This window comes from Ectopseudomonas chengduensis, assembly GCF_900102635.1.
Classification (GTDB): Bacteria; Pseudomonadota; Gammaproteobacteria; order Pseudomonadales; family Pseudomonadaceae; genus Aquipseudomonas; species Aquipseudomonas chengduensis.
Window position 1 is genome coordinate 1 of sequence record NZ_FMZQ01000005.1, and the last position, 55099, is coordinate 55099.

55 protein-coding genes, 3 tRNA genes and 1 pseudogene (1 of these 59 cut by a window edge) are annotated in these 55099 nt (G+C 63.5%); 23 read left to right on the forward strand and 36 right to left on the reverse strand.

The window, feature by feature from the left end; translation table 11 throughout:
* The 4 genes and pseudogenes from BLS08_RS09760 to purM form a co-directional block, all read right to left on the reverse strand.
* Positions 1-294: pseudogene (locus BLS08_RS09760) on the reverse strand (transposase); the annotation flags it as partial.
* 140 nt (positions 295-434) lie between these two features.
* Entirely contained in the window at positions 435-1151 is a 717-nt protein-coding gene (locus BLS08_RS09765; RefSeq protein WP_017678990.1) for a DUF3108 domain-containing protein, read from the reverse strand.
* Positions 1152-1159: 8 nt separating this feature from the next.
* Complete coding sequence (gene purN / locus BLS08_RS09770) at positions 1160-1804, reverse strand: phosphoribosylglycinamide formyltransferase (protein ID WP_017678991.1); 645 nt, start codon at positions 1802-1804, stop codon at positions 1160-1162.
* Entirely contained in the window at positions 1804-2862 is a 1059-nt protein-coding gene (gene purM / locus BLS08_RS09775) for a phosphoribosylformylglycinamidine cyclo-ligase (protein ID WP_017678992.1), read from the reverse strand. Before purM ends, purN begins: the two co-directional genes overlap by 1 nt.
* 247 nt (positions 2863-3109) lie before the next feature.
* On the opposite strand from purM, the gene BLS08_RS09780 reads away from it, so the two are divergent.
* The 3 genes from BLS08_RS09780 to hda all read left to right on the forward strand — a co-directional run bounded on the left by BLS08_RS09780 (position 3110) and on the right by hda (position 6282).
* Positions 3110-4150 (forward strand): DUF2066 domain-containing protein, encoded by a 1041-nt coding sequence (locus BLS08_RS09780; protein ID WP_017678993.1) that lies wholly within the window; start codon positions 3110-3112, stop codon positions 4148-4150.
* Positions 4151-4223: 73 nt separating this feature from the next.
* The gene (locus BLS08_RS09785) at positions 4224-5309 is read left to right on the forward strand and encodes an AI-2E family transporter (protein WP_017678994.1); all 1086 of its coding nucleotides are present in this window, start codon (positions 4224-4226) and stop codon (positions 5307-5309) included.
* Positions 5310-5577: 268 nt separating this feature from the next.
* Positions 5578-6282 (forward strand): DnaA regulatory inactivator Hda, encoded by a 705-nt coding sequence (gene hda, locus BLS08_RS09790; RefSeq protein WP_017678995.1) that lies wholly within the window; start codon positions 5578-5580, stop codon positions 6280-6282.
* A gap of 91 nt (positions 6283-6373) precedes the next feature.
* On the opposite strand, the gene BLS08_RS09795 is transcribed toward hda, so the two are convergent.
* From BLS08_RS09795 to arsC, 4 genes are read right to left on the reverse strand one after another with little or no spacing between them, the layout of a single operon-like run.
* Positions 6374-7051: an alpha/beta fold hydrolase gene (locus BLS08_RS09795; RefSeq protein WP_017678996.1), complete on the reverse strand. Its 678-nt coding sequence runs from the start codon at positions 7049-7051 to the stop codon at positions 6374-6376.
* A complete protein-coding gene (locus tag BLS08_RS09800; protein ID WP_017678997.1) occupies positions 7051-7461 on the reverse strand; it encodes a DUF2069 domain-containing protein in 411 nt (136 codons plus the stop codon). The genes BLS08_RS09795 and BLS08_RS09800 overlap by 1 nt, the downstream gene beginning before the upstream one ends.
* A 2-nt stretch (positions 7462-7463) precedes the next feature.
* Complete coding sequence (wrbA, locus tag BLS08_RS09805) at positions 7464-8060, reverse strand: NAD(P)H:quinone oxidoreductase (protein WP_017678998.1); 597 nt, start codon at positions 8058-8060, stop codon at positions 7464-7466.
* Positions 8057-8410, reverse strand: coding sequence for an arsenate reductase (glutaredoxin) (gene arsC / locus BLS08_RS09810; RefSeq protein ID WP_017678999.1), 354 nt, complete (start codon positions 8408-8410; stop codon positions 8057-8059). Before arsC ends, wrbA begins: the two co-directional genes overlap by 4 nt.
* A 141-nt stretch (positions 8411-8551) precedes the next feature.
* On the opposite strand from arsC, the gene BLS08_RS09815 reads away from it, so the two are divergent.
* Both BLS08_RS09815 and BLS08_RS09820 read left to right on the forward strand, forming a co-directional pair.
* Complete coding sequence (locus BLS08_RS09815) at positions 8552-9769, forward strand: YihY family inner membrane protein (RefSeq protein WP_017679000.1); 1218 nt, start codon at positions 8552-8554, stop codon at positions 9767-9769.
* 223 nt (positions 9770-9992) lie between these two features.
* A complete protein-coding gene (locus BLS08_RS09820) occupies positions 9993-10193 on the forward strand; it encodes a hypothetical protein (protein WP_074918085.1) in 201 nt (66 codons plus the stop codon).
* A gap of 48 nt (positions 10194-10241) precedes the next feature.
* Here BLS08_RS09820 and BLS08_RS09825 read toward each other — a convergent pair whose 3' ends face one another.
* Together BLS08_RS09825 and BLS08_RS09830 are read right to left on the reverse strand one after the other, a co-directional pair.
* Positions 10242-10634, reverse strand: a complete 393-nt coding sequence (locus tag BLS08_RS09825) for a hypothetical protein (protein WP_017679001.1) — start codon at positions 10632-10634, stop codon at positions 10242-10244.
* Positions 10635-10748: 114 nt separating this feature from the next.
* A complete protein-coding gene (locus BLS08_RS09830) occupies positions 10749-12155 on the reverse strand; it encodes a PilZ domain-containing protein (RefSeq protein WP_017679002.1) in 1407 nt (468 codons plus the stop codon).
* A gap of 30 nt (positions 12156-12185) precedes the next feature.
* Between BLS08_RS09830 and BLS08_RS09835 the strand changes: the two genes are divergently transcribed.
* Positions 12186-12662, forward strand: coding sequence for a TlpA disulfide reductase family protein (locus BLS08_RS09835; RefSeq protein WP_033377739.1), 477 nt, complete (start codon positions 12186-12188; stop codon positions 12660-12662).
* A gap of 48 nt (positions 12663-12710) precedes the next feature.
* On the opposite strand, the gene BLS08_RS09840 is transcribed toward BLS08_RS09835, so the two are convergent.
* From BLS08_RS09840 to napE, 5 genes are read right to left on the reverse strand one after another with little or no spacing between them, the layout of a single operon-like run.
* Positions 12711-13307 (reverse strand): cytochrome c3 family protein, encoded by a 597-nt coding sequence (locus BLS08_RS09840; RefSeq protein WP_026088775.1) that lies wholly within the window; start codon positions 13305-13307, stop codon positions 12711-12713.
* A gap of 11 nt (positions 13308-13318) precedes the next feature.
* A complete protein-coding gene (locus tag BLS08_RS09845; protein WP_017679005.1) occupies positions 13319-13804 on the reverse strand; it encodes a nitrate reductase cytochrome c-type subunit in 486 nt (161 codons plus the stop codon).
* An 11-nt stretch (positions 13805-13815) separates the two neighbouring features.
* Entirely contained in the window at positions 13816-16320 is a 2505-nt protein-coding gene (gene napA, locus BLS08_RS09850) for a nitrate reductase catalytic subunit NapA (RefSeq protein WP_090336455.1), read from the reverse strand.
* Positions 16317-16577: a chaperone NapD gene (locus tag BLS08_RS09855; protein WP_017679007.1), complete on the reverse strand. Its 261-nt coding sequence runs from the start codon at positions 16575-16577 to the stop codon at positions 16317-16319. Before BLS08_RS09855 ends, napA begins: the two co-directional genes overlap by 4 nt.
* A gap of 29 nt (positions 16578-16606) precedes the next feature.
* Positions 16607-16774, reverse strand: coding sequence for a periplasmic nitrate reductase, NapE protein (gene napE / locus BLS08_RS09860; protein WP_017679008.1), 168 nt, complete (start codon positions 16772-16774; stop codon positions 16607-16609).
* A 235-nt stretch (positions 16775-17009) separates the two neighbouring features.
* On the opposite strand from napE, the gene BLS08_RS09865 reads away from it, so the two are divergent.
* The 4 genes from BLS08_RS09865 to BLS08_RS09880 all read left to right on the forward strand — a co-directional run bounded on the left by BLS08_RS09865 (position 17010) and on the right by BLS08_RS09880 (position 21023).
* Positions 17010-18182, forward strand: coding sequence for an MFS transporter (locus BLS08_RS09865; protein WP_017679009.1), 1173 nt, complete (start codon positions 17010-17012; stop codon positions 18180-18182).
* A 112-nt stretch (positions 18183-18294) separates the two neighbouring features.
* Complete coding sequence (locus BLS08_RS09870; protein ID WP_017679010.1) at positions 18295-18900, forward strand: outer membrane beta-barrel protein; 606 nt, start codon at positions 18295-18297, stop codon at positions 18898-18900.
* Between the two features lie 66 nt (positions 18901-18966).
* Complete coding sequence (locus BLS08_RS09875) at positions 18967-19644, forward strand: response regulator transcription factor (protein ID WP_017679011.1); 678 nt, start codon at positions 18967-18969, stop codon at positions 19642-19644.
* Positions 19645-19676: 32 nt separating this feature from the next.
* Positions 19677-21023: an ATP-binding protein gene (locus BLS08_RS09880; protein WP_164092093.1), complete on the forward strand. Its 1347-nt coding sequence runs from the start codon at positions 19677-19679 to the stop codon at positions 21021-21023.
* 62 nt (positions 21024-21085) lie between these two features.
* Here BLS08_RS09880 and BLS08_RS09885 read toward each other — a convergent pair whose 3' ends face one another.
* On the reverse strand, positions 21086-22396 hold the full coding sequence (locus BLS08_RS09885) for a methyl-accepting chemotaxis protein (protein WP_017679013.1): 1311 nt from the start codon (positions 22394-22396) through the stop codon (positions 21086-21088).
* A 134-nt stretch (positions 22397-22530) separates the two neighbouring features.
* A complete protein-coding gene (locus BLS08_RS09890; protein WP_017679014.1) occupies positions 22531-23529 on the reverse strand; it encodes an AraC family transcriptional regulator in 999 nt (332 codons plus the stop codon).
* A gap of 342 nt (positions 23530-23871) precedes the next feature.
* On the opposite strand from BLS08_RS09890, the gene BLS08_RS09895 reads away from it, so the two are divergent.
* The 5 genes from BLS08_RS09895 to BLS08_RS09915 all read left to right on the forward strand — a co-directional run bounded on the left by BLS08_RS09895 (position 23872) and on the right by BLS08_RS09915 (position 30288).
* Entirely contained in the window at positions 23872-25185 is a 1314-nt protein-coding gene (locus BLS08_RS09895; protein WP_017679015.1) for a dicarboxylate/amino acid:cation symporter, read from the forward strand.
* A 173-nt stretch (positions 25186-25358) separates the two neighbouring features.
* Positions 25359-26498 carry an acyl-CoA dehydrogenase family protein gene (locus BLS08_RS09900; protein ID WP_017679016.1) on the forward strand — a complete coding sequence of 380 codons (1140 nt, stop codon included), beginning with the start codon at positions 25359-25361 and terminating at the stop codon, positions 26496-26498.
* A gap of 23 nt (positions 26499-26521) precedes the next feature.
* Positions 26522-27343 carry an amidohydrolase family protein gene (locus BLS08_RS09905; RefSeq protein ID WP_017679017.1) on the forward strand — a complete coding sequence of 274 codons (822 nt, stop codon included), beginning with the start codon at positions 26522-26524 and terminating at the stop codon, positions 27341-27343.
* A gap of 81 nt (positions 27344-27424) precedes the next feature.
* Positions 27425-29071: an AMP-binding protein gene (locus tag BLS08_RS09910; protein WP_017679018.1), complete on the forward strand. Its 1647-nt coding sequence runs from the start codon at positions 27425-27427 to the stop codon at positions 29069-29071.
* A gap of 35 nt (positions 29072-29106) precedes the next feature.
* Entirely contained in the window at positions 29107-30288 is a 1182-nt protein-coding gene (locus BLS08_RS09915; RefSeq protein ID WP_055986588.1) for a CaiB/BaiF CoA transferase family protein, read from the forward strand.
* Between the two features lie 110 nt (positions 30289-30398).
* Here the strand turns inward: BLS08_RS09915 and BLS08_RS09920 are convergent, their stop codons facing one another.
* The 4 genes from BLS08_RS09920 to BLS08_RS09935 form a co-directional block, all read right to left on the reverse strand.
* Positions 30399-30893, reverse strand: coding sequence for a SprT family zinc-dependent metalloprotease (locus BLS08_RS09920; RefSeq protein ID WP_045735187.1), 495 nt, complete (start codon positions 30891-30893; stop codon positions 30399-30401).
* A 61-nt stretch (positions 30894-30954) separates the two neighbouring features.
* Positions 30955-31617 carry a Yip1 family protein gene (locus BLS08_RS09925; protein WP_055986585.1) on the reverse strand — a complete coding sequence of 221 codons (663 nt, stop codon included), beginning with the start codon at positions 31615-31617 and terminating at the stop codon, positions 30955-30957.
* Between the two features lie 132 nt (positions 31618-31749).
* Positions 31750-32349: a Yip1 family protein gene (locus BLS08_RS09930; protein ID WP_021489753.1), complete on the reverse strand. Its 600-nt coding sequence runs from the start codon at positions 32347-32349 to the stop codon at positions 31750-31752.
* Between the two features lie 168 nt (positions 32350-32517).
* Complete coding sequence (locus tag BLS08_RS09935; RefSeq protein ID WP_055986582.1) at positions 32518-33111, reverse strand: DNA-J related domain-containing protein; 594 nt, start codon at positions 33109-33111, stop codon at positions 32518-32520.
* Between the two features lie 101 nt (positions 33112-33212).
* On the opposite strand from BLS08_RS09935, the gene ttcA reads away from it, so the two are divergent.
* The 3 genes from ttcA (at position 33213) to BLS08_RS09950 (ending at position 36417) form a co-directional block, all read left to right on the forward strand.
* On the forward strand, positions 33213-34037 hold the full coding sequence (ttcA, locus tag BLS08_RS09940) for a tRNA 2-thiocytidine(32) synthetase TtcA (protein ID WP_003244364.1): 825 nt from the start codon (positions 33213-33215) through the stop codon (positions 34035-34037).
* Positions 34038-34550: 513 nt separating this feature from the next.
* The gene (locus BLS08_RS09945) at positions 34551-35615 is read left to right on the forward strand and encodes a 3-deoxy-7-phosphoheptulonate synthase (RefSeq protein WP_017679026.1); all 1065 of its coding nucleotides are present in this window, start codon (positions 34551-34553) and stop codon (positions 35613-35615) included.
* Between the two features lie 130 nt (positions 35616-35745).
* A complete protein-coding gene (locus tag BLS08_RS09950) occupies positions 35746-36417 on the forward strand; it encodes a DNA-3-methyladenine glycosylase I (RefSeq protein ID WP_017679027.1) in 672 nt (223 codons plus the stop codon).
* Here BLS08_RS09950 and BLS08_RS09955 read toward each other — a convergent pair.
* The 5 genes from BLS08_RS09955 to BLS08_RS09975 all read right to left on the reverse strand — a co-directional run bounded on the left by BLS08_RS09955 (position 36407) and on the right by BLS08_RS09975 (position 44535).
* Positions 36407-36658 (reverse strand): YheU family protein, encoded by a 252-nt coding sequence (locus BLS08_RS09955; RefSeq protein WP_017679028.1) that lies wholly within the window; start codon positions 36656-36658, stop codon positions 36407-36409. The genes BLS08_RS09950 and BLS08_RS09955 overlap by 11 nt on opposite strands.
* Positions 36659-36721: 63 nt before the next feature.
* Positions 36722-39472, reverse strand: coding sequence for a hybrid sensor histidine kinase/response regulator (locus BLS08_RS09960; RefSeq protein ID WP_055986579.1), 2751 nt, complete (start codon positions 39470-39472; stop codon positions 36722-36724).
* A gap of 158 nt (positions 39473-39630) precedes the next feature.
* Positions 39631-40830: an osmoprotectant NAGGN system M42 family peptidase gene (locus BLS08_RS09965; RefSeq protein ID WP_045735192.1), complete on the reverse strand. Its 1200-nt coding sequence runs from the start codon at positions 40828-40830 to the stop codon at positions 39631-39633.
* Positions 40831-40893: 63 nt separating this feature from the next.
* Positions 40894-42633 carry an N-acetylglutaminylglutamine synthetase gene (gene ngg, locus BLS08_RS09970; RefSeq protein ID WP_021489746.1) on the reverse strand — a complete coding sequence of 580 codons (1740 nt, stop codon included), beginning with the start codon at positions 42631-42633 and terminating at the stop codon, positions 40894-40896.
* Positions 42634-42765: 132 nt separating this feature from the next.
* Complete coding sequence (locus BLS08_RS09975) at positions 42766-44535, reverse strand: N-acetylglutaminylglutamine amidotransferase (RefSeq protein WP_055986576.1); 1770 nt, start codon at positions 44533-44535, stop codon at positions 42766-42768.
* Between the two features lie 108 nt (positions 44536-44643).
* On the opposite strand from BLS08_RS09975, the gene BLS08_RS09980 reads away from it, so the two are divergent.
* The 4 genes from BLS08_RS09980 to BLS08_RS09995 all read left to right on the forward strand — a co-directional run bounded on the left by BLS08_RS09980 (position 44644) and on the right by BLS08_RS09995 (position 45742).
* Positions 44644-45117, forward strand: a complete 474-nt coding sequence (locus BLS08_RS09980) for a MarR family winged helix-turn-helix transcriptional regulator (RefSeq protein ID WP_045735195.1) — start codon at positions 44644-44646, stop codon at positions 45115-45117.
* A gap of 252 nt (positions 45118-45369) precedes the next feature.
* A tRNA-Val gene (locus BLS08_RS09985) sits at positions 45370-45445 on the forward strand.
* 35 nt (positions 45446-45480) lie between these two features.
* Positions 45481-45557 (forward strand) — tRNA-Asp (locus BLS08_RS09990).
* A gap of 108 nt (positions 45558-45665) precedes the next feature.
* Positions 45666-45742 (forward strand) — tRNA-Asp (locus BLS08_RS09995).
* A gap of 467 nt (positions 45743-46209) precedes the next feature.
* Here the strand turns inward: BLS08_RS09995 and BLS08_RS10000 are convergent.
* The 10 genes from BLS08_RS10000 to BLS08_RS10045 all read right to left on the reverse strand — a co-directional run bounded on the left by BLS08_RS10000 (position 46210) and on the right by BLS08_RS10045 (position 54478).
* The gene (locus BLS08_RS10000) at positions 46210-47097 is read right to left on the reverse strand and encodes a metal ABC transporter solute-binding protein, Zn/Mn family (protein WP_055986573.1); all 888 of its coding nucleotides are present in this window, start codon (positions 47095-47097) and stop codon (positions 46210-46212) included.
* Entirely contained in the window at positions 47094-47993 is a 900-nt protein-coding gene (locus BLS08_RS10005; RefSeq protein WP_055986569.1) for a metal ABC transporter permease, read from the reverse strand. Before BLS08_RS10005 ends, BLS08_RS10000 begins: the two co-directional genes overlap by 4 nt.
* Positions 47990-48742, reverse strand: coding sequence for a metal ABC transporter ATP-binding protein (locus tag BLS08_RS10010; protein ID WP_055986566.1), 753 nt, complete (start codon positions 48740-48742; stop codon positions 47990-47992). Before BLS08_RS10010 ends, BLS08_RS10005 begins: the two co-directional genes overlap by 4 nt.
* Positions 48739-49665, reverse strand: a complete 927-nt coding sequence (locus BLS08_RS10015; RefSeq protein ID WP_055986563.1) for a metal ABC transporter substrate-binding protein — start codon at positions 49663-49665, stop codon at positions 48739-48741. Before BLS08_RS10015 ends, BLS08_RS10010 begins: the two co-directional genes overlap by 4 nt.
* A 17-nt stretch (positions 49666-49682) precedes the next feature.
* Positions 49683-50249 (reverse strand): DUF6162 family protein, encoded by a 567-nt coding sequence (locus BLS08_RS10020; RefSeq protein WP_055986560.1) that lies wholly within the window; start codon positions 50247-50249, stop codon positions 49683-49685.
* Entirely contained in the window at positions 50246-50566 is a 321-nt protein-coding gene (locus tag BLS08_RS10025; RefSeq protein ID WP_017679040.1) for a hypothetical protein, read from the reverse strand. The genes BLS08_RS10020 and BLS08_RS10025 overlap by 4 nt, the downstream gene beginning before the upstream one ends.
* Entirely contained in the window at positions 50563-51105 is a 543-nt protein-coding gene (locus BLS08_RS10030) for a hypothetical protein (protein WP_017679041.1), read from the reverse strand. Before BLS08_RS10030 ends, BLS08_RS10025 begins: the two co-directional genes overlap by 4 nt.
* Positions 51102-52298, reverse strand: coding sequence for a PepSY-associated TM helix domain-containing protein (locus BLS08_RS10035; protein ID WP_017679042.1), 1197 nt, complete (start codon positions 52296-52298; stop codon positions 51102-51104). Before BLS08_RS10035 ends, BLS08_RS10030 begins: the two co-directional genes overlap by 4 nt.
* Positions 52299-52421: 123 nt before the next feature.
* A complete protein-coding gene (locus BLS08_RS10040) occupies positions 52422-53465 on the reverse strand; it encodes an AraC family transcriptional regulator (protein ID WP_017679043.1) in 1044 nt (347 codons plus the stop codon).
* On the reverse strand, positions 53456-54478 hold the full coding sequence (locus BLS08_RS10045; RefSeq protein ID WP_017679044.1) for a carbon-nitrogen hydrolase family protein: 1023 nt from the start codon (positions 54476-54478) through the stop codon (positions 53456-53458). The genes BLS08_RS10040 and BLS08_RS10045 overlap by 10 nt, the downstream gene beginning before the upstream one ends.
* A 200-nt stretch (positions 54479-54678) precedes the next feature.
* On the opposite strand from BLS08_RS10045, the gene BLS08_RS10050 reads away from it, so the two are divergent.
* A protein-coding gene (locus BLS08_RS10050; RefSeq protein ID WP_026088778.1) for an NADPH-dependent 2,4-dienoyl-CoA reductase crosses the window boundary here: on the forward strand, positions 54679-55099 show its 5' end (the start). It continues 1613 nt past the right edge of the window; the window shows 421 of its 2034 coding nt (coding positions 1-421); the start codon lies at positions 54679-54681; the stop codon falls past the right edge of the window.

Here is a 55099-nt window from a genome sequence, read left to right on the forward strand (position 1 = left end):
GAACTCGTCCGACATCAAGAGAGCGGTAGCCTTTTTTAGGATCGCTTTCTCCCGTTCCAGTCGGTCGATCCTGGCTTCCAGCTCTTGGATTTTCTGCTGTTCGGGAGTCAATGCTTTGCTTTTCGGGGTGACGCCGAGGCGCTCTTCTTGGAGCTGTTTCACCCAGCGGCGCAATGCCGAGTCCACGACGCCCAGCGAACGGCAGGCCTCGATATGGCTGTAGCCTTGATCCAGCACCAAGACCGCAGCCTCTCGCTTGAACTCGGCAGAAAACGTACGTCGTTGCTTACTCATCGAACACCTCTTAGTGGCGAGGATTTTCGCCTAAATTGGTGTCCGGAATCAGCAGACCACTACAAGCGTATCCTCCCCGCGAGAATGCGAAGAACCATAAAAAAACCGGGCATTAGCCCGGTTTTTTGTGCGCTTGCCAATCAGTCGCGACGACCTTCGACCGGCTTGCCGGCGACGGTGCCGTCCTTGAGCATGATCTGGTATTCCTTGCCGTCGGTCTCCACCTGATGCAGGCGCACCAGCAGGTGACCCCAGTCCTTGGCGAACCACAGCACTGTCTTGCGGGTGCTTTGCGTGGGGTCACGCACGCGCTCGACCTTGATCGCGTCGATCAGGCCAGCCTTGGTGCGCACCACTTCTTCGCCCAGCACACGGAAGTCGTAGGTTTCGATTTCGTCACCGTCGACCACCTGATAGCTCACGCTTTTCTTGCCGGCGGCGACATCCTGTTGCAGGGCGACCTGGTAGGTCGACTTGTCCAGCAGGCCGCGATTGAGCGGGAAGCGTACGGCGTCGCCACGGTCAGTGCCGATAACCTGCTTCTGTTCCCAGTCGAAGTCCTGCTCGACCTTCTTGCCTTTGCCCAGGCCGCTGCGGTTGAGGCGGTAGGTCAGCGGCAGCAGTGCACCGTTGTCGACGCGGAAGGTACTCTCTTCGGTCAGGCCGGCGACCAGCATCGAGGCTTCGAAGTTGAGGGTCCAGCGGCCGTCGTCTTCGCGCTTGAGGCTGCGCTCGGCGCTACCACTAACCGGCAGCTGCTTCCAGTCCGCGGTGTAGCTGGCGGAGAAGGGCTGCAGATCCTCGGCAAGGGCGGGCAGGCTGAACAGTGTCAGGGCGAACAGCAGGGCACGACGCATAGAGTCTCCTAGGTTCGAATCAGGTGGCCGCTGGCGGGCAGCGGCTGGCCATCCAGCATTGCGCCTTGAGCGCCAAGACGCAAGCGGCCTTCGGCAAACCAGCGTACAGCCAGAGGATAGATCTGGTGTTCCTGCTGATGCACGCGCTGGGCCAGGCTTTCGGCCGTGTCATCTGCCATGACTGGCAGCACTGCTTGTACGACCAGAGGGCCACCATCGAGTTCCTCGGTGACGAAGTGCACGCTGCAGCCGTGTTCGCTGTCGCCGGCTTCGATAGCCCGTTGATGGGTGTGCAGGCCTTTGTGCTTGGGCAGCAGTGACGGGTGGATATTGAGCAGGCGGCCTGCATAGTGCTGAACGAAGCCAGGCGTGAGGATGCGCATGAAACCGGCCAGTACCACCAGGTCCGGCTGGTGGGCATCGATGGCCTGGATCAGGGCGGCATCGAAGGCTTCGCGGCCGTCGAACTGCTTGTGATCAAGCAGTTCGGTGGCGATCCCAGCCTGTTTCGCCCGCTCCAGGCCGTAGGCACCGGCGCGGTTGCAGATGACCGCGGCTATGCGGGCCGGATTGCCGTCGTGGGCGACGCTGTCGATCAGCGCTTGCAGATTGCTGCCTGACCCGGAGATCAGGACGACGACATTACAGGGCATCAGTGGGCTTTCAGGTTGTTCAGCTGAACCTGGGCTGCACCTTCTGCCGCTTCGGTGATCTGGCCGATGACCCAAGGTTGCTCGCCGCTGGCGCGCAGGCTGGCCAGGGCGGTTTCGACCTGATCCTGGGCGACGCAGATGACCATGCCGACGCCGCAGTTCAGCACGCGGTGCATTTCATGTTCGTCGACGTTGCCTTGTTCCTGCAGCCAGTCGAACACCGCCGGACGATTCCAGCTGGCCACGTCGATCACCGCCTGGGCGCCTTGCGGCAGCACACGCGGGATGTTGTCCAGCAGGCCGCCGCCGGTGATGTGGGCCATGGCCTTGACCGCACCGGTGTCCTTGATCAGCTTGAGCAGTGGCTTGACGTAGATACGGGTCGGCGCCATCAGCAGGTCGGCCAGGGCCTTGCCATCCAGTTGCACCTGCTCGATGTCGGCGCCGGAGACTTCGATGATCTTGCGGATCAGCGAGTAGCCGTTGGAGTGCGGGCCGGAGGAGGGCAGGGCGATCAGCGCGTCGCCAGTGATGACCTTGGAGCCGTCGATGATTTCGCTCTTTTCCACCACGCCAACGCAGAAGCCGGCCAAGTCGTAGTCTTCGCCTTCGTACATGCCCGGCATTTCCGCGGTTTCACCACCGACCAGGGAGCAGCCGGCCAGTTCGCAGCCAGCGCCGATGCCGGTGACCACGGTTGCGGCGACATCTACGTTGAGCTTGCCGGTGGCGTAGTAGTCGAGGAAGAACAGCGGCTCGGCGCCACAGACCACCAGGTCGTTGACGCACATGGCGACCAGGTCCTGGCCGATGCTGTCGTGCTTGTTCAGGTTCAGTGCCAGGCGCAGCTTGGTGCCGACGCCGTCGGTGCCGGACACCAGCACCGGTTGCTTGTAGCCGGCCGGGATCTCGCACAGGGCGCCGAAGCCGCCCAGGCCGCCCATGACTTCCGGACGCGCAGTGCGCTTGGCGACGCCTTTGATGCGTTCGACCAGGGCTTCACCGGCATCGATGTCGACGCCTGCGTCCTTGTAGCTGATGGAGGGTTGCTTGCTCATAGATCCGGGCCTTTGGATGGGGAGTTCGTGTAGGCGCCGACGTGGCGCGGGCTCATCCAAGGAGCCCGGCGCGCGTACCGGCTGGCGAAGGCGCGCGATTTTATCAGGCTTGCCCGGCAGCGGCCACTCGCGTGCATGCGCTTCGTCGCAGGCGCTGGCTCTGGTTGCCGGGGCTTGAGCGGCTGTTTAAGGTATAGGCCTTTGTGCCTGCCCGCCGTGCGGCCATCCCTTGCGAGAGTCCACCCCAATGCGTTTGCCCATCCGCCTGCTGTTCTTCTGTCTGTCGCTCCTGAGCCTGCCAGCACTGGCCGCGCCGGTTACCGGTCTTTATCAGGTGCGTGAACCCGTGGCGGATCAACAGCCGGAAAGCCGCGACGCGGCCATGCAGAAGGCCCTGCAGACCCTGGTGCTGCGCTTGACCGGTGATGCCAAGGCGCTGCAGAGCGCCGGTTTGGAAGGACTGCGCAAGGACCCGCAACAGATCGTCAGCCAGTACGGTTATGAAGGCGACGCGCTGTTGGTCGAATTCGATCCGGCCAGTACCGATCAGCAACTGCGTCAGGCTGGCCTGGCCCTGTGGGGCGCCAACCGCCCGGCAATCCTCACCTGGTGGCTCAACGAATCGCCGGAAGGCAGCCAGCTGGTTGGCGAAAGCCAGAGTGCATCGGCACTGCTGCGCGATGCTGCTCAGCATCGTGGTCTGCCGCTGCGTCTGCCCCTGGCGGACCTCAGTGAGCAGGCGCTGGGCAGTGCCGATACGCTGCTGGCCAACGATCCGCGGGCACTGGGTGAGGCCTCCGAGCGTTATGGCGCCGATGCCTTGCTGGCCGTGCAGGCGACCGAAAGCGGCGGTAACTGGCAGGCTACCTGGCGCCTGTGGCTGGGCGACGAGCGTGAACAGGGCAAGGCTGAGGGCGCCGATCAGGCTGCGCTGGCCGATGCAGTGCTGCTGGCCGTGGCCGAGCGTCTGGCGCCGCGGTTCGTCGTCAAGCCTGGCGCGGCGCAGAGCCTGACGCTGGTGATCGAAGGTGCTGACCTGGGACGTTTCGCGGCGCTGGAGCGCTTGCTCGAACCCTTCGCCGCGCGTTTGCAGGAGATCGACGGCCAGCGCCTGGTCTATCAGGTCAGTGCCAGCCCGGAGCAACTGCGCGCGCAGCTGGCATTGGCTCAGCTCCAGGAGGTCAGCGAACCGCTCGACGCCGCAGCGCCGGTAGAGGCTCCTGAAACGGGTGCAACCGAGGCTCCGCAGGTGAAACCGCGCACCGATCAGTTGCGCTTTCGCTGGTAGAATTGGCGCCGGGTAGACCACAGCCCAGTTACACGGCGCCTTTCGGGCGCCGTTTCGCATCGAGGACGCGAGCATGACCGATTCCACCCGTTGGCTATGGATAGCTGGGCTGTTTCTGCTCGGCTGGCTGCTGTACCTGCTACACCCGATTCTTTCTCCGTTCCTAATCGGCATCCTGCTGGCCTATCTGGGGGATCCGCTGGTCGACCGTCTCGAGCGGCATCGCCTGTCGCGCACTGGCGGCGTGGTGGTGGTGTTCACGCTGTTCTCGCTGCTGTTGCTGATCCTGCTGCTGGTATTGGTGCCCATGCTGGGGAGGCAGCTGGTGCGTCTGTATCAACTGGCGCCGGAGATGCTCGACTGGCTGCAGGGCACTGCCTTGCCCTGGTCGCAGTCGCACCTGGGCCTGCAGAATGATCTGCTGCAGGTCGATCAGCTCAAGCAGGTCTTTACCGACAACATCGGCAAGACCACCGACGTGCTCAAGGCGGTGCTGGCTCAGGCGACTTCTTCAGGCCTGGCGCTGCTGGCCTGGCTGGGCAACCTGCTGCTGATTCCGGTGGTGAGCTTCTACCTGATGCGTGACTGGGATGTGCTGGTCGAGCGGTTGCGCCGCCTGCTGCCGCGCCAGCGCGAGGGGCTGGTGGTCAAGCTGGCGGGCGAATGTCATGAAGTACTGGGCGCCTTCCTGCGCGGCCAATTGCTGGTGATGCTGGCACTGAGCGTCATCTATTCCGCTGGCCTGATGCTGGTGGGCTTGGAGCTGGGATTGCTGATCGGTGTGCTGGCGGGACTGGCGAGCATCGTGCCCTACATGGGCTTTATCGTCGGTATCGGTGCAGCGCTGACTGCTGCGCTGTTCCAGTTCGGTCTCGAACCCTATCCGCTGATCGGTATCGGCGTGGTGTTCATGATTGGTCAATTGCTCGAAGGCATGGTCCTCACGCCCATGCTGGTGGGCGATCGCATCGGCCTGCATCCGGTGGCGGTGATCTTCGCCATCCTCGCTGGCGGCCAGCTGTTTGGCTTCACCGGCGTGCTGCTGGCCTTGCCGGTCGCCGCAGTGATCATGGTTCTGCTGCGCCATGCCCATGATTTGTATAAACTTTCCGGCCTTTACGGAGAGTCCAACAGCGGTTCCGACGAACCGACGAGGTAGGGTCTGTTCCCGTTTCGCCGCGGCCGCGCCGGAGCCAGTTTTTGCGCGGGGCAAGGCATGAGGAGAGAGATTTGGTTATTCCAAATGAACGACGAATAACGCAGCAGCGCGCAAAAACTGGCCCGGCCCTTCGGGTTGCGCGGCAAATGGCGCCATGCTGCGTTGTGGAGCTTGGCAAGGGAGCGACCATTACCTGCGCTCCACACCTGGCCTGGCGCCATTTGGCGCAGCAACGCGGCTCGCGCCGAAACGGGAACAGACCCTGAGCATGAAACCTATCCAGCTGCCTCTGGGGGTGCGTCTGCGTGACGACGCCACCTTCGCCAACTACTACCCCGGCGCCAATGCTGCGGCCCTGGGCTATGTCGAGCGTCTGTGCGAGGCCGATGCCGGCTGGACGGAAAGCCTGATCTATCTGTGGGGCGCTGAGGGCGTAGGGCGTAGCCACCTGCTGCAGGCTGCCTGCCTGCGTTTCGAGCAGCGTGGCGAAGCGGTGGTCTATCTGCCGCTCAGCGAAGTGGTGCAGCACGGCCCGGAGCTGCTCGACAACCTTGAGTTGTGCGAGCTGGTCTGCCTCGATGATCTCGATGCAGTGGCTGGCCGCAGCGACTGGGAAGAGGGTTTGTTCCACCTGTTCAACCGTTTGCGTGACAGCGGCCGGCGTCTTTTGCTGGCTGGCACCATGTCGCCGCGTGAGCTGCCCATTCAACTGCCCGATCTGAAGTCGCGATTGACCCTGGCACTGGTCTTCCAGCTGCATGAACTGTCCGATGAGGACAAGCTGCGCGCCCTGCAGCTGCGTGCCTCGCGTCGTGGTCTGCAGATGAGCGACGAGGTTGGTCGCTTCATCCTCACTCGTGGTGAGCGCAGCATGAGCGCGTTGTTCGAGCTGCTGGAACGCCTCGATCAGGCCTCGCTGCAGGCCCAGCGCAAGCTGACCATTCCCTTTCTCAAGGAAACCCTGGGCTGGTAGGGGCAGGGGTCTCAAGCTGCCAGCAAGAGCGTAGCCCGGATGCAATCCGGGAATCCTGACACACAATCCCGGATTTCATCCGGGCTACGGGCTAGCTCGCGACTATTCCCTGCATGAAATCAGCGATTGCTCTGGCGCAGGCCTTTGGCTGTGTCTGCAGGATGAAGTGCGGACCATCCAGGCGAATCTGGCGGATGTCGCCGCAAGTCTGGGCCAGTCGTTCTGCAGCGCTGTCTGCGACCAGCCGATCCTGCTGCGGCCAGAGGTGCAGGCAGGGTAGATCCACGGCTTGCGTCGGTGCTTGCAGGCTGGCCAGCGTCGCCATTCGCGCGTGCAGCAGCCTCTGATCCAGCCGGCGAATTTCCCTCCGCACCTGTTGCAGGATGTGCTCGTCTGCCGTTATACCCAGGCACAGGGCGCGCAGCAGCCAGGGCTGTGTGGCCAGTGCCTGGGGCATGGGCAGATGCGCGAGCAGGGCCAGGGCAGGATTGGGCCTGCTCAGAAACGAGGCGGCGAAGATGAGGCCTTGTAGGCCGGTGGGCTGGCGCAGGGCAAATTGGTAGGCGAGAGGGCCGGAAAACGATTCGCCCAGTAACACGAAAGGTGTCGTACCAAGCTGCTCGAATAGTGCGTCGGCCAGGCTTGGATAATCCTGCGGCCCTTGTTCCGGCAGGCTCAGTGGCCAGCAGTCGGTGCCTGCGAGGGTCTCGAGCAAGGGCGTGAAGAGGGCACTGCTGCCATTGAGGCCAGGCAGGAGCACCAGGCGCATCAGACTTCTCCGGCCAGCTTGCGGTCGTACTGAAAGCGCCAGCGCGTATACAGCAGCGCCGTGCAGAACAGGCCGAAGCTGATCACCGCCTCCAACGCGCCGAACAGTGCGCGCGCCGGGTCGATGGCGGCCAGTACGCCCTGGATGAAGTAGATGTTGACCACGAAGCAGGCCCAGGCATGGGCACGGGCGTTGCCCATCAACATCCCGGGGGCGAGTAGCGCCAGTGGCAGCAGCTGAATCGCCAATACAACCCCGATCCGCGCGCCATGCAGATCGGCGAAGGCCAGGTTCCACACCAGCAGCAGGGTCAGCAGGGTGATGAAACTGAACAGGCTCAGTGCTCGACTGAGTTTGACCCGTGGCTCCAGCCATTCAAGGCTGGGCAGGGGTTTCTTCGCTCGGGCCACGTTCAGCGCTCCAGTTTGCTGGCGGTTTGCGCCAGGCGTTGACCCAGTGCACGGCACAGGGCGATTTCATGTTCGTCCAGCGCGCGTTTGCCGTCGCCGCCCGCATGGTGGCTGGGGCCGTAAGGCGTACCACCGCCGCGGGTTTCGAGCAGGGCCGATTCGCTATAGGGCAGGCCGCAGACCAGCATGCCGTGGTGCAACAGAGGCAGCATCATCGACAGCAGGGTGGTCTCCTGGCCGCCATGCAGGCTGGCGGTGGAGGTGAACACGCCTGCCGGCTTGCCGACCAGTTCGCCGGTCAGCCACAGGTTGCTGGTGCCATCGATGAAGTACTTGAGTGGTGCGGCCATGTTGCCGAAACGGGTCGGGCTGCCCAGGGCCAGACCCGAGCAGTTCTTCAGGTCGTCCAGGGTGGCGTACATGGCGCCGTCCTCCGGCACGCTCGGCGCCACGGCCTCGCATTCGCTGGATACCGCCGGCACCGTGCGCAGGCGTGCTTCCAAACCAGCCAGCTCGACGCCACGGGCAATCTGTTTGGCCATCTGCGCAGTGGCGCCATGGCGACTGTAGTAGAGGACGAGGATGTAGGGCGTGTTCATGCCAGCAGCTCCAGCACTTTTTCCGGTGGGCGACCGATCACGGCCTTGTCGCCAGCGATCAGGATCGGGCGCTCGATCAGCTTGGGATGCTTGACCATCGCCTCGATCAACTGAGCTTCGCTCAAGCTGGCGTCAGCCAGGCCCAGTGCCTTGTATTCGTCTTCACCTGTACGCAACAGGTCGCGGGCGGCGATACCCAGTTTGCCGAGCAGGCTCTTGAGTTCGCTGGTGCTGGGTGGCGCTTCCAGATAGCGCACTACTTGCGGTTGCAGGCCGCGGGCTTCGAGCAGCTCCAGAGCACCGCGGGATTTCGAGCAGCGCGGGTTGTGGTAGAGGGTCAGGTCGGTCATGGTGGCTCGCATCCGGCTTGAAGTGGCGGCTATTCTAACCGCCTGATGCGCGGATGCACGCAAACCGCTGGGCCGCTTTGCTGCGACCTTTTCACGCGGCGTATTGTCTGTCTGTTTGGGTTTGAGGGCTAAGGAGAGGTCATGCAGGTTCGTTTTAAGGACTGGCTGGGGTTCTGGCTGAGTCTCTATAAGCGTTTCGTGGAGAACCGTGGCGCCGGCAACGCGGCGGCGTTGACCTACACCACCCTGTTCGCCGTGGTGCCGATGATGACCGTGACCTTCGCCATGCTTTCGGCCATTCCGGCATTCAAGGGCGTGGGCGAGGACATCCAGGGGTTCATCTTCAACAACTTCGTACCTTCCACTGGCGAGACGGTGCAGGAATATCTGCGTGAGTTCACCACCCAGGCGCGGCAGTTGACCTGGTTTGGTGTGGGGCTGCTGGCCGTCACCGCCTTCCTCATGCTGGTAACCATCGAGAAGACCTTCAACGTGATCTGGCGGGTGCGCCAGCCGCGCCGCGGCATGTCCAGTTTCCTGCTGTACTGGGCGATTCTCAGCCTCGGACCGCTGCTGCTGGGTGCAGGTTTTGCGGTCAGTACCTATATCGCCTCGCTGTCGCTGATTTCCGGGCCGGACGCAGTAGTCGGCGCCAGGACTCTGCTTGCCTTCACGCCGTTGCTATCGAGCATTGCGGCCTTCACCTTGCTCTATGCGGCGGTCCCCAATACTCGGGTGCCCTTGCGCCATGCGGTGCTGGGCGGCTTGTTCAGCGCTGTGCTGTTCGAAGTGGCCAAGGCGCTGTTCGGCCTCTACGTGCGCCTGTTTCCCGGTTATCACCTGATCTACGGTGCCTTCGCCACGGTGCCGCTATTTCTGGTGTGGATCTATCTGTCCTGGTTGATCGTGCTGCTGGGTGCCGAGCTGGTGTACGGCCTCTCGCAACCACGGCACTGGCGTCGCGACCCCATCCCCAAGGGATTGATTCTGCTGGTGGTGTTGCGCCTGTTGCTCAAACGCCAGCAGAAGGGCGAAGCCCTGCATTACGGCGATATGCAGCGTGCTGGCTGGCGTTTACCGGAAGACGAGTGGAACCAGGTGATGGACTTTCTCGAGCGTGAGCACCTGGCTTGCAAGGCCAGCGGTGGAGGTTGGGTGCTGTGCCGTGATCTGCACAATTTTGCCCTGCATCAGTTGCTCGAGTGCAGCCCTTGGCCGTTGCCGACTCTGTCGCAACTACCGGCTCAGCTCGACGAACCCTGGTATCCGGCATTGCGCGAGGGACTGGAGCGCCTGCAAGCGGAGCGCGAGGAGCAGTTCGGAGTCAGTCTGGCGGATTGGTTACCGGGGAAGGGCTGAGCACACTTGCGTGACATTGTGGGCGACGGTGAATGAGAGAGGGCGCCGAAAAGGGGTGACAAAAAGCGTCAGTTTAAGGCGTTGCCCAGGCCTGCTGTGATCTGGGTGCAGGGGCAGGCGTCAATGAATGCGTTACAGAAGGTCTGGCACGCTTCTAGCTACAGCAAGGTCAGTTGCTATCGAACTGCCAGCAGGGCAGGGATCGCTGAGGACGCAGGCAGTAATGACGGTAAAAAACAGGGTAATCCACCTTCATCGACGCGATCCGCAGGAAGCGCTGACGCGGCTCAATCGAATCACCGGGTTGCATTTCGCACGCTGGCCGGAGTCGCTGCTCGAGCATGTGGCTGCCGAAAACCTGCAGCCAGACGCCGACGATTCAAGTCCGCAGGCCGCGCCCAGCCCCGGAGTTTCCTCCGGCTGAAAGCAAAACCCCGCGTCGATGCGCGGGGTTCGATGTTGCAGTTGTGGATCAGGCCATGGCCTGGCGGCTTTCGCTGTTGGCCAATTCGACGGCCTGAACGAAGAACTCCTCGACTACCAGGCTCTGCGCCGGCACCGCCGAGCGCAGGCGCACCTGCATGTCCTCGATCTTCAGCCGCACCGGCATGCGAGCGACCCCGGAGAGCAGGATCTTGCCATGGGCATTGACCTTGCCGTGGTCGACATTCACCTCGCGACGCTTGTCCCCGTCGCGGTAACTCACCAGCAGCGATACCGGCAGATTGGCCAGCCCCGGCAATTGCAGCCAGGTGGCGACGTTGTATTCGGCTACGCGGCCCTCGTAGGGCGTGACCAGCAGGTGAGCGACGTCGACGATGCGCGAGGGCACGGAGCCAATCAGCTTGTCTTGCGCTTGGGACATGGTGAAATTCCAGGCTGGGTGAGACTTGAGTGCCAGGAATTATAAGCACCCACCTGCTGGCGAAACTGTGCACTCGGCGGACAGGCCGCGTGACTGGAGTCGCAGTTTCGCATATCAGGCCAGGCGCAGCGGGTGACGGGTAACCGATGAGGTCTGCAGGTTGCTTTCGGGCAGCGGCAGGATCGCTTGGTTGTGCACGCTGGCCAGCTGCAGCCAGAGGTGCTCGCCGGAGCTGAACTGGCCGTTGGGCAGCCACAGGCCGTGGTGCCAACCGTTGCCGGGGGCCGGGGTGCTCTGCAGCACACCAGGGTGAGTTTGCGCATTGGGGGCGCGGCGCAGCCAGACCGGACGTGGCAGACCTTTGAGATAGCGCAGCCCGAGGTGCAAGCCTTCGCTATTGAGATGACGCCAGCGCACCAATGCCAGAGTCGGTGTGCCATTGGTAAGCAGCAGAACCAGTTGCCCAACCTGCAGTTGTCCGCCCTCGTTGGCGTTGCACAGCAGGCGCGCGCCACCTGGGCTGGCATCGAGAATCTGCGCCTCGGTGCGTTGCGGCAGCTTGTCCAGCAATTGCGCATGGATGGCCGGCAGGCCCACCACCAGACTGCACTGTCCGTCCAGTTCGGCGCGTTCATGGCGACGTTGCTGGCGGCCCAGCCAGTGCTGGCGTACCCGTTCGAGCAACTGGCGCTCCTGCATGCTTTGCAGCGGCGCGGGTTCGTGCAGGGCGATCAGCAGCGCGCCCAGTTCGAAGCGGCGCAGGTTGGCGGCTTTGCCTTCGATACGTTGTTCGAAACTCAGGCAGGCCTGTGATTCGCTGAGGTCGACTACCGGGCCTTCGGCGTCGTCTTCCTCGTCCCAGGCTTGCAACCTGGCCAGCGCCGCCAGAGGTGCCAGCGCGCTGAACAGGGTCAGGCATTCGCCTTCATCGAGATGGAAGGGATTGCTCAGGGCCAAGAGCAGCATCTGCTGGTAAAGGCCGCGCAGGGTACTGGCCGGTTTCGGCTCGAAGGCCGCCGCCACTGGTTCGTCCAGACACTGCTGGTGCTCGCCGATCCAGTACAGCAGGTGGCTGTCGCGCCAGAGCGCTGCAGGTGGCTCCTGGTACAGCTGGTAGTGGCGCAGCAACTGCTGGGCAAGGAAATGCTGGGCCATGTACAGGCACCAGGCCAGGTGTGGCATCGACGGCTGGCGACCCTGCAGGATTTGCAGCAGCAGGCGTTTGAAGCCGATCGCCAACTCGCCGCAGAAACGCACGAACAGCGTGCTTGGCGGATGCTGGCGATTGGCAAGGCTGGCGTAATGGCGGTACTCGTCACTGAAGTTTTGCAGCGCACGCTGCCTTTCCAGTAAGGTCAGAGCGCTGCGATTGAGCGAAAACAACAGGCCCAGCACTTGTTGCAGGCCATTTTCCGGCTCCAGATGGCGAGCTGCCGCGAGTCGTTGAGCGATTTCCGCTGGCGATACGCTGTTGTCCTCGCGGATGTCCGGTACTTCCAGGCGCAGGGCATCCAGCGTCATATCAACCCCGGGTGGACGAGGATCGAGTACATGGGCTTAGGGCTCCGGAGTTTCGGCAAGGCTGTTATGGGTATCTGCGCCGGTCTGCTGCTGACGGCTTGTGCCGAAGATTACGGCCTTGATCAGCATGGACGAAAGGTAACGGCTGAGAGCCTGGATGGCCAGTGGCTAGTCATTAATTATTGGGCTGAGTGGTGTGCGCCGTGCCGCACGGAAATCCCCGAGCTCAACGCTCTGGAAGAACAGCTGAAAACCCAGTCGGCGCGGGTGATCGGCGTCAATTTCGATGCCCTGCAGGGCGATGACCTCAAGCGTGCCGCGGACAGTTTCGACATTCGCTTCACCGTGCTGGCGCAGGACCCGGCGGCGCGCTTCGAGCTGCCGCGCAATGACGTGCTGCCGGTGACCTACATTGTCGACGCCGATGGCAGGCTGCGTGAGCGCCTGGTAGGCGAGCAGACGGCCGCCGGCCTGCTCGAACAATTGCAGCAACTTCGTCAGAACTAGAATCGCGCAGGGTGCGCCCTGTCACCCCGTGCGGGGAAGTCATGGCGCTTACCAACCCGGCACCCCGCTCATGTCCGGCAACTGGTGGGCGATGCCCTTGTGGCAGTCGATGCAGGTGGCTTCGCCGCTGGCCAGCGCGCTGGAATGCATCTGCCTGGCGCGCGGGCTCTGCTTGGTGAAGTCCATGTAGTCGAAGTTATGACAGTTGCGGCACTCCAGCGAGTCGTTGGCCTTGAGCCGCGCCCATTCATGCTCGGCCAGCTCGCGGCGGTGGGCGAGGAACTTGTCGCGGGTGTTGATGGTGCCGAAGATCTTGCCCCAGACCTCCTTTGATGCCTGCATCTTGCGCGCGATCTTGTCCGTCCACTGGTGTGGCACGTGACAGTCCGGGCAGGTGGCGCGCACTCCGGAGCGGTTGCTGTAGTGAATGGTGTCCTGCAGCTCCACATATACGTTGTCGCGCATCTCGTGGCAGGAGATGCAGAACTGCTCGGTGTTGGTGGCCTCCAGTGCGGTGTTGAAGCCGCCCCAGAAAATGATCCCGGCGATGAAACCGCCCAGGGTGAGAAAGCCCAGGCTGTAATGCACGCTCGGGCGACGCAGGATGCCCCAGTACTCCTTGAGCAGGGCCATTAACGACTTCATGGGAGGCCTCCTCAGGGTTTCGCCGTGCCGGCTGCTTCGTCTTCGAGCAGGTGGTCGATATTGCGGAAGCTATTGTCGACCAGGGGTTTGACTTCCTGCTGAGTCACATGGCACTGGGTGCAGAAGTAGCGTCGCGGCGACACGGCTGCCAGCGGCTGGCCGTCACGATCCATGTAGTGGGTGATGCTGATCATCGGCGCCTGGCTGCGGGCGCTACCTGCGCGGCTGTGGCAGGTTAGGCACTTGTTGCCGTTGGCGTCCACCTGGTAGCCGCGAATGCTGTGCGGGATGGTCGGTGGCTGTTCCGGGTAGTTGCGCTCGCGGCGCAGGTCCTTGTTCTCCTCGTTGCCCAGCACCGGTGCCGGTAGTGTCTGACTGAGGGTGCCGCCGGGGCGGCGGCCGTCCGGCGCGGGGGCGTCGAGTGGGTAATTGAGCTCACCGGCGATGGCCAGGCCGAAGGCGGCGAGCAGTAGCAGAGGTAGGAAACGCAGGCTCATGACGGCTCTCCTCAGGCCAGGCTGACCAGTTCGATCTTCACCGCACACTTCTTGTAATCGGCCTGCTTGGAGATCGGGTCGGTGGCGTCCAGGGTGACCTTGTTGATCAGTTTGTTGGCGTCGAAGAAGGGCACGAATACCAGGCCGCGCGGTGGCTTGTTGCGCCCGCGGGTTTCGATGCGCGCGCGGATCTCGCCGCGCCGGCTGATCACCTTGACCTCGCTGCCGCGCCGCGCCTTGAGCGCCCTGGCGTCGTCCGGGTGCATGTACACCAGCGCGTCAGGCACCGCGCCGTGCAGCTCCTCGACACGCTGGGTCATGCTGCCGGTGTGCCAGTGCTCCAGCACGCGGCCGGTGCTGAGCCAGAACGGGAAGTCGTCATCCGGCGCCTCGGCTGGCGGCTCGTAGGGCAGGGCGAAGATCAGCGCGCGCTTGTCCGGGTAACCGTAGAACTGCACGCCGCTGCCTTTTTCCACGTAGGGGTCGTGGCCCTCGCGATAGCGCCAGCGCGTCTCCTTGCCATCGACCACCGGCCAGCGCAGGCCGCGCTCGGCGTGATAGCTGTCGAACGGCGCCAGGTCATGGGCATGACCGCGGCCGAACTGGGCGTATTCCTCGAACAGACCCTTCTGCAGGTAGAAGCCGAAGGCTTCGGCTTCGTCGTTGGCGTAGCCGGCCTCGATCTGTTCGCTGGGGAACTGGTCGACCTGGCCATTGGCGAACAGCACCTGATACAGCGTCTTGCTCTTGTATTCCGGGGCCTTGGCCAGCAGCTCTGCGGGCCATACCTCGTCGGTGGTGAAGCGCTTGGAAAATTCCACCAGTTGCCAGAGGTCGGACTTGGCCTCGCCCGGCGCCTTCACCAGTTGATGCCAGAACTGCGTGCGGCGCTCGGCATTGCCGTAGGCGCCTTCCTTCTCCACCCACATGGCGCTGGGCAGAATCAGGTCGGCGGCCTGGGCCGAGACGGTGGGGTAGACATCGGAGACGATGACGAAGGCCTGCGGGTTGCGCCAGCCCGGCAGGACCTCCTGCATGATGTTGGGGCCGGCCTGCATGTTATTGCTGACCTGCGTCCAGTAGACCTTGAGCACGCCGTCCTTGAGCTTGCGGCTCTGCTCCACGGCATGGAAGCCGGGCTTTTCCTGGATGGTGCCGGCCGGCAGCTTCCAGATCTTCTCGGCGGTTTCGCGGTGCTTGGGGTTGGCCACCAGCATGTCGGCCGGCAGGCGATGGGAGAAGGTACCCACTTCTCGCGCGGTGCCGCAGGCCGACGGTTGGCCGGTGAGGGAGAAGGGGCTGTTGCCCGGTTCGCTGATCTTGCCGGTTAGCAGGTGCAGGTTGTAGATCAGGTTATTGGCCCAGACGCCGCGGGTGTGTTGGTTGAACCCCATGGTCCAGAACGACATGACCCTGCGCTTGGGGTCGGCGTACAGTTCGGCCAGGGCCTTGAGGCGCTCGGCCGCCACGCCGCTCTCCTTCGCGGTGCGCTCCAGTGTGTAGGGTTTGACGAAAGCGGCGAACTGCTCGAAGGACATGTCCTCCCAGGTGTTGGCCTTGGCCGCGTTCTTGGCCTGCATCTCCAGCGGGTTGTCGGCGCGCAGGCCGTAGCCGATGTCGTCGGCGCCGCGGGCGAACTTGGTGTGTTTGCCGACGAAGTCCTTGTTCACCGCGCCGCTTTCGATGATGTGATTGGCGATGTAGTTGAGGATCAGCAGATCGGTCTGCGGTTTGAACACCAGCGGGATGTCGGCCAGATCGAAGCTGCGGTGCTCGAAGGTGGAAAGCACGGCGACCCTGGTGTTCGGCTGGCTGAGGCGACGATCAGTGACCCGGCTCCAGAGGATCGGGTGCATCTCGGCCATGTTCGAGCCCCACAGCACGAAGGCGTCGGCAGCCTCGATATCGTCGTAGCAGCCCATCGGCTCGTCCATGCCGAAGGTGCGCATGAAGCCCATCACCGCCGAGGCCATGCAATGACGCGCGTTGGGGTCGATGTTGTTGCTGCGAAAGCCGGCTTTCATCAGCTTGTTGGCGGCGTAGCCTTCCCACACCGTCCACTGGCCGGAGCCGAACATGCCGACGGCCTCCGGGCCATGCTCGGCCATGGCCTGCTTGATCTTCTGCGCCATGATGTCGAAGGCCAGGTCCCAGCTCACCGGCTGGAATTCGCCCTGCTTGTCGTACACACCGTTCTTCATGCGCAGCAGCGGCTGATTCAGGCGGTCGACGCCATACATGATCTTCGACAGGAAGTAGCCCTTGACGCAGTTCAGGCCGCGGTTGACCTCGGCCTTGACGTCGCCATGGGTGGCCACCACGCGGTTGTCGCGGGTGGCCACCATCACGCTGCAGCCGGTACCGCAGAAGCGGCAGGGCGCCTTGTTCCAGTCCAGGCGGGTCATGTCCGCCTCGGTGATCAGGTTGCTGGCGGTGCTGACGATGGGCAGGCCGGCCGCCGCTGCGGCGATGGCAGCGGCGTTAGCTTTGGCGAATTCACGGCGGGTTAGCTTCATTCTGAGTCTCCTTCTGCTTCGAGGAGTTCGTGGTAGACCAGGGCGGCATTGAGCACGCCCGGCAACGCGTTGATCTGTTCGATACGCGCGAGGATGTGCCGCTCGTGTTCGGTCTCCAGCACCACCACCAGCTTGCCCTGAGGGCTCTCCTGGTGCAGTTCGAGACCGTCGAGCTGGCGCAGGTTGGCCTTCACCGCGCCAAGCAGTTCGGGGCGTACATGTACCAGCAGGCTGGCGATATGCAGGGGGGCGGCCATGTTCCGTGGCTCCGTCTGGTGAGTAACGATCAGGTGGGTGGGCCAGGCGGCCCCAGCAGCATCTGCATGAACCAGATGATGAATCCGTAGCCGCCGACCAGGGCGACGGAGAGGAGGGGGAAGAGGCAGACGACGAGAAAGACGAACAGGCGGGTTTCCTTGCCTTTCGTGGCTTTGCCCTCGGGCGTGGTATCCATTCGCTCGGCTCCATTGTGTTCCGTATCTGAGGCTAGACCTTAGCTTTAGTAAGGGCAAAGTCCGTTGAGCTGAATCAAGGCTTGGTCGATTGTCCAAGGCGGTGCAGGCGCGCTCGGATTATCGATAGCGTGCTAATATTTGCTCTTGATTTCATTCGCGGGGATGCGCGCCGGATCTGCTTTCGGGTCGTGATCCATTGCTTGCCTGCCCCATGTTTCGTGAGTCGTTCTGCCCATGTCCGCTTCCCATCTCAGTCGTGGTAGCGCCGGTTATCGGCGCGCCACCCTGGCGCTGTTCTGCGCCGGTTTCGCCACCTTCGCCATGCTCTACTGCGTGCAGCCGCTGCTACCTTTGCTGGCGGCGCACTTTCGCGTTTCTGCGGCCAGCAGCAGCCTGGCGCTGTCGCTGACCACTCTTAGTCTGGCGCTGTGCCTGCTGGTATCCGGTGCGCTGGCCGAGAGCTGGGGGCGCAAGCCGGTCATGGCTGCGGCGCTGGGTTTGGCAGCGATGCTGGGGATTGCCTGCGCACTGGTCGAAGAGTGGGGCAGTTTGCTGGTTCTGCGCGCGCTGCTGGGGCTGGCGCTGAGTGGTTTGCCCGCGTTGGCGATGGCCTACGTTGGGGAAGAGTTTGACCCCGAAGCGCTACCGGCGGCGATGGGGCTGTATATCGGCGGTACGGCGCTGGGCGGTTTGCTCGGGCGCCTGCTCGCCGGCCTGCTCAGTGACCTGGGCGGTTGGCCCTGGGCCCTTGGCGGCATTGCCGGGCTCGGCCTGTTGGCGTTGGGGCTGTTTCTCTGGCTGCTGCCGCCGTCGCGGCATTTCACCGCCCAGCCGTTGTCCTTGCGCGGCCTGTTGCGCAACTTCGCCCTGCACCTGAGCAACCCGCGCTTGCGCGTGCTGTTCGCTCTGGCCTTCCTGCTCATGGGCGGTTTCGTTGCGCTGTTCAACTATGTCGGCTTTCGTCTGGCCGGAGAACCTTTCAATCTGTCGGCGACGGTGATCGGCCTGCTGTTCACCGTCTACCTGCTGGGCATCTTCAGTGCCGGTTGGGCAGGGCGCCTGGTACCACGCTTCGGCGCACGCCAGGTGCTGCACGGCGGGATCGGCTTGATGTTGTTGGGTGTGGCCTTGTGTGCGACGCCCTGGTTAAGCGCTGCGGTGATCGGGCTGGCGCTGTTCACTCTGGGTTTCTTCGCGGCTCATGCGGTTGCCAGCGGGCAGGTCGGTATCCATGCGCAGGAGGCCAAGGCGCAGGCCTCGGCGTTGTACCTGTGTGCCTATTACCTCGGTTCCAGCCTGGTGGGCTACGTTGGTGGTTATGTCTGGGAGCACGCCGGCTGGCTGGCGTTACTCGGCGTTCTGGCCTCGTTGTTTATCCTCGCCAGCGCTCTGGTACGGCGTATCTAGGCTGTTTGCCGCTCGTTCAGTGCAGGTTCAAGGAGGGTTCAGGAGGGATTCAGTAGTCTTCCCGCAGACTTGTTGCCGAGTTGATCAAAACTGCAACGAGAGGAACGATTCAATGAAAATCACCCTGAACCGTATCGCATTCGCTACCTGCCTGGCCCTGGGCGCAACCGTGGCCCAGGCCAACGACAATTTCGTCGGCCTGACCTGGGGTCAGACTGACAACAACATCCAGAAATCCAACGCGCTGAATGCCAACCTCGGCAACCCCAAGTTGGACAAAGTGATCGATGGCGAGGGTACCTGGGGTATCCGTGCCGGCCAGAAGACCGCCGATGGTCGCTATTACGCGACTTACGAGAATGTTTCCGACAGTCACAATGGCTACAAACTGCGTCAGCAGAATCTGCTCGGCAGCTACGACATGTTCGTCCCGCTGGGTAGCAACAACACCAAGCTATTCGGTGGTGTAACCGCCGGTCTGGTCAAGCTCGAGCAGGAGAGCCGTGGCTTCTCCCGTGACAGCGACATTGGATTTGCTGCAGGTTTGCAGGCCGGTATCCTGCAGGAATTGAACAGCAATACATCGATCGAAGCCGGCTATCGTTACCTGCGTACCAACGCCAGCACAGAAATGGCACCGCGTGGTGAGGGCAAGGCCGGGTCGCTGGATCTGCATAGCAGTTCGCAGCTCTACCTCGGCGCCAACTTCGCCTTCTAATGGCGGCTTAGCGTTAGCAGGCCGGGCTTCTGCCCGGCCTTCGTACAACTAAAAAGGGGAAGTCTCATGAAATTGCTGGTGGTGGAGGATGAGGCGTTGCTGCGTCACCATCTGTTCACTCGCCTCAGTGAAAACGGGCATGTGGTGGATGCCGTGCGCACCGCCGAAGAAGCACTGTACCGAGCTGAGTCCTTCAATCATGACCTGGCCCTGGTCGACCTCGGTCTGCCCGGTATGAGCGGTATCGACCTGATCCGTGAGCTGCGCAGCCAGGACAAGAACTTTCCAATTCTGATCCTCACCGCGCGCGGCAACTGGCAGGACAAGGTCGAAGGCCTGTCCTGCGGCGCCGACGACTATGTGGTCAAGCCGTTCCAGTTCGAAGAGCTGGAAGCACGCTTGAACGCGCTGCTGCGACGCTCCTCCGGGTTCACCAAGTCGACCATCGAGGCAGGTTCGCTGGTGCTGGACCTCAACCGCAAGCAGGCCACAGTGGATGAACAGTCGCTGCAACTGACTGCCTACGAGTACCGCATCCTCGAGTACCTCATGCTGCATCACCAGCAGGTGGTGGCCAAGGAACGCCTGATGGAGCAGCTCTATCCGGGCGATGACGAGCGTGACCCCAACGTCATAGAGGTGCTGGTTGGCCGCTTGCGGCGCAAGCTGGAGGCGGTGCTGGGCGGCAAACCGATAGAAACCGTGCGCGGCCAGGGCTACATGTTCAACGAGCGCTGCAAGTGAGCCGAACGCGCGCCGTTCTGCGCAAGCTGCGCATGCGTTTCGGCTCGTTGCGCCTGCGCCTGATGCTGGCCAGTGCCGCACTGGCAATGCTGTTCATGCTATTGCTGATGCCCGTGCTGCAGGGCGTGTTTCTCATGGCCCTGGAGCAGACCGTGGAGAAACGTCTGGCCTCCGACGCGGCTGCACTGATATCTGCTGCGCGTATCCATGACGGCCAGTTGCACATGCCTGACAAGATGCCCGATGAGGAATTCGACAACCTCGATTCGCACCTGCTGGGTTTCATCTTCGACCGTGAAGGTCAGATGATCTGGCGCTCACGCTCCTCCATCGACGAGTTGGTGCGCTACCTGCCGCGCTACGATGGTCGTGGTCACGAGTTCATCCGCATTCGCGACGACAGCGGCCAGGAATACTTCGTATACGACGTAGAAGTGGATTTGCTGCGCGGCGACCAGACCGCGCTGAGCATCGTGACCATGCAGCCGACGCGCGAATACCAGGGGCTGTTCAACGGCTTTGCCTGGCAGTTGCGTTTGTGGCTGGGCATCGCCCTGCTGGTATTGCTGGGCCTGCTCTGGTTTGGCCTGACCTGGGGCTTTCGCAGCCTGCGCGGTCTCAGCGACGAGCTCGATGGCGTAGAGGCCGGTACCCGCCAGCGCCTGAGTGACGAACACCCACGCGAACTGCTGCGCCTGACCAATTCCCTCAACCGCCTGCTCGACAGCGAGCGGCGTCAGCGCGAGCGTTATCGCGACTCACTGGAAGACCTTGCCCACAGCTTGAAAACACCACTCAGTGTGTTGCAAGGCATAGGTGAAACCCTTGCCGCTCAGCACGAGAATCGCGAGCAGGCGCAACTGATGCAGGCGCAAATCGAACGCATGAGTCAGCAGGTTGGCTACCAGTTGCAGCGCGCTAGCCTGCGCCGCAGCGGCCTGGTACGCCATCGCGAGCAGGTCTGGCCGGTGCTCGACGGTTTGTGCCGCTCGCTGGACAAGGTCTACCGCGACAAACGCGTGGAGGCGACGCTGGAAGTTCCCGAGCACAGTCAGATCACCATGGAACGTGGCGCGCTGATGGAGCTGCTCGGCAACCTGCTGGAGAACGCTTACCGCCTCTGCCTGCATCGCGTACGTGTCAGGTTGCAACCCCTGGCTGGCGGCTGCCTGATCACCATTGAGGACGATGGCCCCGGTGTACCGCAGCAGCAGCGTGAGCGGGTGCTACAGCGAGGCGAGCGACTGGATGCACAGAATCCGGGGCAGGGCATCGGCCTGGCGGTGGTGGAAGATATCGTCGAAAGCTACGACGGTGAATTGAGTCTGGAAGATTCCGAATTGGGTGGCGCCTGCTTCAGGGTGCGCCTGTACGACTGAATGCAGCCGCTGCTGCCTGAGGATTGGCAGAGCACGCGGGCGACCATGAAGAGCAAGCCTCTCTATAGTTGTGTTGCGAAGCGCTCCACCGCGTTTACCACGAGTTTTGCACCCTCCTGAATCTCGGTGATCACCTGGCCGGCCTGGGCGGAAAGCTCCAGGCCCAATTCGGCCTGGGTCTTGCCGCGGTCGATCAGCTCTACCGCGCGCTCCGCCAGTTGCTGGTTCTGCCCGACCACCTGGGTGATTTCTTCCGTCGCTGAGCTGGTACGTGAAGCCAATTGGCGAACCTCATCGGCAACCACGGCGAAACCTCGGCCCTGCTCGCCGGCGCGGGCGGCTTCGATGGCTGCGTTGAGGGCCAGCAGGTTGGTCTGGTCGGCGATACTGCTGATGTTCTTGACGATGGCTCCGATCAGTTGGGATTGCTTGTCCAGTGCCTCGATACCCTGCGCGGCCTCCTGCATGCGGCTGGACAGTTCGCGCATGGTGTCGAGCATCTGCTGTACCACCGATGCACCGTTCTTGGCACTGTCATCCGTGCCTTTCGACGTCTCGAAGGCGATGTTGGCGGCCTCGGCGATGGCAGCTTCGCGATTGACCTGGTCGGTGATCACCGTGGCGAACTTGACCACCTTATACAGGTTGTCGTGGGCGTCGGTGATGGGGTTGTAGGAGGCTTCCAGCCAGACTTCGCGTCCATGACTGTCCAGGCGTCTGAAGCGACCTGTGGCGAATTCGCCACGGCGCAGTTGCTCCCAGAACCGCTGGTATTGTGGAGAATTGGCTTCGGAGGCATCGCAAAAAATCCGGTGATGTTTACCCTGAATCTGCGTCAGGCTGTAGCCCATCGAATCGAGGAAACGCTGGTTGGCAGTGAGCACTTCGCCGTTCAGGTTGAATTCGATGACGGCGGTGGAGCGCTGCAGCGCGCTGATCAAGTTCTCGTGTTCGCGCGAGGTCTCGATGGTACGCGTCAGGTCGCTGGCATAGATGGAGAAGCGCTGCACCTTGCCCTGGCTGTCGCGTAGCGGCTGCAGGATCGAGCGTAGCCAGGCTTCTTCGCCGTTGCCGCGTTTCAGGCGGATGACCCCAGCCAGATGTTCGCCGCGTTCCAGGGCATGGCGTACCCGGTGGTGGAAGTCCAGGTTGCGCACATGTTCCGGGATCAGCGCCAGCAAGGGGCGGCCGCGCAGTTGATCGGCGCGGTAGAGCATTTCTTTCTCGAAGTTGGCGTTGACCGAGTCGATGCGTCCCTGGGCGTCGAGGTAGAGCGCGAGCATCTCTTCGTCGAGGCTGGTGCGTACCTGCTCGATCGAGGACAGTTCTTCGCGCAGGGCTTGTAGTTCTTGTTTCAGGCGGGTCGCGAACATCGGCGGGATCTCTGAGTAAGTGCTGACGGCTGTGTCGGCGCCGTGGGGCAATTGTTTAGAGCGAAATGACCGAGCGGTCGACGCCGTAGGTTACCGCGTGTGACATGCCGACGTTGGCCGCCGATCCCGCCGTTTCAACTCTCCTGCGCCCGATAAGCTCCGGGCGTCAGCCCCGTCCATTTCTTGAAGGCGCGATGAAAGGCCGAGGGTTCGGAGAATCCGAGTTGTTCGGCGATGTCCTGAATCGCCAGTTCGTCGCGGCCCAGGTGGTAGATGGCGAGGTCGCGGCGCAGATGGTCCTTGAGTTCCTGGAAGCTGGTGCCTTCCTCGCGTAAGTGACGACGCAGGGTTTGCGGGCTGGTGTGCAGTTGCTGAGCTACCTGTTCCAGGTCCGGCCAGGTGCGGCAGTCGCGGCCGAGCAGGCGACGAATCTGGCTGATCAGGCTATCGCCGCCGTCGGGGCGGGCCAGCAGATCGGCGGGTGAGTGCTGGAGGAATTGCTTGAGGGTGCGTTCGTCCTGCAGCAACGGCATGGTCAGGTAGCGGGCGTGGAACAGCAGGCTGTTTTGCCCGGCGGCAAAGCGCCGGCTGCAGGGGAACAGCAGTTCGTACTCGGCGGCATGAGCGGGCTCGGGATAGGCGAAGGTGGCTTCTTCCAGGCGGATGCGTTGGCCGATCAGCCAGCTACCCAGGCGATGCCAGATCACCAGCAGACTTTCGACCAGAAAATGATCCGGGTCCCACAGCGTGCTGTCGTCGACGCTCAGCCGCGCCCAGTCGCCTTCGCGTTGCAGCTGGATGCCCGGTGCATCGGGAAACAGGCCGTAGAACATCGCGCCACGGCTCAGGGCTTTTTCCAGGCTGCGGCAGTGGATGATGGCGTGGCCCATCATGGCGAAGGTGCCGCGTTTGCTCGGCTGGCGGCCGAACCCGAGGTACTCGTCGTCCAGCGCTTCCCACAGCAGTTGCATCAGCCGGGAGAATTGTTCCGGGGCGATGCGTGCGCGCGGCTCGACCAGCACGGCGCTCTGGATGCCAGCCTGACGCAGTATCAGCTCGCAGGCCAGGCCTTGGCGATCCGCACCGCGCAGGGCGGCGCGGACGAAGTGGCTGGCAATGGTGCGTTCGCGCATGGGCAGGCCGATCCAGGATGATTGCCGATGGTAGCCAGAGCGGCCCGCGCGCAACAAGTCATGTGCACAGCTCACGTGCGGATGGATATCCGCCAGCGCCGGCTGCTTGGTCGTGCGGGAATCCGCCACGAATGACATGACTGTTTGGCTGGTATGTTGTGTAACTTGTTGTTTTTAAACGGTTTGTCTGAATTTTTTGATATGGCATGCGGCTTGCGATACGGCGAACCAGGCGGCGGATCACGCCCCTCGACAATAAACCCCTCCGGCTGGAGGGAACATGCTTACAAAAGGGCTGCGCGGTATCGGAAGGATGCACCGCGGGGTCACTGAGGAACTGCCATGACGACCGACGTCACCCGTCAACCGTTCTACAAAATGCTCTACGTCCAGGTTCTGGTCGCTATCACCATCGGTATCCTGCTCGGCCACTTCTACCCCGAGACCGGTGTAGCGCTAAAGCCGCTCGGCGATGGTTTCGTCAAACTGATCAAGATGGTCATCGCCCCCATCATTTTCTGCACCGTGGTCAGCGGTATCGCCGGTATGCAGGACATGAAGGCGGTTGGTCGTACTGGCGGTTACGCGCTGCTGTACTTCGAGATCGTGTCCACCGTTGCCCTGGTGATCGGCCTGATCGTGGTCAATGTGGTGCAGCCAGGTGCCGGCATGCATATCGACCCGAACACGCTGGATGCCAGCAAGATCGCAGCCTATGCCTCCGCGGGCGAGCAGCAGAGCACCGTCGGCTTTCTGCTCAACGTGATCCCGTCCACCGTGGTCGGTGCCTTCGCCAATGGCGACATCCTGCAGGTGCTGTTCTTCTCGGTGATCTTCGCTTTCGCCCTGCAGCGCATGGGCGAGTTCGGCAAGCCGGTGCTGGAATTCATCGACCGCATTGCCCACGTCATGTTCGGCATCATCAACATGATCATGAAGGTCGCGCCCATCGGTGCCTTCGGCGCCATGGCCTTTACCATCGGTCAGTACGGTGTCGGTTCGCTGGTGCAGTTGGGCCAATTGATGCTGTGCTTCTACATCACCTGCGTGTTCTTCGTGCTGGTGGTGCTGGGCGGCATCTGCCGCGCCCATGGTTTCAGCGTCGTGCGCCTGATCCGCTACATCCGTGAAGAGCTGATGATCGTGCTCGGCACTTCGTCTTCCGAGTCGGTACTGCCGCGCATGCTGACCAAGATGGAAAAGCTGGGGGCGAAGAAATCCGTGGTCGGTCTGGTGATCCCCACGGGTTACTCCTTCAACCTCGACGGGACCTCTATCTACCTGACCATGGCAGCGGTTTTCATCGCCCAGGCCACCGATACGCCGATGGACATCACCCATCAGATCACTCTGCTGCTGGTGCTGCTGGTGGCCTCCAAGGGTGCTGCCGGGGTGACCGGTAGCGGCTTCATCGTTCTGGCCGCGACCCTGTCTGCCGTTGGCCACCTGCCGGTTGCCGGTCTGGCGCTGATCCTGGGTATCGACCGCTTCATGTCAGAAGCCCGCGCGCTGACCAACCTGGTTGGCAACGGCGTCGCCACCATCGTGGTCGCCAAGTGGTGCAAGGAGCTGGACGAAGACACCTTGCAGCGCGAGCTAGCGTCTGGTGGCAAGACCGAGGTAGTCGCTGCTCCGGCGATCCGCGAACTGGTTTGACGTGCTGCTCCTGCCACGCACAGGAGTCACCTTCGGCCCGCCTTCATGGCGGGCTTTTTTTGGCCTGGGGTTACGTGACCGAATGGGTCAACCCGGCTGAGCGCACGGGTCATTGAGGGGCGGCGGGGCGGCCCTTAACCTCAAGGGCATAACAACAGCGGAGGAACCGCCCCATGCAACGCAACCATTTCGAGATCGAGCACAACCTGTTCCGCGATGCCTTCGCGGCATTTCTGGACAAGGAGGTGGTGCCGCACCAGGAGGCCTGGGAAGAGGCGGGCGTGGTGGATCGCAGCGTGTGGCGCAAGGCCGGCGAGATGGGTTTTCTGTTGCCCTGGGCGGACGAGGAGTACGGTGGTGCCGGGCTCAAGGACTTTCGCTACGAGCAGATCATGTGCGAGGAGCTGGCGCGCATCAACGAACCCGGTTTCATGATCCCGCTGCACTCGGCATTGTGCGGCCCCTATATCGCCGAGTACGGTAATGCCGAGCAGAAAGCGCGGTTGCTGCCGGGCATCATCAGTGGCGAGACCATCCTGGCGGTGGCAATGACCGAGCCGTCAGCGGGTTCTGACCTGGCCGGCATGCGCACCACGGCGGTGGACAAGGGCGATCATTGGCTGCTCAACGGCTCCAAGGTGTTCATCTCCAATGGCTATCTGGCCGATGTGGTGATAGTCGCAGCCAAGACCGATCCGGCCAACAAGCACGCCATGGGCTTGTTTCTGGTGGAGCGCGGCATGTCCGGCTTCGAGCGCGGCAAGAAGCTGAAGAAACTCGGCATGCACAGCCAGGACACTGCCGAGCTGTTCTTCAACGACGTCAAGGTGCCCAAGGAGAATCTCTTGGGCGATGCCAAGGGCGGCTTCTTCTACCTGATGAACATGCTCGCCCAGGAGCGCCTGACCAATGCCTGTGGCGCGGTGGCTGGCGCCGAGGCGGCGCTGCAGACCACCATCGAGTACGTCAAGGAACGCCAGGCCTTCGGCCGCCCGGTGGCGCATTTCCAGAACACCCGCTTCAAGCTGGCCGAGATGCGCACCCAGATCGACGTGGCCCAGGTGTTCACCGACCGCTGCGTGATGGATCACAACCAGAAGAAGCTCAGTGCAGAAGTCGCCGCAGAGGCCAAACTGTTCACCACCGAGCTGCTGTGCAAGGTGGTCGACGAGGGCGTGCAGCTGCATGGCGGCTGGGGCTACATGTGGGAATACCCGATCTGCAAGATGTACGCGAACGCGCGCATCCAGCGCATCTTTGCCGGTACCTCGGAAATCATGAAGGAAATCATCAGCCGCGGTATGAAGCTGTAGCGGCCGTTCGACGGAGAGTGGATATGAATCTTGCGATTGACGCATGGGCTCAGCCCGCCGGTGGCCAACTGCGCGAGCGCATGCCGGAGGTGGCGCGGCTGTTCGAGAAGTCCGGCAGTGCGCACCTGCTGGATGTGCGACTCGGCCCCGAGGAGACCATCGCACAGATGGACGAGGCGGGCGTCGACAAGCTGATGCTGGCCGCCTGGTGCCGCCCCGAGGGATGGGTGTTCAGCAACGATGAGATCGCCGAGTTTACCCGGGCCTTTCCCGAGCGCTTCGTCGGCGTGGCCACGGTCGATCTGAGCAAGCCGATGGCCGCCGTGCGCGAGCTGGAGCGGGCCGTGCACGAGCTGGGCTGCAAGGCACTGCGCATCGTGCCCTGGCTGTGGAAGTTGCCGCCGAACGACCGGCGCTACTACCCGCTGTACGTGAAGTGCATCGAGCTGGACATTCCCTTCTGCACTCAGGTTGGCCATACCGGCCCGCTGCTGCCGTCGGAAACCGGGCGACCGGTACCCTATCTGGACGAGGTGGCGTTGGACTTCCCGGAGCTGCGCATCGTCGCCGGGCATATTGGCCATCCCTGGACGGACGAGATGATAGGCGTGGCCTGGAAGCACGATAACGTCTTCATCGATACCTCGGCCTATCTGCCCCGTTATTACCCTGCACAGCTTCTGCAGTACATGCAGAGCTACGGCGCGCAAAAGGTGCTGTTCGGCAGCAACTTCCCCCAACTGTCCCTGAGCCGCTGCATGGCCCAGGTCAAGGAACTCGGTCTGGCCGCCGAGGTGGAGGCACAATTTCTGTACGGTAACGCCCGCCGGGTGTTCGGCCTGTAATGTCCGACTGATCGATCCCCCTGGCGCCATGCCGGGATCTACCGCTGGCCCCGCACAACAACCGACAACAGGTGCGCCGCGATGACCGAACCACTGCAACTGCCGCTGCAACGCTTCAACCACTGGCTGGATCGGCAAGCCGATGCCGTCTGGCTGCGTCAGCCGGTCAATGGAGTGTGGCATGACTTCACCTGGCGCCAGGTCGACGAGCAGGCGCGCCGCCTGGCCAGCGCGCTGCTGGCGCTGGGCTGCGTGCCGGGCGAGCGCGTTGCGCTGCTGGCGAAAAACTGCGCCGAATGGTTTATCAGCGACCTGGCGATCCAGCACGCCGGGCTGGTCAGCGTGCCGCTGTATCCGCTGCAGGCGCCGGAACAGATCGCCTATGTGCTGGAGCACGCGGGCTGCAAGGTAATCCTGGTTGGCAAGCTGGATGAGCCGGACAAGCTGGCCACCGGTATCGCGGCGCATATCACCCGCATCGCCATGCCTTATCCGACCATGCCCGCCGAGCATCAATGGCAGGCCTTGCTGGCGGCGCATGAGCCGCTGTTCGGCGGGCATCTGCAACGCGGCGAGGATCTGCTGTCGATCCTCTATACCTCCGGCACCACTGGGCAGCCCAAGGGCGTGATGCTCTCGGCCCACGCCATGGCGTTCTCTGCGGCCAACGCCACGGCGGAGCTGAACATGACGCCGCAGGATCAGTTCTTCTCCTACCTGCCGCTATCGCATGCCGCCGAGCGCTTCCTGGTCGAATTCAACAGCCTCTACTGCGGCGCACCGGTGGCCTTCGTCGAGTCGCTGGAGACCTTCGCCGGCGACCTGCGCCAGGTGCGTCCCACCGTGTTCTTCTCGGTGCCACGGTTGTGGACGCGCTTTCAGCAGGGCGTGCTGGAGAAATTGCCGGCGCACAAGCTCGAGCGCCTGCTGCGTATCCCACTGCTGGGACGTCTGGTGGCGCACAAGGTGCGGGCGGGGTTAGGGTTGGATCGTGCGCGCGTGCTGGTGTCCGGTGCGGCGGCGATTTCCACCGGGCTGCTGGAGTGGTACCGGCGCCTGGGCATGACCATTTGCGAGGGTTACGGCATGACTGAGCACTTCGCCTACGGTTGTTTCAATCGCCCCGGGCAGGTGCGCTTCGGTACCGTGGGCAGGCCGATGCCGCATCTGCAGGTGCGCATCGACGCCAGCGGCGAGATCCTGCTGCGCAGCGAGACGCTGATGCAGGGTTATTACCGTGAGCCGGAGAAAACCGCCGAGACGCTCAAGGATGGCTGGTTGCACACCGGTGACCGCGGCCAGCTGGACGAGGCGGGCTACCTGCGTATCACCGGGCGGGTCAAGGACATCTTCAAGACCAGCAAGGGCAAATACGTCGCGCCAGCGCCCATCGAGGGCGAGATCGCCAAGAGTCATTGGGTCGAGCAGGTGTGCCTGATGGGCAGCAATCTCGATCAACCACTGGCGCTGATCGAGCTCTCGCCAGCCGCCCGCCAGCAACCGCGCGAGTTGCTCGGCCAGTCACTTGCCGAGCATCTGCATGCAGTCAATCAACGGTTGGCGGCGCACGAACGTGTCAGCCATTTCTACCTGGTCAGCGAGGCCTGGACGGTGGATAACGGCAGCATGACGCCGACCATGAAAATTCGCCGCAACGTCCTGGAAGTGCGTTATGCCGAGGCCATTGCCGCCCTCCCCGGTGACGCCGTCATCGTCTGGGAAGGCTGAGTCGCCTAGGCCACTTTTTCTTATCTGGAGTCACCATGTCCGGCCCACTGTCTTCGCTGAAAATTCTCGACTTCTCCACTCTGTTGCCGGGTCCTTTTGCCTCGTTGCTGCTGGCGGATATGGGCGCCGAGGTGCTGCGTGTGGAGTCGCCCACGCGCATGGATCTGGTGCGTGTGCTGCCGCCGCACGATGGCGGAACCTCCACCAGCCACGCCTACCTCAACCGCAACAAGCGCAGCATCGCCCTCGATCTCAAGCGGCCCGAAGCGGTGGAGGTGGTCAGGCAGTTGGTCAGCGAGTACGACATCGTGCTCGAACAGTTTCGTCCCGGCGTGATGGACAAGCTGGGCGTCGGTTACGAGGCACTCAAGTCGATCAACCCACGGCTGATCTACGTGTCGATCACCGGTTACGGCCAGAGTGGGCCTTATCGTGATCGCGCCGGGCACGACATCAACTACCTGGCGCTGGCCGGTATCGCCAGCTACACCGGGCGTCGCGACAGCGGCCCGTTGCCGCTCGGCGTACAGTTGGCCGACCTGGCGGGCGGCTCGCTGCATGGGGTGATCGGCCTGCTTGCTGCTGTGGTGCAGCGCCAGGCCACCGGCGTGGGGCAGCAGGTCGACGTGAGCATGACCGACTGTGCGTTCAGCCTGCATGGCATGGCGGGCGCTGGTTACCTCGGTGCCGGCGTCGAGCCTGGCATGGAAAACCAGGCGCTCAATGGCGGCAGCTTCTACGACTACTACCGCACGCGCGACGGTCGCTGGTTCTCTGTCGGCAGCCTGGAACCGCAATTCATGCAGCAGTTCTGCGCCGCCATTGGCCGCCCCGAATTGGCAGCACGCGGCCTGTCGCAGAGGCCCGAGGATCAACGCACGCTCAAGCGTGAGATCGAGATCGAGTTCGAGAAGCGCGATTTCGCGCAATGGTGCGAAGTCTTCGTTGAGCTTGATGCCTGCGTCGAACCCATGTTGCCGCTGTCCGAAGCGGTGCAGCATCCGCAGATCAAGTCTCGCGGGCTGGTCGTCGAGGTGCCACGTGAGGGGTTGCCCGCGCAGTCGCAGCTGGCTTGCCCGTTGAAGTTCTCCGAAGGGCTGCCGCCACCACGGCATGTCGGGGCGGCGGTTGGCGCGCATACCGCCGAAGTGTTGACAGAGCTGGGTTATGACGCCGAACAGATCGCAGCGTTGAGGAGGGCTAAGGCGCTGGGTTGAGTCGCAAGGCTCACTGTCTGGCAACGTCGCTGCGCACAGCGCACTCTGCGAGACTTCGATACGGGCGTAGGGTGCGCCGCGCGCACCGAGGCGTTATGGAGCTTCCCTCATCACTCCTGACGCTGCTCACCACTGAAGGTCAGCGTCACCTTGCAACGCCGGCAGTAGTAGCGGCGGCCCTTGGCGACCAGGGCGTGACGCTGGGCCGAGAAGGGGAACTCGCCATCTGCGCAGCTACAACGATAGATGAAGCGACTGACCTTGCGCCGCTCGACTTCGTAGCTGTGGCAGCGATGCGGCGGCAGCTCGTAGACGCCGCGCATGATCAGCTGCCACTCCTCGCCATGCGGCTGAATGCGTGGGCCGAATAGCTGATGGGCGACCATGTGGGCGACTTCGTGCGGCACCGTCTGGCGCAGGAAGTCTTCCTGGTTGGCCCGGTACAGCTGTAGGTTGAAGCGCAGCTTGTTTTCCGTCAGGTGCGCGACACCGGCCTTCTGCCCGCGCAGCTTGAAGCTGATCTCGGGGCGGGCAAAGCGTTGCTTGAAGAAGGTTTCGGCCTGCTGGTAGCAGGCTTCGACGCGGGCGTGAATCTGTTCGGGCATGGACAGGCGCTGGTGCAGGCTGAGCGTGAATTATGCCGCAAGCCGACAGCCAGCGCAGGTATCACTCGTCCCCTGGCGCCTGCATTCGCTGTTCCTGCGTGCCGCGGCTCTGGTCCTGCTGCACCGTGCGCTGATACTCCGGCTCCAGGGTATAGGTCCAGAACAGGATCATGCTGACCAGAATGGTGACGATTACCAGCAGCCCCACGCCAATCATCGAGGAGGCGTAGAGGAAACCCTGCTGGTTGTCGATGCGCATGAAGCGTGGCAGCCCGACATAGATCAGGTAGGCGGCATGGGCACAGGCAAGTAGTAGGACGCTGATTGCCAGCCAGCGGGTGGGGTAGAGCGCGGCGATACCGGCCAGGAAGAAGGGCGTGCAGGCATAGGCGATGAAACCGATGCACTGGTTGAAGGTGGGCCTGGCCTCGAAGGTGCGCGACATGTAGCGCAGGAAGTAACCCATGATGAAAACGCCGACCAGCGTTGCCAGATACAGCAACACGCTCAGTTGCAGGGCACTTGCGACCTCCAGGCGAATGCGCTCTTCGTCTACCAGGCTCCAGCCCACCCAATGGGTGCCGATGAACAGGCAAACTGCCGGCAACAGGCTGAAAAGCAGCAGGTAAGGCAGGTAACTGGCGCTGTTGCGTTCCTCGTCCTGGCGAATGGCCGTCCAGGCGCGGTCCGGGCGGGTGAGAAGGGTATAGAGGTTCGCATACATGGTGTGACCATCCGCGTGACTGCCTTTAATTCTCGGGCAGTCGTAGCCGCGTAGGGTTCAACCCAAATTTTCTGACGCATGGCAACGAAAAGGCCGCCCGGAGGCGGCCTGTGGGTTAGCGTCTAGTGACTATCAGCTGGTGTAGACCGGGCCGATGCCCATGCCCCAGAGAATGACCGAGCTGGCGATCATCGCTACCAGCACGACCAGGCCGACCGCCAGTACGGAACTGGAGAACATGAAGCCTTCGTCTTCAGGAATGTTCATGAAGGTCGGTATGCCGACATAGAGCAGATAAACGGTGTAGCAGATCGCGACCGTGCCTACGACCATGCCCAGCCACAGGTGCGGGTAAAGCGCTGCGAGACCTCCGATGAACAGCGGGGTGGCGGTGTAGGCCGCGAATACGACGCACTGGGTCAGGCTGGGATTGGCGTCGTAGGTACGTGCCATCCAGTGGATGAAGGCGCCCATCACGGCTACGCCAGCGAGCATCGCCAGGTAGGACATGATGGTCATCACCATCGCACTGCCTTCGGTGAGCATCACCGGTGCTCGGTCACCAATCGCCCAGCCAACCTGGGTGGTGCCGATGTAGGCTGAAATAGCGGGAATTGCCGCAAGAATCAGCACATGGGTCAGATACATGTGGCTGATGGATTCTTCCTCGCCACGGATTTCTTGCCATTCTTGATCGGGATGGGTGAAGAGCCCCCAAACGTGGTGGATCATGCCAGACACCTCCTCTTTCTTATGACGGTCGCCCCCCAGCGAACGCCCGGCACGCGTGTACAGCGCCACCGGGTGTCAGGCCGAAATCTATGCGACCTTATGTCGCAGTATAGGCAGGGCCTGGAGCAGGCGTGATGTCTGGCTTTAGAGCAAATCGCTCTCTAGAGGTTAGCGGTAATAGCGCTCAAGAATTTCCATGGCCAGGTTTATCGACTGCAACCGCTCTGTGCTGCCGCCTCGGTCCGGATGATGTGCGCTGACCATTTGTCGGTAGCGCAGCTTGATTCGTGGCAGATCGAGCGTCCGTTCATTGGCCAGTTCGAACAGTTCCAGGGCCGCCTGCTTTTCTTCGCCGCCCTGCATGCGTGTCCAGAAGCTGGTCAGCAGGCGCTCGACATCGCGCTCGTCGGTGTCGCGTAGTTGACTCATGTCCAGATAGTAATCGCGCAGCTCGTCGCGTTCACTGAGTGCCGCGTTGCCTGGCTGGTAGGGCAGCAGGCGGATGCACAGCGGGCTGATCTCGAGCAGGTGCGTTTGCTCCTGCCATAGCCGTTCACGCAGGCGATAAAGCGCGTTGAACAGCAGAAAATGAGTGCGAAACAGCACCAGCTTGTCCGCCAGGGGTAGATTGGGGACATGGCCGCTGTGGCGGTCTTTCAATTGCTGGATCAGGGTGTATTCGGCAATGCCGTCCGGTGCTGCCTGCAGCAGCTGCAGTACCTGCTCGGTGAGGTCCAGGTTGGGGTCGAGGTCGTCGTTCATCGGCCGAGACTAGCATTTCATTGCTGTCGGGGTAGGGGCGCGGCGCCATTGTGGGTAAAATGTTGCGCTTTCGTTCCCACTCCCTCGGATTCCGACGCACCATGGGCACCCTTTCGGTCAACCAGAACAAACTGCAGAAGCGCATTCGCCGCCTGGCCGGCGAAGCCATCACCGACTTCAACATGATCGAGGATGGCGACAAGGTGATGGTCTGCCTGTCCGGCGGCAAGGACAGCTACACCATGCTCGACGTGCTGCTGTACCTGCAGAAGGTGGCGCCGATCAAGTTCGAGATCGTCGCAGTGAACATGGACCAGAAGCAGCCCGGCTTCCCCGAGCACGTGCTGCCGGCCTACCTGGAATCCATCGGCGTTGCCTACCACATCATCGAGAAGGACACCTACTCGGTGGTCAAGGAGAAGATCCCCGAGGGCAAGACCACCTGCTCGCTGTGCTCGCGTCTGCGTCGTGGCACCCTGTACACCTATGCCGACGAGATCGGCGCGACCAAGATGGCGCTGGGGCATCACCGCGACGATATCCTGGAAACCTTCTTCCTCAACATGTTCTACGGCGGCACGCTCAAGGCCATGCCGCCCAAGCTGCTGTCCGACGACGGCCGCAACGTGGTGATCCGCCCGCTGGCCTACTGCGCCGAGGCCGATATCGAGGCCTACAGCCAACTCAAGGAGTTCCCGATCATTCCGTGCAACCTGTGCGGTTCGCAGGAGAACCTGCAGCGTCAGGTGGTCAAGGAGATGCTGCAGGAGTGGGAGCGCAAGAGCCCGGGACGTGTCGAGATCATGTTCCGCGCCCTGCAGAACGTGCACCCCTCGCAGCTGGCCGACCGCAACCTGTTCGATTTCAAGAGCCTGAAGATCGACGACAGCGCCACACCGCGCTTCCTCGACGTGATGAGCCTGTAAGCCATCGCGGCTAAAGCCCCTCCCACGGCTCGCGTCGCATGTGGGAGGGGCTTTAGCCGCGACGCTTGCCAGGTCGCAAAGGCCTGGAGTATGGTTCGGCCATCGCTTTGGAGAATTCCATGTCCGCCAGCCTCAACCTCCTGTCCATGCTGCAAGCCGGTGCCTCGCGCGCCGCGCTGGCTCGTGCGCAGGCGCTTGTGGCGGCAGCGTATTATTTCTTTGGGTATTGGTTTAGGCACAGGCGCGCCTGATACCCCACAGGCGGCCTGAGACACCAGGGTCGCCACCAGAGACGTTTTCCAGAAAACCCCCGGTCGGCAACCCGACCGGGGGTTTTATTTTTTCCGGCCGAAAAACGGCCACAGATCGAGGACTTGCAGATGAACCGTTATTACCGCAACTACCGCTACGACTGGCGATTTAGCAGCGTCACCACCGCCCTGACACCTTTGCAACGAACACTCAGTTAGCGCCGCGCGGCGCAGGCCGCGCCGGCCAAGGAACCGCCAGATCATGAATGCTTCCGTCTCTGCTCAACTCGCTTCCACCGTTACCACCATCGCCCGCCGCAGTGCTCAGCCGCTGCCCAGCCCTGCCGTACTGCGTCAACGCCTGCCGTTGTCTGCCACGCTTGCCGAACGTATTGCCGCCGACCGTGACGCCATCCGCGCCGTGCTCGATGGCCGCGACTCGCGCCTGCTCGTGGTGGTCGGCCCCTGTTCCCTGCATGACCATACCAGCGCCCTCGAATACGCCGAGCGCCTGGCCGAGCTGGCGCCGCAGGTCGACGACCAACTGCTGCTGGTGATGCGCGCCTACGTGGAGAAACCACGTACCACCGTGGGCTGGAAGGGGCTGCTGTACGACCCGCATCTCGATGGCAGTGGCGATATGGCCGAAGGCTTGCGCCAGTCGCGGCAACTGATGCTGGATATCCTCGCTCGCGGCCTGCCGCTGGCCACCGAGCTGCTGCAACCGATGGCCGCCGGCTACTTCGACGACCTGCTCGGTTGGGCGGCGATCGGCGCACGTACCAGCGAGTCGCAGGTGCATCGCGAGATGGTCAGCGGCCTGGATCTGCCGGTGGGCTTCAAGAACGGTACCGACGGCAGCGTCGGCATCGCCTGCGACGCCATGCGTTCGGCGGCGCACCCGCATCAGCACTTCGGCATCGACGACCTCGGCCACCCGGCGCTGCTGCACACGGCCGGCAACCCGGACACCCATCTGGTGCTGCGCGGTGGCCACGGCGCGCCGAATCATGATGCGGCAAGCGTCGCCGCCGCACGTGAGGCGCTGCAGCGTCAGGGTATCGCACCGCGCATCATGGTCGACTGCAGCCATGCCAACAGCGGCAAGGACCCGCTGCGCCAGCCGGCGGTGCTGGACAGCGTGATCGACCAGCGCCTGGCCGGGGATGCCAGCCTGCGCGGGGTGATGCTGGAGAGCCACCTGTTCGACGGTTGCCAGGCGCTTTCCGGCGAGCTGCGTTACGGCGTGTCGATCACTGATGGCTGCCTGGGCTGGGAAGGCACCGAAGCGGCGCTGCGCCAGGCCGCCGAGCGTTTGCGCGGGTAGGGCGGGTGTAACCCGCCAGTCCTAGATTGGCGGGTTGCACCCGCCCTACGTGCACGTCACCGCTCAGGGACTTGAGTGTTCGGCGTGCTGCGTGCAGGCTTCGTCATCCGTTTCATGAAGGGTTCGATTCATGCGTGATTACAAGTGGCTGCACGAGTTCTGCCTCAACCGTTTCGGCTCGGCCAAGGCGCTGGAGGCCATGCTGCCGCAGCCGCGCAGCGATGCCGAGCTGCGGGCGCTGAGCGATGACCGTTACCTGTCGCTGATCAGCCTGCGTATCTTCCGCGCAGGCCTCAAACACAGTCTGGTGGATGCCAAATGGCCGGCGTTCGAGGAGGTCTTCTTCGGCTTCGATCCGGAAAAGGTGGTGCTGATGGGCGCCGAGCGCCTGGAGAACCTGATGCAGGATGCGCGGCTGATCCGCCATCTGGGCAAGCTCAAAAGCGTGCCCCGCAATGCCCAGTTCATCCTTGACGTGCGTCGCGAGAAGGGCAGTTTCGGCGCGCTGATCGCCGATTGGCCGGTCAGTGACATCGTCGGGTTGTGGAAGTATCTGGCCAAGCATGGCAGTCAGCTTGGCGGTCTGTCGGCGCCGCGCTTCCTGCGTATGGTGGGCAAGGACACCTTCGTCCCTACCGATGACATGGTCGCCGCGCTCAAGGCGCAGGGCGTGATCGACAAGGCGCCGACCAGTCTGAAAGACCTGGCTGCCGTGCAGGCCGCCTTCAACCAGTGGCAGGCCGAGAGCGGTCGGCCGCTGTGCCAGCTATCGGTGATGCTGGCGCACACGGTCAATCACTGAGCGATTGCTGCAAGGCCTCCAGCCATTCCTTGGGTACGTCACGCTTCATCGCCAGTTGGCACTGCTGGCTGTCAGGGTCGAAGACTATAACCGCCTCGCCCTTGTCCAGGGCGCGGCGTACGCGCTGCACGCGGGTTTCCAACGGGGTTTCATCGCCGTTATCGGTACCGTCGCGGGTGACGAAGTCTTCGATCAGGGCGGTGAGGGTATCGGCTTGCAGCAGCTCAGCGGGGATCAGCACAACGAGTGACTCCAGTTATTGGCGCCCATGATAGAGCCAGAGGGCGCCCTGCTGCGAGTTCTCTCAGTGCACCATGCCGGGCCGCTTGAGGTGGCGCTCCAGGGTGCTGTAGAGCAGGCCACTGTCCAGCGGTTTGCCAAGGAAATCGTCCATGCCGGCGTCCAGGCCGTGTTGGCGGTGCTCTTCGAGGATATGCGCGGTCAGCGCGATGATGGGCACGGCGGCGAGTTGCTGGCTGCGCTCCAGGCGGCGGATCTGCCGGGTGGCTTCGAAGCCGTCCATCACCGGCATCTCGCAGTCCATCAGGATCAAGTGCACGGCAGCCGGGTCGCGAGCGTATTCATCCACCGCTGCCTGGCCGTCGGTGACCAGGCGTACGCTGTAGCCACGTTTTTTCAAAAAGCCCTGAACCACCAGTTGGTTCACCGGGTTGTCCTCCGCCACCAGAATGCAGGGGGCTTCGCTGTTGTCGCTGCGTATTTCTCTGACCAACTGATGTACCTGTGCTCTGGGTTCTTCATACAGCCCGTTCAAGGCCTGGCGCAGTGCGTTGATCGCCACTGGCTGGGCCAGGTGTTGCAGGCGTAGTTCGTAGCTCGCTGGCAGTTGCTGGCAGGCCTCGGGCGGGCAGACCAGCAGCACGCGCTGTTGCGCCTGCAGCTTGGGCCGCAGTGAGTCGAGCCAGTGGTTGACGCCACCTGGCCAGGGCGCCATCAGCACCAGCAGCGGCGGCGCGGCGAAATCCTCCAGGTAGTCCTGCAGGCGCTCCGGCGTCTGGCAGCGCTCGGTACGCATGCCCCAGCGTCCGAGCAAGCGGCTCATGGCATCCAGACCAAGGCCGTCCAGCGAGGCGAGCAGGGCGGTGCGTCCGGCCAGCAGACGACTGAGCTCGTCGGGGGTTTCCTGTTCGGCCAGCAGCGGCATGTCGAAGGCGAAGCGGGTACCCTGGCCCAGGGTGCTCTGTACTTCGATTCTACCGCCCATCATCTCCACCAGTTCCTTGCTGATGGCCAGCCCCAGACCGCTGCCGCCATAACGGCGGGTGGTGCTGGAATCACCCTGGGCGAAGGATTCGAACAATTGCGCCAGTGCCTGCTCGCTGATGCCGATGCCACTATCGCTGACGGCGATCACCAGATGCGGCCTGCCATGGCTGTCACTGCGGCGGCTGACGCTGACCGCGACATGGCCTTCGGCGGTGAACTTCAGGGCGTTGCTGAGAAGGTTCATCAGCACCTGCTTGAGCCGCGTCGGGTCCCCCTGAATGCGCCGTGGCACGCCGTTTTCCAGGCTGACGTAGAGGCGCAGGCGTTTGTCCAGCGCCTGGCCGGTGAACAGGCTGAGCGTTTCGGAAATCATCTCTTCAAGATCGAACTCGATCTGCTCCAGGCTGAGCTTGCCGGATTCGATACGGGCGTAGTCGAGGATGTCGTTGATCACCGCCATCAACGAACTACCGGAGCTGGAAATGGTGTCGACGTAGAAGCGCTGGCTGCGATCCAGGGGCGTTTCGCGCAGCAGCTGCAGCATGCCCAGCACGCCGTTGAGCGGGGTACGGATCTCGTGGCTCATCTTGGCCAGGAAGCGACTCTTGGCCTGGTTCTCGAAGGCGGCTTGCTCGGCCGCACGACGCGACTGGAAGCCTTCTTCCTTGAGCAGGTTGATGCGGTCGGCAAGACCGATGGACAGGGTGATCAGCTCGATGGTCACGCCGATCTTCACCACCGTGGCGCCGAATACGCCGAACACTTCCAGGCCCAGCGAACCGGTGGTGGCCTGGATGAAGGCGAACAGCAGGATGGCCCAGGCCAGGGTGTAGTAGGAGCCGTAGCGCACGCCGCGACGCCACACGTAGATGCCGGTCAGCAGTAGGATCAGCGACACCAGGGACACGGTAACGCTGGCCAGGATGTTCCAGGCGGCGAAGCCGATCAGCGGCACCGACAGCAGGCAGCCGACGCAGATCAGCATCAGCAGGCGCAGGCCGGTGTCCAGACGCGGGAAATACTGACGTGCATGCAGGAAATGGCGGCTGAACTGGATCGCCGTGAGGCAGTGCACGTACATCAGGATGTAGATGCTGACCGACTGAAAGGCCACGTGCTCGGGTAGCAACTTGAACAGCATGCCGTCGAAGCAGGCCGCGAGCAGACCGACGTTGAGGTTGTAGGCCAGGTACCAGAGATAGGCCGACTCGCGCAGCGACAGGTAGAGGAACAGGTTGTAGCAGAACATGGCGAACAGCACGCCGTAGAACGCGCCGTTGAAGCCCATCAGGTTCTCCTGCGCCGCCGCGCTGGCACCGTAGGTGGCGAAGAACAGCGGCACGAACACCGTGCTGCTGGTTTCCACGCGGATCAGCAGGGTGTTGACGCCAGGCTCCAGCTGCATGGGAAACCAGAAATTGCGTACCTGTACCGGTCGCTGGGAGAAGGCGAAGCTGTCGCCGCTTTCCTGTTCCAGGTGCTGGCCATCGGGGCCGATCAGGTGAACCTGGAGGCGATCGAGCAGCGGATAGTTGACTTCGAGATAGCCGCCCAGCTCATGCTCCAGCGTATTGACCAGGCGAGCCTTGAACCACCACACCGATGCGTTCTTGCCAAGGTTGGCGTGCTCGCCGCCGGGTTTGCGGAAAGCATCGTCATCCAGGGCTCGCACCTGCTCGACGCTGAGGGTGCCGTCCACGTCTTCGTAATAACCGGTGTAAGGGCCCAGGGATAGGCGCAGGTCGTCGCTATCCAGCGGCGCAGGTGTAAGGGCCCAACTTGGACAGGCAAGCCAGAACAGCAATAAGGCCAGACAAAGGCGAGGCATCCGTGAACCTCAGAGGGCCATGGGAAATGGCCGGGAGTCATGTTCAACGTCGCTTGGCGACGGCCCGAAGGTTGGCCACTGACTGCAGGCCAGAAAAAGGGGAGCTGATGCTCCCCTGTCGTCCTTTTGCGTCACTTTGCCTTTATGCGCCGAAGCCTTCAAGCGTCCCGATCATGTTGCCCGACCAGGCTGTCCACCGGTGGGACGCGGGTATCGCTTTCCATCTGCGCATCGTGCTCCAGCTGATGGCTGAAGCGCTCCAGCGAACCCTGTGCCGGCTGGGCGTCACTGGCGAATACCGGCGGGCTCATCATGTAGGCGGTAAGCAGGCGGCTTAAGGCCTTGAGGCTGTCGATATGGGTGCGTTCATAGCCATGGGTGGCGTCGCAGCCGAACGCCAGTAGCGCGGTGCGGATGTCATGGCCGGCGGTGACCGCCGATTGCGCGTCGCTGTGGTAGTAGCGAAACAGGTCGCGGCGTACCGGTACTTCCTGTTCGGCCGCCAGGCGCAGCAACTGGCGTGACAGGTGATAGTCATAGGGGCCACCGGAGTCCTGCATGGCCACGCTGACGGCGTGCTCGCTGGACTGCTGGCCTGGCGCGACCGGAGCGATGTCGATGCCGACGAACTCACTGACATCCCAGGGCAGGGCGGCAGCAGCGCCGGAGCCGACCTCTTCGGTGATGGTGAATAGCGGGTGGCAGTCGATCATCGGTTGCAGACCCTGATCACGAATCGCCTTGAGTGACGCCAGCAGCGCTGCGGCGCCAGCCTTGTCGTCGAGGTGACGGGCGCTGATATGGCCGCTTTCGGAAAACTCCGGCAGCGGATCGAAGGCGACGAAATCACCAACGCAAACGCCCAGTGAATCGCAATCGGCACGGGTGGCGCAGTAGGCGTCCAGACGCAGCTCGACGTGATCCCAACTGATCGGCATGGTGTCGACGGCGGTGTTGAAGGCGTGCCCCGAGGCCATCAGCGGTAGCACGCTGCCGCGAATCACGCCGTTGTCGGTGAACAGGCTGACGCGGCTGCCCTCGGCGAAACGGCTCGACCAGCAGCCCACCGGCGCCAGGCCGAGACGACCGTTGTCCTTGATCTCGCGGACGATGGCGCCAATGGTGTCGAGGTGCACGGAAACGGCACGGTCGAAACGTTCGTACTCGCTCTGGCGCCCGCGCAGGGTGGCGCGGATGGTGCCGCGGCGGGTCAGCTCGAAGGGGATTTCCAGTTCTTCGAGACGCTCGGCGACGTAGCGCACGATAGTGTCGGTGAAACCGGTGGGGCTGGGGATGGCAAGCATCTCCAGCAGCACCTTCTGCATGTAGTCGAGATCGGGTTCGGGTAGTTGTTGCATGCAAGCTCCTCGGCGTTGGGTTTTCCCCTCTCCCGTATGTGGGAGAGGGCCGGGGGAGAAGAGTCAGCTCGGCCTCTGGCTGAGCGGGAACAGCAGATCGACGAAGCGCTCGGCGGTCGGCTGCGGCTCATGGTTGGCCAGGCCAGCGCGCTCGTTGGCTTCGATGAATACGTACTCCGGCTGATCAGCGGCGGGCACCAGCAGGTCGAGGCCAACCACGGGGATTTCCAGGGCGCGCGCAGCCTTGATGGCGGCGTCACGTAGGGCCGGATGGAGGATCGCGGTTACATCCTCCAGGGTACCGCCGGTGTGCAGGTTGGCGGTCTTGCGCACGGCCAGACGCTCACCGGCGGGCAACACGCTGTCGTAGTCGAGGCCGGCACCGTGCAGGGTGCGCAGGGTTTCGGCGTCCTTGGGGATGCGACTTTCGCCGCCGGTGGCGGCCTGGCGCCGACGGCTCTGCGCATCGATCAGCTTGCCGATGCTGTGGCGGCCATCGCCAATGATTTCGGCCGGGCGGCGGATGGCCGCGGCCACCACTTCGTAGCCGATCACCAGCACGCGCAGGTCGTGGCCTTCGTGATAACTCTCCAGCAGCACGCGCTGGTCGAACACGCGGGCACGTTCGATGGCTTCCTGCACCTCGCCCGGCGTACGCAGATCAACTGCCACGCCCTGGCCTTGTTCGCCGTCGACCGGCTTGACCACCACCGAGCCATGCTCGGCGAGAAAGGTGGCATTGTCTTCGGCGCTACCGGCCAGGCGCTGCGCCGGTACACTGAGGTCGGCGCGCGACAGGGCGCGATGAGTCAGGCGCTTGTCCTGGCACAGGGTCATGCTCACGGCGCTGGTCAGGTCGCACAGCGATTCACGGCAACGGATGCGTCGGCCGCCGTGGCTTAGGGTGAACAACCCGGCCTCGGCGTCGTCCACCTGCACTTCGATGCCGCGGCGCAGCGCCTCGTCGACGATGATGCGGGCATAAGGGTTGAGCTCGGCCTGCGGGCCAGGGCCGAGGAACAGCGGCTGGTTGATGCCGTTCTTGCGCTTGAGGCTGAAGGTCTGCAGCTCGCGAAAGCCGAGCTTGGCGTAGAGCTTCTTGGCCTGCTTGTTATCGTGCAGCACCGACAGGTCGAGGTAGCTCAGGCCACGGCTCATGCCGTGTTCGATCAGATGCCGGACCAGCACCTCGCCGACGCCTGGGCGGCTGCATTGCGGGTCGACCGCCAGGCACCAGAGGCTGCTGCCGTTTTCCGGGTCACGGAAGGCGCGTTGGTGGTTGAGGCCCATGACGCTGCCGATCACCGCGCCGCTGTCTTCATCCTCTGCCAGCCAGTAGGTCGGGCCGCCCTCGTTGTAGGGCGTGAGTTTGGCCGGGTCGATCGGCAGCATGCCGCGGGTCTGGTACAGGCAGTTGATCGCCTGCCAGTCGGCATCGTTCTGCGCCCGACGGATACGAAAACCACGGAAGCTGCGACGTGCTGGGCGGTAGTCGGTGAACCACAGGCGCAGGGTGTCGGAGGGGTCGAGGAACAGTTGCTGCGGCGCATGCGCCAGCACCTGATGCGGTGCGGCCACGTAAAGCGCGATATCGCGTTCGCCGGGCTGTTCGCCCAGCAGGGATTCGGCCAGCGCCGTGGCGTCGGGGTAGGTATGGCCGATCAGCAGGCGGCCCCAGCCGCAATGAATGGCTTGCGGTTGACTGGGCTGGCTGGTGTGATCCTCGGCCAGGCGTGCCTGCAGACGCTCGTAGGAGGGTGTCTGGCCGCGCAGCAGGCGTTGATTGAAGGCAGTGGAGCGCATGGAATAGTCCCTGTCCGTGTTCACTACGTCCGGTCTGAGCCGGATCGTCATTGAGTCGCGACAAATCCCGGAGTGCATCCGGGCTACGACCATTGATCCTGCAGGAGCGGCCCGAGGGCCGCTCCACGTGAGTTACAGGCCCTGTTCGCTCAGCCACAGGTTGAGCGCTGCCAGTTGCCACAGCTTGGACCCGCGTAGCGGGGTGAGCTGGCTTTGCGGGTTGGTCAGCAACTGATCGAGCATGGTCGGGTTGAACAGGCCGCGATCCTGGCTGGGGTCGAGCAGCAGGTCGCGCACCCAACCCAGGGTGGCGCCTTCCAGATGCTTGAGGCCCGGTACCGGGAAGTAGCCCTTGGGCCGGTCGATCACCTCGCTGGGGATGACCTTGCGCGCCGCTTCCTTGAGTACATATTTGCCGCCGTCAGGCAGCTTGAACTGCGCGGGAATGCGCGCCGACAGTTCGGCCACGCGATAGTCGAGGAATGGCGTGCGCGCCTCCAGGCCCCAGGCCATGGTCATGTTGTCCACCCGTTTGACCGGGTCGTCGACCAGCATCACCGTGCTGTCCAGGCGCAGCGCCTTGTCTACCGCTGCACTGGCGCCGGGCATGGCGAAGTGTTCGCGCACAAAATCACCAGCCATGTCGCCGGTCAGCCAGGCGGGCTGTACGCAGGCCGCGTATTCGTCGTGCTCGCGGTCGAAGAAGGCGGCGCGGTAGGCGGCGAAGGCATCGTCGGCGCCGTCAACCTGCGGGTACCAGTGATAGCCGGCGAACAGTTCGTCCGCGCCCTGGCCGCTCTGCACCACCTTGCAATGCTTGGCCACTTCGCGCGAGAGCAGGTAGAAGGCGATGCAGTCGTGGCTGACCATCGGCTCGCTCATGGCGCGGAAGGCATTCGGTAGCTGGTCGAGAATCTCGTGCTCGCCGATGCGCAACTGGTGGTGGCGGGTGGCGAAGCGCTGGGCGATCAGGTCCGAATACTGGAACTCGTCGCCGCGCTCGCCGCCGGCATCCTGGAAACCGATGGAGAAGGTCAGCAGGTTTTCCACGCCGGCTTCGCGCAGCAGGCCGACCAGCATGCTCGAGTCGACGCCACCGGAGAGCAGCACGCCGACATCCACGGCCGCGCGCTGACGGATCGCCACGGCTTCGCGCATGGTATGCAGCACTTGGTCGCGCCACTCTTCCAGGCCGTAGCCGGCTTCATCGCCTTGCGGGCCGAATTGCAGCGTCCACCAGGTTTTCTGTTCGATCTTGCCGTCGGCGTCGACGCGCATCCAGGTGGCCGGCGGCAGTTTCTCCACGCCCGCCAGAATGGTGCGTGGTGCTGGGACCACGGCGTGAAAATTCAGGTAATGGTTGAGAGCGACGGCATCCAGCGTCTTGGCGATATCGCCGCCTTGCAGCAGGGCCGGCAGCGACGAGGCGAAGCGCAGGCGCTCACCGGTACGCGACAGATAAAGCGGTTTGACGCCAAGACGGTCGCGGGCGATGAACAGGCTTTGCTTGTCACGCTCCCAGACGGCGAAGGCGAACATGCCGTTGAGCTTGGGCAGCAGGTTCTCGCCCCAGGCGTGATAGCCCTTGAGCAATACCTCGGTGTCACCGCCGGAGAAGAAGCGATAACCCAGCGCCTCCAGTTCGGCACGCAGCTCGGGGTAGTTGTAGATGGCGCCGTTGAACACCATGGACATACCGAGATCGCTGTCGATCATCGGCTGGCCCGAGGCTTCGGCCAGATCCATGATCTTCAGCCGGCGGTGGCCCAGAGCGATGGGGCCCTGGCTGTGGAAGCCGTGGGCATCGGGGCCGCGAGGGGCCAGGTGGTGGGTGATGCGTTCGACTGCCGCCAGGTCCGCGGGGCGTCGATCAAAACGTAGTTCTCCAGCTATTCCGCACATAGTTCCTTACCGGTGTTGCCGTTGGGGAGTGGCTCGTGGTCGAGCCTTTTACACCAAAACAAAATAATGCTTTCATGTCAAAGTTTTGGTTGTTATGAATTGGTGCTTATGACTGATAAAAAAGTTCCTGCTGAAATAGATTTGTCATCTGTCATGGCCTTTGAAATGCCCCTGTTCCAGGCCCTGCGACGCCTGCAGCAGGCGGGGGAGGTGCATGCCAAGCGTCTGGCGCGTTTTGGTGGGCTGACGCCCATGCAGTTGATGGTGCTGCAGGTGCTGGCCAGCGAGACGCGCATGACTGCCAGCGTGCTCAGCAGCCGCGTCAGCCTCACGGCGGCGACGCTTTCCGGTCTGCTCGATCGTCTCGAAGAGCACGGCCTGTTGCAGCGTCAGCGCGATGATCAGGACCGTCGTCGTCAATGGCTGCTGATCAGCGCTGCCGGGCGCGAGTTGATTCAGCAGGCGCCGTCGTTGATGCCGCCGGAATTCAACCAGCGTTTCGCCGCACTGGCCGATTGGGAGCGCCACAGTCTCACTGCCGCGCTGCTGCGCGCGGCCGAGTTGTGCGGGGAGATGGAATGAGGTGGGCGGTGACCCTAATGTCGATCAGATAAGGCTGCCAAAGCGGCCTTTCGTAGGAGCCCCGCCCCGGGGCGAAGCTTTTCAAGTGCGCATCGCCCCGGTTCGCGGCGGGGCGCCGCTCCTACGCATTCGCAGCGGCGACGTTTAACTGACTGGCATTAGGCGGTGCCCCGTCTTTTTCAGAAAAAATTCAAGCAGGGTATTGACTTAGCATCGCCGCCTGCATAAAGTGCGCGCCTCGCTAAGGCACATGGGTGATTAGCTCAGCCGGGAGAGCATCTGCCTTACAAGCAGAGGGTCGGCGGTTCGATCCCGTCATCACCCACCATAGCCTTAGAGAGAAGGACGAAAGTCCACCGACGCGCAGCGGTAGTTCAGTCGGTTAGAATACCGGCCTGTCACGCCGGGGGTCGCGGGTTCGAGTCCCGTCCGCTGCGCCATTATTTCCCAGATCGATGTTTTATCGGTTTGAGATGGCAGAGTCCGCAAGGGCGCCATCAGATGCAATAAAGCTTCAAGAGTTTTCTGGACGAAAGTCCAACCGACACGCAGCGGTAGTTCAGTCGGTTAGAATACCGGCCTGTCACGCCGGGGGTCGCGGGTTCGAGTCCCGTCCGCTGCGCCATATACGAAACCCGCTGATCGCTAGATCAGCGGGTTTTTTATTGGCTGTCGTTTGTGCATCTGCTTCGCTGTGGCAGGTGCTCAGGCAGCGAGCTTTGCGTGCTTGTCATCGCGGCTAAAACCTCTCCTGCGCAGGCAGCGCCTGTTCCTCGTGAGTGTCGATGGCCATTTCACCTGCCCGCGACCTTTCGTCATATTGTCTTCATCCCGCCGTTCTAGCCTGATGGGCATGCATCTTGTTTCGTCGTTGAACGGTTCATGCGGGAGAGTCGAGTAATGGATGATTATCAGGAAGAACTGCTGGAACTGAGCGCCCTTGAGCAGGGCGCAGTGGATGGGGGCGAGGACGCCACCGAGCTGTAACGGGCCATGGGACAGCGGTCAGACGGTTGTGGCTCGCTTTTGTAGCCGGATGCAATCCGGGAGCGGCATCGCCGGCATTTCTGAATTACATCCGAGCGACTTCGCTCAGGGCGACAGGGCGTCCAGCACCTGGCCGATGGCCGTTTCCAGCCCGGCTATGGGGGTGTCCTGGTTGTCTTCGATCAGCACCAGGCGGCTACCGCCATCGCTGATCGCCTTGGCCAGATCGGCTGGCGGCTGGCGCTGGACAAGCACGGCAGCGACGTCGTTGTCCCGCAGGTCGGCGCTCAGTTGCGCCAGGGTTTCTGCCGTCCATTCGGCGTCCTTCGCCACGCTCAGCTCGACAAGGTCGAGGTTGAGGCCGTCGATCAGGTAGTCGAAGTGATCCGACAGGCTGGCCACGCTGAGGTTGTCCAGTTCGGCCAGGCGGCTTTCGCTGGCGGCGCTGAGCTTGAGCAGGCGCTGCTTGAGCGTCGCCAGGTTGGCCTCGATCTGCGGCTTGGCCTCCGGCGCCAGGCGGCCCAGGTCGGCGGCGATCACATCGGCCATGCGCCCCAGGTTGTTGATGTTGAGCCAGGGTTGGCTGGCCAGGGCGTCACCGCCGTCGCTGCGTAGGGCGATGCCGGGCAGGGCGCCGTCCACCGGGCGCGCGCCGTCGACTTCGACGATGCGAATATTGCTGCGCCGTGCCAGCGGGTAGAGCGGGTCGTCCGGCCACAGCGAACGCAGGGCGATCACCGCGTCGGCGTCACGCGAAGCCTTCTCCAGTGCACCCGCGCCGCGGCCGGCGAAATACGAGAGCTGGCGGCTGGCCGGCAGGTTGGCCGGGGCGGCGCGTTGCAGCTGCACGGCGCTGCCGTCAAGCATGTTGGCGCCCAGACCATAGGTGATCGGCAGGCTGGCGAGAATGCGCACGGGCTGTGTTTCGGCGTGCAGCGGGCCGGCGAGCAGGGCGCAGGTGGCGAGGGCGAGGCTCAGGCGTTGCAGGTTCATCCCAGGTTCCCTTTCAGGCTAGGCAGTGTGCCGCGGGCGATGGCGGCGAGGGCGAAGGCGATGCCGGCGACCATGATGATCGCGGCGCCGGAGGGGACCGGCAGCTCCAGGGCGATCGGCAGGAAGATGCCGGCCAGGGTGCTGCACGTGGCGATCAGGACCGACAGCCAGAAGAAGCCTTTCAGCGATTGGCTGAGCAGCCGTGCGGCGGCCGCCGGGATCACCAGCAGGGCGCCGACCAGGATGGCGCCGATGACCTTGACCGCAGCCACGGTAACCAGCGACACCAGCATCACGAACAGGTAGTCCAGCGGCTTCACCGCGACGCCGCGCACGCTGGCCAGTTGCGGGTTGAAGCTGGCCAGCATGATGCGGTTGTACAGCGGCAGCGCCAGGCCCAGCACCAGCAGCGAGACCAGCGCCAGCACGGCGAGGTCCTGGGCGTTGACCGTCAGCACCGAGCCGAACAGCACGTTCTCCAGGATATGGATGTTGATCTTGCCGGCGAGCACCAGCAGCAGGCTGGCGCCGACCGCCAGCGACACCGAGAGGAACACGCCGATCAGGGTGTCCGGCGCCAGGCCGGTGCGGTTGCGCAGGTAGTTGAGCAGGATGCCGAACAGCAGGCAGTAGCCGAACAGGCTGCCGTAGGGGCCGGTGTAGGGTTCGCCGAGCAGGATGCCGATGGCCACGCCGGTCAGCGCGGCGTGGCCGACCGCCTCGGAGAAGAAGGCGAAGCGCTTGACCACCACCTGCGTGCCGAGACCGCCGAGCACCGGGCCGATCAACAGGCCGGCGAGCAGGGCATTGACCACGAAACCGTAGGCCAGAGCCTCGGGTAAATAGCCGGCGCTGGCCCAGGCCTGGATCGCCAGGCGGATGTCTTCGAAACTCATGACGAGGCCTCTTGCTGGCGCGGATGACTGGAGAACAGGTCGAGCAGACGGTCAGGGGTCAGCACCTGCTGTGGCGTATCGTCGAACAGCACGCGGCGGTTGAGCCCGGTGACGCGGTCGGCGAGGCGACCGACGGCCTGCAGGTCGTGCTCGATCCACAGCACCGTGGTGCCGGCCTGGCGCCAGTCGCGCAGCAGTTGCTCGAACACCTGCACGCCGGGCTCGTCCAGCGCCGACATTGGCTCGTCGAGCACCAGCAGCTGCGCCTCGGGCACCAGGCCCTGGGCCAGCAGCACGCGCTGGCGCTCGCCGCCGGACAGCGCGCCCATGCGCCGCTTGCGCTTGTCCAGCATGCCGACCCGTGCCAGCGCCTGTTCGATGGCCGGCGCGTGGCGTCGCGACAGGCCGAGGAAGGCCGGGCGACGCTGGCACATGGCGGCCATGAAATCATCCACCGTCATCGGTAGACCGCGATCGAATTCCAGCGCCTGCGGCACGTAACCGATGGTGCCGGGGCTGGCCGGCCAGTGCAGGCGTAGCTCGCCCTGGTGTGGCATCTGCCCGAGCAGGGTCTTGATCAGCGAGCTCTTGCCACCGCCGTTGGGGCCGACCAGGGCGTGCACGCTGCCGGCGCGCACCTGGAAGCTGACCTTGTCGAGAATCCGCGTGCGGCCGAGGTTGAGATCGATGCCGGTGAATTCGATGCCGGGGCCCTGCAGGCGCGACGGCGCGGTTTCGAGGGCGGTCATACGCCTTCGTCCTGAATGGCGCGTACCACGGTGTCGAGATTGCGGGCCATTTCCTCTTCGTATTTTCCGGCGGTGTACTCGCCATAGGAAATATGCGTCAGCGGGTAGATCTTCACGCCGGACTCACGATGGATGGTGTCGACGTAGCTGGAGGGGAAATCCATCTCGGAAAAGATCACCTGCACGTCCAGTTCCTTGAGCTGGTCGATGGTCTTCTTCAATTGGCTGGGGCTCGGCTCGATGCCGTGGGCCGGTTCGACCACTGCGGTGACTTCCAGGCCGAACTCGCGCAGCAGGTAGTCGTAGGCGGCATGGATGGTGGCCACGCGCAGCTCGCTGCCCTTGGCGTCGGTCAGCTTGCCCAGCGCCTCGGCGCGCAGGCCGCGCAGGCGCTTGCCGTAGGCACGGGCGTTCTGGCTGTAGAACTTGGCGTTGTCCGGGTCGAGCTTGCCGAGTTCGCGGGCGATGTTGTTGATCTGCGCGATGGAGGCGGTGATGGAGAGGAAGGTGTGCGGGTTGACCACCTTGCCGGCGCCGCGTGCGGCCTGGCCGGTGGCGGCGAGCAGGGGCACGCGGGCGTTGGCCTCGATCACGGGGACGTCGGGCTTCTCGCTGACGGCGATCATGCGGTCGGCGAAGTCGTCATGGCCGACGCCGTTGAGCACCACCACGTCGAGGTCGCCGATGCGCTTGATGTCCTCGGCGCGCGGCTCGTAGGCGTGCGGGTTGAAGCCAGCCGGGATCAGCGGCACCACGTCGGCGCGTTCGCCGACGATATTGCTGACGTAGCTGTAGTAGGGGTGCAGGGTAATGCCGATACGCAGGCGGTGGTTGTCGGCACTGGCGAGCACGGGGGCGAGGGCGGCGCCCAGGCTCAGCAGCAGGCTGGCCAGCAGGCGGCGGGAGACGAAGCGAGAGGGCATGGTGGGGTTCCCGATATTCAGTGGCGATGCTGGCGGGTGACGCCGGCGTCGTATTGGCTGGCGACCTGGCGCCAGCCGGCGGCGATCAGGGCATCGGCATGCAGGTTCTGTGGGGCAACGACATCGCTGGAGCGGTTGAGCCAGATGTCGGCATCCGCTGCGCTTGCCAGCAACAGGAAGGAGCCGGCGACGGCGCTGTCGCCGCTCAGACCCTGGTAGGCGTAGTCATCGCCGACATGCAGCAGCTGCCAGACGTGGTGGCCACGGGTGGCGGTGCTGGCGTCGTGGGTAAAAGGCGGAATGCCTTCTTCGGCCAGTTGCTGCGGCTCGGGCAAGGTCTGCTGTTCGTCCCGCAGCATCAGGATCTCGTCGAGGGCCACGACCAATTCGGTATGGATGCCTTGCTCGGCGGCGTTCAGGTCGCGGCGGGCATCGATCTGATGGGCGGCGACGCTTTCTTCCTCGTGGTTCTCGCTGCGCAGGCTGATGACTGTTGCGGCCAGTAGGATGATCGACAGGCTGAGGACGGCTACCCACAGGCTTTCATGCCCAGCGCCGGCCGGGCGTACCACTTGGGTGGTCATTGGCTGGCGATTTCCGTGTGGTCGATTTCCACGACGTGGCCGGGGCCGGCGTCGAACAGTACGTAGAACTCGCCATCCGGACGCTTGAAGCTGAGCCTGGAGTCCTCGCCGAGTTTGCCGGGCACCAGCACCTCTTCTTCGTAGCTGATCACGTCGAGGGTCACGCCGGGGGCGCCACTGCCGTCGGAGAAGCCGCCGGTGCAGATGATTTCGCCGGTGCCGTGCTCCTCGCATTCGCAGATCGGGTTGTGCGCGAGAGCCAGAGGGGACAGGCCGGTACAGAGCATCAGCAGACCGATGCGGGCGCTATGGATCATGGTTTGTCTCCTTGTTGTTTCAGCCAGGCGAGGGTGGCGGGCGAAGCCTCGGCCAGCGGGATGGATGCCTGATGTACTGTGCCGTCCCAGCCCTCGGCGGTGATCCACAACTCGGCGTCTGGCTTGGTGCGTGGCGGTATGGGAATGCTCGTACCCATGCGATAGGGGCTGCCGAAGAACAGTCCGCCGGCAGCGCGCAGGCTGCGCGGCTTGCCGATGCGCAGGTAGACCACCTTGACCTGGCTGATGCACGCCTGGCACAGCGCGGCGTTGAAACTCTTCATATAGCCGGCCGGACCTTCCAGTTGCGGCGGCTGATTGCGGAACTCGGCCAGGCGCAGGCTCCAGGGGCCGACCTGGACTTCGCCGAACTCACGCTCGCCGAGGCCGCTGGCGCCACGAAACAGCGCGACATCCTGGAAATACTTGGGCATGAAGCCCAGGGGGATCAGCACCAGCAGCACATTGAGGTGGAAGCGCCACCTGTACCAGAAACGGCCCAGAGCGGACGGGGCGGGGGCGATTGCGGCCTTGCTCATGGGCGGCTCTCCGAGATTTCACGGGTGGCGACGATCGGGGCCGGCTTGGTGGCGCGTGCCGGCCGCTTGACCGCAGCGACCGTGGCCTGGGCGGTGCGCTTGGTCCAGATCAGCAGGCCGCTGAGCACCATCATGCTCAGCAGCAGGCCGAAGACGAACCACAGCAGCTTGACCCACAGGCCACCGAAGTCGCCGGTGTGCAGCGGCCGCATGGACTCGGTGACGAACTCCAGGCCCGAGCGGTCGCTGAGCAGGCGGGTAGCGTCGATGTCGCCGTTGTAGGGGTTGATCGAGGCGGACTGGAACATCAGCGGATACCAACCGCGGCCCCAGACCGAATAATGGCCGTAGGCATAGCCCGGCAGGCTGACGAAACTTGGCTCCAGGCCCGGGATGACGTCGGTGGCCTTGAGCACGGCGGCGTCCAGGCTGATGCGCGGCACTTCGGCAGCGCTCGGCGCCAGCGGCACTTCCTCGCGCGCCACCACTGGCGGTACGCCTTCGGTGGAGATCGACACGTGGCTATCGCCGAGAATCGCCTGGATCAGGAACCAGATGCCGGTGATGGAAATGACCGCGATGAACCAGATCGACCAGATGCCGGAGAGGCGGTGGAAGTCGCCCCAGAAGATGCGTGCGCCCTGGCCTATGCGCAGGCGTGGGCTGAAGAAGCCCTTCCAGAACTTCTTGTAGACCACCAGGCCGGTGATCAGCGACAGCAGCATCGGCAGGCCCATCAGCGACACCAGGTACCAGCCCCAGCTGTAGCCGTTGGTGAACGGCACCAGCCACCAGCCATGCAGGGCGCGGGTGAACTGGCGGAAGTCGAACTCCGGGCTGACCCCCTGGATCGCCCCGCTATAGGGGTTGACGTACAGCAGCGGCGAGCTGCCGTCGGGATAGCTGACGCGCGCGGTGAGGGCGAAGTGATCTTCGTCCGGGCGGCCGATGGACTGCACGATCAGCTCGGGCTCGGCGCGATTGATCGCTTCCAGTACCTGGCCGAAGCTCAGGCGCTGCGCATCATCGGACGGCTTGCTGGCGCGTACGTCCGGGTTGGCCAGCCAGACGATCTCCTGGCTGACAGTGGCCAGGGTGCCGGTGACACAGATGATCAGCAGGAAGAACCAGACCGGTAGGGCCAGCCAGCTGTGGACGAGAAACCAGAGTCTGGAGCGGGATTTCTTGGACATGTTCGCGGGGTCGTTGGCGCGCGCGGTGGGCCGGCACGGAATGAAAGGAGTAAGAAGCGACCGCAAACGCGGATGAAAAGGATTCTAAGTTGCGAGAGCTTGACGATCAAGGTTGCCGTGCGATCAGCCCGCTCTGCGTTGCGCGCGGCGGTAGTCGCCGGGTGTTTGCCCGAGCCAGCGCTTGAAGGCGCGCTGGAAGGCTTCGGCCGAGGCGAAGCCGAGCAGGTAGGCGATCTCGCCGAAGGCCAGTTCGGTATCGCGGATATAGGCCGTGGCCAGGTCGCGGCGAGTGTCGTTGAGGATGGTGCGAAACTGCGTGCCTTCCTCGGCCAGCTTGCGCCGCAGCGTCCAGCTCGGCAGGTGCAGGCTGCGCGCCACTTCCTGCAGATCCGGCTCGTGGCCGTGCAACAGTGGGCCGAGCAGTTGGATGACCCGTTCGCGCAGGCTGCGTGTGCAGGTCAGCTGTTCCAGTTCGCGTTCGCACAGCTCCAGCAGGTGCCACCAGGTGCCTGGGCAATGTTGAGGGTTGCGCAGGGCCAGGGTTTCGCTGTTCAGGCGCAGGCGATTGGCGCCAGCACTGAACTCGACGGGGCAGCCGAACAGCGCTTCGTAGCGTTCGCCGTAGTCCGGTGCAGGAAATTCGATCTCGACCTTTTCCGCGGTGATGGATCGGTCGACCACCTGCCTCAGGTTGGTCTGCCAGCCGGCCAGCACCGAGTCCACCACGAAACGGTTGTAGGCGTTGTAGGGGCTGATGGAATAGAAATGCAGCCAGGCGCCGCGCGCATCCTCGCTGAAGCCCGAACGGCCGCGATAGTTGGCGGCGTACAACGGCTCGAAGCGGGTCAGGGTGCGTGCCGCTTCGCGCAGATCAGGCGCCTGCGCGGCGCAGATGCCGGCCAGGCCAACCTGGCTGAGGCGGCTGTGACGGCCCATTTCCAGGCCCAGAGCGGGGTTGTCGCACAGGGCGATGGCGCTATGGCCAAGGCGCATGAAGCGCGGGATCGACAGGCGTGCGCGCGGCTCGCTGAGCCGTGCGGCATCTAGGCCAAATTGCTCGAGCAGGGGTTCGGGGCGCTGACCCTGTTCGCGCAATGCGTCGGCCAGCGCCTGGGTGAAGCCGACGGAGAGATCGCCGAGGCGAACGCGTGATGCTTTTATAGCCATAGATTGATCAGTTGCGCGCCGCGCTCGCTGGCGCCTCGTTCGCTGCGTCCGGCATCGAAGGCGAGCGCCTGGGACTGACCGCTACGCTCCCACAATCGGCCGCGCAGATGGACTTTCACTCCCGCACGAATGCCGTGAGCCTGCAGCTGTTCGGTGAAATCGGCGTCGTCCGTCAGGCCATCCAGGTCGCTGGGCATGGCCAGCAGCTCTACTGCCTCGCCATCGATTGCCTTCGCCTGGAACTGTTCGATAGTGCCGCCTAGCAGTACGCCAAGCCGGCCTGCCGGGGTCTCCAGCACCTGCAGGGCTTCCGGCGCTCTGGTGGCGAGTGCGCCGGCACTGAAGGCGTGGCGTTGCGGCTGGCCCTGCGGGTTACCGGCCTGATCGAATACCAGGCTGACGTTGTACAGCGGCCCACGACCGACTTCGAGGCGGCCCCGTTCCACGCGGGGCTCGGGCAGAACGATGGACCCTGCAACCAGGGTGATCTGGTAATCACGGGCCAGATCGCCAAACAGCTGCTGATAGTCGCGCGCCATGGCCTTGGCCTTGGTACGCAACATGGCGTCGTCCAGGCGCGCGTCGCTTCCAGCACTGAACAGTGCGCCGAGAAAATCCAGTGGATTGCTCGCCGCCATCCAGTGCATGGCCTGACGGCGCTCGGTGGCGCGATAGAGCTCTTCCTTCTCGCCGACGGCGAGCAGCCAGGTGCCGATATGTTCGGGCAGCACGACGACGGTGCGTTCGTTGAGCATGCCTTGGTCACGGGCGTGATCCAGGTAGGCGGCCAGCTTCAGGCGCAGTCGCGCGAGGCTCTGGTAGTCGGCGGCGAACAGTTCCGGCTGGATGCCCAGCAGGTTGCCGCGTGTGCCGGGCTCACCAATATCGAGCGCGACCTGGCTGCGCAGGTCGGACAGGTAATGGCTGCTGGGGCGCTGCGCGATCCAGTGGGCGTAGCTGCCAAGACCGGTCAGCAGTGCGAGCGCGAGCAGAAGGGTGATCAGTAGGCGCATTGGTTTTTTCAGTTTGGTTGCGGTGCAGGTTAGGTCGGTCGAGCCGTGCTGCCAACCTCTATTGCTAGTTTTGATCATTATCTTGTTAGTTTTGATCATTGAGCATGGCTGGCAGCCTATTTATCGTCTGGCTCCATAACCGACCGCGTGACCATGAGACCGCGGCAATCCGTGAACTGCACCGCGATGTGGAGAATTCCATGACTGCTCGTTACCCGCACCTGCTGGCCCCGCTCGACCTCGGCTTCACCACGCTGAGCAACCGTACGCTGATGGGCTCCATGCACACTGGCCTGGAAGAGAAGCCGGGCGGCTTCGAGCGCATGGCGGCCTATTTCGCCGAGCGCGCCCGTGGCGGCGTCGGCCTGATGGTCACCGGCGGCATCGGCCCGAACGAGGAGGGCGGCGTGTATTCCGGCGCTGCCAAGCTGAGCACGGTGGAAGAGGCCGAGAAGCACAAGATCGTCACCCAGGCCGTGCACGAGGCGGGCGGCAAGATCTGCATGCAGATCCTGCACGCCGGGCGTTATGCCTATAGCCCCAAGTCCGTGGCGCCGAGCGCCATCCAGGCACCGATCAACCCGTTCAAGCCGCGCGAGCTGGACGAAGAGGGCATCGAGA

Coding starts and splice junctions, on each gene's coding strand:
- BLS08_RS09765 (WP_017678990.1), bottom strand. CDS start 1,151: ATGCGTCGTGCCCTGCTGTTCGCCCTGACACTGTTCAGCCTGCCCGCC.
- purN (WP_017678991.1), bottom strand. CDS start 1,804: ATGCCCTGTAATGTCGTCGTCCTGATCTCCGGGTCAGGCAGCAATCTG.
- purM (WP_017678992.1), bottom strand. CDS start 2,862: ATGAGCAAGCAACCCTCCATCAGCTACAAGGACGCAGGCGTCGACATC.
- BLS08_RS09780 (WP_017678993.1), top strand. CDS start 3,110: ATGCGTTTGCCCATCCGCCTGCTGTTCTTCTGTCTGTCGCTCCTGAGC.
- BLS08_RS09785 (WP_017678994.1), top strand. CDS start 4,224: ATGACCGATTCCACCCGTTGGCTATGGATAGCTGGGCTGTTTCTGCTC.
- hda (WP_017678995.1), top strand. CDS start 5,578: ATGAAACCTATCCAGCTGCCTCTGGGGGTGCGTCTGCGTGACGACGCC.
- BLS08_RS09795 (WP_017678996.1), bottom strand. CDS start 7,051: ATGCGCCTGGTGCTCCTGCCTGGCCTCAATGGCAGCAGTGCCCTCTTC.
- wrbA (WP_017678998.1), bottom strand. CDS start 8,060: ATGAACACGCCCTACATCCTCGTCCTCTACTACAGTCGCCATGGCGCC.
- arsC (WP_017678999.1), bottom strand. CDS start 8,410: ATGACCGACCTGACCCTCTACCACAACCCGCGCTGCTCGAAATCCCGC.
- BLS08_RS09815 (WP_017679000.1), top strand. CDS start 8,552: ATGCAGGTTCGTTTTAAGGACTGGCTGGGGTTCTGGCTGAGTCTCTAT.
- BLS08_RS09820 (WP_074918085.1), top strand. CDS start 9,993: ATGACGGTAAAAAACAGGGTAATCCACCTTCATCGACGCGATCCGCAG.
- BLS08_RS09825 (WP_017679001.1), bottom strand. CDS start 10,634: ATGTCCCAAGCGCAAGACAAGCTGATTGGCTCCGTGCCCTCGCGCATC.
- BLS08_RS09830 (WP_017679002.1), bottom strand. CDS start 12,155: ATGACGCTGGATGCCCTGCGCCTGGAAGTACCGGACATCCGCGAGGAC.
- BLS08_RS09835 (WP_033377739.1), top strand. CDS start 12,186: ATGGGCTTAGGGCTCCGGAGTTTCGGCAAGGCTGTTATGGGTATCTGC.
- BLS08_RS09840 (WP_026088775.1), bottom strand. CDS start 13,307: ATGAAGTCGTTAATGGCCCTGCTCAAGGAGTACTGGGGCATCCTGCGT.
- BLS08_RS09845 (WP_017679005.1), bottom strand. CDS start 13,804: ATGAGCCTGCGTTTCCTACCTCTGCTACTGCTCGCCGCCTTCGGCCTG.
- napA (WP_090336455.1), bottom strand. CDS start 16,320: ATGAAGCTAACCCGCCGTGAATTCGCCAAAGCTAACGCCGCTGCCATC.
- BLS08_RS09855 (WP_017679007.1), bottom strand. CDS start 16,577: ATGGCCGCCCCCCTGCATATCGCCAGCCTGCTGGTACATGTACGCCCC.
- napE (WP_017679008.1), bottom strand. CDS start 16,774: ATGGATACCACGCCCGAGGGCAAAGCCACGAAAGGCAAGGAAACCCGC.
- BLS08_RS09865 (WP_017679009.1), top strand. CDS start 17,010: ATGTCCGCTTCCCATCTCAGTCGTGGTAGCGCCGGTTATCGGCGCGCC.
- BLS08_RS09870 (WP_017679010.1), top strand. CDS start 18,295: ATGAAAATCACCCTGAACCGTATCGCATTCGCTACCTGCCTGGCCCTG.
- BLS08_RS09875 (WP_017679011.1), top strand. CDS start 18,967: ATGAAATTGCTGGTGGTGGAGGATGAGGCGTTGCTGCGTCACCATCTG.
- BLS08_RS09880 (WP_164092093.1), top strand. CDS start 19,677: ATGCGTTTCGGCTCGTTGCGCCTGCGCCTGATGCTGGCCAGTGCCGCA.
- BLS08_RS09885 (WP_017679013.1), bottom strand. CDS start 22,396: ATGTTCGCGACCCGCCTGAAACAAGAACTACAAGCCCTGCGCGAAGAA.
- BLS08_RS09890 (WP_017679014.1), bottom strand. CDS start 23,529: ATGCGCGAACGCACCATTGCCAGCCACTTCGTCCGCGCCGCCCTGCGC.
- BLS08_RS09895 (WP_017679015.1), top strand. CDS start 23,872: ATGACGACCGACGTCACCCGTCAACCGTTCTACAAAATGCTCTACGTC.
- BLS08_RS09900 (WP_017679016.1), top strand. CDS start 25,359: ATGCAACGCAACCATTTCGAGATCGAGCACAACCTGTTCCGCGATGCC.
- BLS08_RS09905 (WP_017679017.1), top strand. CDS start 26,522: ATGAATCTTGCGATTGACGCATGGGCTCAGCCCGCCGGTGGCCAACTG.
- BLS08_RS09910 (WP_017679018.1), top strand. CDS start 27,425: ATGACCGAACCACTGCAACTGCCGCTGCAACGCTTCAACCACTGGCTG.
- BLS08_RS09915 (WP_055986588.1), top strand. CDS start 29,107: ATGTCCGGCCCACTGTCTTCGCTGAAAATTCTCGACTTCTCCACTCTG.
- BLS08_RS09920 (WP_045735187.1), bottom strand. CDS start 30,893: ATGCCCGAACAGATTCACGCCCGCGTCGAAGCCTGCTACCAGCAGGCC.
- BLS08_RS09925 (WP_055986585.1), bottom strand. CDS start 31,617: ATGTATGCGAACCTCTATACCCTTCTCACCCGCCCGGACCGCGCCTGG.
- BLS08_RS09930 (WP_021489753.1), bottom strand. CDS start 32,349: ATGATCCACCACGTTTGGGGGCTCTTCACCCATCCCGATCAAGAATGG.
- BLS08_RS09935 (WP_055986582.1), bottom strand. CDS start 33,111: ATGAACGACGACCTCGACCCCAACCTGGACCTCACCGAGCAGGTACTG.
- ttcA (WP_003244364.1), top strand. CDS start 33,213: ATGGGCACCCTTTCGGTCAACCAGAACAAACTGCAGAAGCGCATTCGC.
- BLS08_RS09945 (WP_017679026.1), top strand. CDS start 34,551: ATGAATGCTTCCGTCTCTGCTCAACTCGCTTCCACCGTTACCACCATC.
- BLS08_RS09950 (WP_017679027.1), top strand. CDS start 35,746: ATGCGTGATTACAAGTGGCTGCACGAGTTCTGCCTCAACCGTTTCGGC.
- BLS08_RS09960 (WP_055986579.1), bottom strand. CDS start 39,472: ATGCCTCGCCTTTGTCTGGCCTTATTGCTGTTCTGGCTTGCCTGTCCA.
- BLS08_RS09965 (WP_045735192.1), bottom strand. CDS start 40,830: ATGCAACAACTACCCGAACCCGATCTCGACTACATGCAGAAGGTGCTG.
- ngg (WP_021489746.1), bottom strand. CDS start 42,633: ATGCGCTCCACTGCCTTCAATCAACGCCTGCTGCGCGGCCAGACACCC.
- BLS08_RS09975 (WP_055986576.1), bottom strand. CDS start 44,535: ATGTGCGGAATAGCTGGAGAACTACGTTTTGATCGACGCCCCGCGGAC.
- BLS08_RS09980 (WP_045735195.1), top strand. CDS start 44,644: ATGACTGATAAAAAAGTTCCTGCTGAAATAGATTTGTCATCTGTCATG.
- BLS08_RS10000 (WP_055986573.1), bottom strand. CDS start 47,097: ATGAACCTGCAACGCCTGAGCCTCGCCCTCGCCACCTGCGCCCTGCTC.
- BLS08_RS10005 (WP_055986569.1), bottom strand. CDS start 47,993: ATGAGTTTCGAAGACATCCGCCTGGCGATCCAGGCCTGGGCCAGCGCC.
- BLS08_RS10010 (WP_055986566.1), bottom strand. CDS start 48,742: ATGACCGCCCTCGAAACCGCGCCGTCGCGCCTGCAGGGCCCCGGCATC.
- BLS08_RS10015 (WP_055986563.1), bottom strand. CDS start 49,665: ATGCCCTCTCGCTTCGTCTCCCGCCGCCTGCTGGCCAGCCTGCTGCTG.
- BLS08_RS10020 (WP_055986560.1), bottom strand. CDS start 50,249: ATGACCACCCAAGTGGTACGCCCGGCCGGCGCTGGGCATGAAAGCCTG.
- BLS08_RS10025 (WP_017679040.1), bottom strand. CDS start 50,566: ATGATCCATAGCGCCCGCATCGGTCTGCTGATGCTCTGTACCGGCCTG.
- BLS08_RS10030 (WP_017679041.1), bottom strand. CDS start 51,105: ATGAGCAAGGCCGCAATCGCCCCCGCCCCGTCCGCTCTGGGCCGTTTC.
- BLS08_RS10035 (WP_017679042.1), bottom strand. CDS start 52,298: ATGTCCAAGAAATCCCGCTCCAGACTCTGGTTTCTCGTCCACAGCTGG.
- BLS08_RS10040 (WP_017679043.1), bottom strand. CDS start 53,465: ATGGCTATAAAAGCATCACGCGTTCGCCTCGGCGATCTCTCCGTCGGC.
- BLS08_RS10045 (WP_017679044.1), bottom strand. CDS start 54,478: ATGCGCCTACTGATCACCCTTCTGCTCGCGCTCGCACTGCTGACCGGT.